General features: G+C 64.9%; 53 protein-coding genes and 1 pseudogene (1 of these 54 running past the window's edge). 35 read left to right on the top strand and 19 right to left on the bottom strand.

Translation table 11 applies throughout. The features are described 5' to 3' along the window. Both AC0L3U_RS17550 and AC0L3U_RS17545 read right to left on the bottom strand, forming a co-directional pair. Positions 1-1541: the 5' portion of a cisplatin damage response ATP-dependent DNA ligase gene (locus AC0L3U_RS17550; RefSeq protein ID WP_473362547.1), read on the bottom strand. Its footprint begins 118 nt before the window's first position; the window shows 1541 of its 1659 coding nt (coding positions 1-1541); its start codon is at positions 1539-1541; its stop codon lies beyond the left edge, outside the window. Beyond that, on the bottom strand, positions 1538-2575 hold the full coding sequence (locus AC0L3U_RS17545; RefSeq protein WP_473362653.1) for a ligase-associated DNA damage response exonuclease: 1038 nt from the start codon (positions 2573-2575) through the stop codon (positions 1538-1540). Before AC0L3U_RS17545 ends, AC0L3U_RS17550 begins: the two co-directional genes overlap by 4 nt. A 66-nt stretch (positions 2576-2641) precedes the next feature. Between AC0L3U_RS17545 and AC0L3U_RS17540 the strand changes: the two genes are divergently transcribed. The 4 genes from AC0L3U_RS17540 (at position 2642) to pdeM (ending at position 8503) form a co-directional block, all read left to right on the top strand. Further along, complete coding sequence (locus tag AC0L3U_RS17540; RefSeq protein ID WP_473362546.1) at positions 2642-3568, top strand: class I SAM-dependent DNA methyltransferase; 927 nt, start codon at positions 2642-2644, stop codon at positions 3566-3568. A gap of 114 nt (positions 3569-3682) precedes the next feature. Next, positions 3683-4912, top strand: coding sequence for an ABC transporter substrate-binding protein (locus AC0L3U_RS17535; RefSeq protein ID WP_473362545.1), 1230 nt, complete (start codon positions 3683-3685; stop codon positions 4910-4912). Positions 4913-5124: 212 nt separating this feature from the next. Further along, positions 5125-7689 carry a ligase-associated DNA damage response DEXH box helicase gene (locus AC0L3U_RS17530; RefSeq protein ID WP_473362544.1) on the top strand — a complete coding sequence of 855 codons (2565 nt, stop codon included), beginning with the start codon at positions 5125-5127 and terminating at the stop codon, positions 7687-7689. A gap of 115 nt (positions 7690-7804) precedes the next feature. Then, positions 7805-8503 carry a ligase-associated DNA damage response endonuclease PdeM gene (pdeM, locus tag AC0L3U_RS17525; RefSeq protein ID WP_473362543.1) on the top strand — a complete coding sequence of 233 codons (699 nt, stop codon included), beginning with the start codon at positions 7805-7807 and terminating at the stop codon, positions 8501-8503. On the opposite strand, the gene AC0L3U_RS17520 is transcribed toward pdeM, so the two are convergent. Next, on the bottom strand, positions 8500-9363 hold the full coding sequence (locus tag AC0L3U_RS17520) for a LysR family transcriptional regulator (protein ID WP_473294282.1): 864 nt from the start codon (positions 9361-9363) through the stop codon (positions 8500-8502). The genes pdeM and AC0L3U_RS17520 overlap by 4 nt on opposite strands. Before the next feature lie 99 nt (positions 9364-9462). Between AC0L3U_RS17520 and AC0L3U_RS17515 the strand changes: the two genes are divergently transcribed. After that, positions 9463-10374 carry a DMT family transporter gene (locus tag AC0L3U_RS17515; protein WP_473362542.1) on the top strand — a complete coding sequence of 304 codons (912 nt, stop codon included), beginning with the start codon at positions 9463-9465 and terminating at the stop codon, positions 10372-10374. Positions 10375-10386: 12 nt separating this feature from the next. Beyond that, on the top strand, positions 10387-11160 hold the full coding sequence (locus AC0L3U_RS17510; protein WP_473362541.1) for an MBL fold metallo-hydrolase: 774 nt from the start codon (positions 10387-10389) through the stop codon (positions 11158-11160). Positions 11161-11229: 69 nt separating this feature from the next. On the opposite strand, the gene AC0L3U_RS17505 is transcribed toward AC0L3U_RS17510, so the two are convergent. The 3 genes from AC0L3U_RS17505 to AC0L3U_RS17495 form a co-directional block, all read right to left on the bottom strand. After that, positions 11230-12000: a TIGR02186 family protein gene (locus AC0L3U_RS17505; RefSeq protein WP_473362540.1), complete on the bottom strand. Its 771-nt coding sequence runs from the start codon at positions 11998-12000 to the stop codon at positions 11230-11232. Then, on the bottom strand, positions 11997-12914 hold the full coding sequence (locus AC0L3U_RS17500) for a sulfite exporter TauE/SafE family protein (protein WP_473362539.1): 918 nt from the start codon (positions 12912-12914) through the stop codon (positions 11997-11999). The genes AC0L3U_RS17505 and AC0L3U_RS17500 overlap by 4 nt, the downstream gene beginning before the upstream one ends. Positions 12915-13249: 335 nt before the next feature. After that, positions 13250-16741 (bottom strand): tetratricopeptide repeat protein, encoded by a 3492-nt coding sequence (locus AC0L3U_RS17495; RefSeq protein WP_473362538.1) that lies wholly within the window; start codon positions 16739-16741, stop codon positions 13250-13252. A 646-nt stretch (positions 16742-17387) separates the two neighbouring features. Here AC0L3U_RS17495 and AC0L3U_RS17490 point away from each other — a divergent pair. The 3 genes from AC0L3U_RS17490 (at position 17388) to AC0L3U_RS17480 (ending at position 19847) form a co-directional block, all read left to right on the top strand. Beyond that, positions 17388-17828, top strand: coding sequence for a winged helix-turn-helix transcriptional regulator (locus AC0L3U_RS17490; protein WP_456766484.1), 441 nt, complete (start codon positions 17388-17390; stop codon positions 17826-17828). A 182-nt stretch (positions 17829-18010) separates the two neighbouring features. Continuing rightward, complete coding sequence (locus tag AC0L3U_RS17485; RefSeq protein WP_473349512.1) at positions 18011-19003, top strand: NADP-dependent oxidoreductase; 993 nt, start codon at positions 18011-18013, stop codon at positions 19001-19003. A 40-nt stretch (positions 19004-19043) separates the two neighbouring features. After that, positions 19044-19847: an enoyl-CoA hydratase/isomerase family protein gene (locus tag AC0L3U_RS17480; RefSeq protein WP_456766482.1), complete on the top strand. Its 804-nt coding sequence runs from the start codon at positions 19044-19046 to the stop codon at positions 19845-19847. Positions 19848-19859: 12 nt separating this feature from the next. Here the strand turns inward: AC0L3U_RS17480 and AC0L3U_RS17475 are convergent, their stop codons facing one another. After that, positions 19860-20450, bottom strand: a complete 591-nt coding sequence (locus tag AC0L3U_RS17475) for a PadR family transcriptional regulator (RefSeq protein WP_473362537.1) — start codon at positions 20448-20450, stop codon at positions 19860-19862. Between the two features lie 200 nt (positions 20451-20650). Between AC0L3U_RS17475 and AC0L3U_RS17470 the strand changes: the two genes are divergently transcribed. From AC0L3U_RS17470 to AC0L3U_RS17455, 4 genes are all read left to right on the top strand, one after another. Further along, positions 20651-21037, top strand: coding sequence for a nuclear transport factor 2-like protein (locus tag AC0L3U_RS17470; protein WP_473362536.1), 387 nt, complete (start codon positions 20651-20653; stop codon positions 21035-21037). Between the two features lie 38 nt (positions 21038-21075). Then, positions 21076-22866 (top strand): acyl-CoA dehydrogenase C-terminal domain-containing protein, encoded by a 1791-nt coding sequence (locus tag AC0L3U_RS17465; protein WP_473362535.1) that lies wholly within the window; start codon positions 21076-21078, stop codon positions 22864-22866. Positions 22867-22933: 67 nt separating this feature from the next. Then, positions 22934-24142, top strand: coding sequence for an acetyl-CoA C-acetyltransferase (locus tag AC0L3U_RS17460; protein ID WP_473362534.1), 1209 nt, complete (start codon positions 22934-22936; stop codon positions 24140-24142). A gap of 18 nt (positions 24143-24160) precedes the next feature. After that, the gene (locus tag AC0L3U_RS17455; protein ID WP_473362533.1) at positions 24161-26374 is read left to right on the top strand and encodes an FAD-dependent oxidoreductase; all 2214 of its coding nucleotides are present in this window, start codon (positions 24161-24163) and stop codon (positions 26372-26374) included. 71 nt (positions 26375-26445) lie between these two features. Here AC0L3U_RS17455 and gstA read toward each other — a convergent pair whose 3' ends face one another. Next, positions 26446-27060 carry a glutathione transferase GstA gene (gene gstA, locus AC0L3U_RS17450; protein ID WP_063994563.1) on the bottom strand — a complete coding sequence of 205 codons (615 nt, stop codon included), beginning with the start codon at positions 27058-27060 and terminating at the stop codon, positions 26446-26448. Between the two features lie 126 nt (positions 27061-27186). Here gstA and AC0L3U_RS17445 point away from each other — a divergent pair, with 126 nt between their 5' ends. From AC0L3U_RS17445 to AC0L3U_RS17435, 3 genes are all read left to right on the top strand, one after another. After that, the gene (locus AC0L3U_RS17445) at positions 27187-27684 is read left to right on the top strand and encodes a MarR family winged helix-turn-helix transcriptional regulator (protein ID WP_027515263.1); all 498 of its coding nucleotides are present in this window, start codon (positions 27187-27189) and stop codon (positions 27682-27684) included. A 99-nt stretch (positions 27685-27783) separates the two neighbouring features. Next, positions 27784-29154: a glutamate--cysteine ligase gene (locus AC0L3U_RS17440; RefSeq protein ID WP_473362532.1), complete on the top strand. Its 1371-nt coding sequence runs from the start codon at positions 27784-27786 to the stop codon at positions 29152-29154. 111 nt (positions 29155-29265) lie between these two features. Next, positions 29266-29826, top strand: coding sequence for a PAN domain-containing protein (locus AC0L3U_RS17435; RefSeq protein WP_473283165.1), 561 nt, complete (start codon positions 29266-29268; stop codon positions 29824-29826). A gap of 9 nt (positions 29827-29835) precedes the next feature. Here the strand turns inward: AC0L3U_RS17435 and AC0L3U_RS17430 are convergent. The 3 genes and pseudogenes from AC0L3U_RS17430 to tldD all read right to left on the bottom strand — a co-directional run. Then, positions 29836-30399: pseudogene (locus AC0L3U_RS17430) on the bottom strand (nucleotidyltransferase family protein); the annotation flags it as partial. A 54-nt stretch (positions 30400-30453) separates the two neighbouring features. Then, the gene (lepB, locus tag AC0L3U_RS17425; RefSeq protein ID WP_473349507.1) at positions 30454-31230 is read right to left on the bottom strand and encodes a signal peptidase I; all 777 of its coding nucleotides are present in this window, start codon (positions 31228-31230) and stop codon (positions 30454-30456) included. After that, positions 31227-32654 (bottom strand): metalloprotease TldD, encoded by a 1428-nt coding sequence (tldD, locus tag AC0L3U_RS17420; protein WP_456766474.1) that lies wholly within the window; start codon positions 32652-32654, stop codon positions 31227-31229. The genes lepB and tldD overlap by 4 nt, the downstream gene beginning before the upstream one ends. Before the next feature lie 149 nt (positions 32655-32803). Here tldD and AC0L3U_RS17415 point away from each other — a divergent pair, with 149 nt between their 5' ends. Both AC0L3U_RS17415 and AC0L3U_RS17410 read left to right on the top strand, forming a co-directional pair. Beyond that, positions 32804-33028 (top strand): DUF433 domain-containing protein, encoded by a 225-nt coding sequence (locus AC0L3U_RS17415; protein ID WP_473362531.1) that lies wholly within the window; start codon positions 32804-32806, stop codon positions 33026-33028. Beyond that, positions 33025-33357: a DUF5615 family PIN-like protein gene (locus AC0L3U_RS17410; protein WP_473349505.1), complete on the top strand. Its 333-nt coding sequence runs from the start codon at positions 33025-33027 to the stop codon at positions 33355-33357. Before AC0L3U_RS17415 ends, AC0L3U_RS17410 begins: the two co-directional genes overlap by 4 nt. 15 nt (positions 33358-33372) lie before the next feature. On the opposite strand, the gene AC0L3U_RS17405 is transcribed toward AC0L3U_RS17410, so the two are convergent. Next, positions 33373-33918: an invasion associated locus B family protein gene (locus AC0L3U_RS17405; protein WP_473362530.1), complete on the bottom strand. Its 546-nt coding sequence runs from the start codon at positions 33916-33918 to the stop codon at positions 33373-33375. Positions 33919-34365: 447 nt separating this feature from the next. Here AC0L3U_RS17405 and coxB point away from each other — a divergent pair, with 447 nt between their 5' ends. From coxB to AC0L3U_RS17360, 9 genes are all read left to right on the top strand, one after another. Continuing rightward, positions 34366-35205, top strand: a complete 840-nt coding sequence (gene coxB / locus AC0L3U_RS17400) for a cytochrome c oxidase subunit II (protein ID WP_247362964.1) — start codon at positions 34366-34368, stop codon at positions 35203-35205. An 87-nt stretch (positions 35206-35292) separates the two neighbouring features. After that, positions 35293-36918 carry a cytochrome c oxidase subunit I gene (gene ctaD, locus AC0L3U_RS17395; RefSeq protein ID WP_007605061.1) on the top strand — a complete coding sequence of 542 codons (1626 nt, stop codon included), beginning with the start codon at positions 35293-35295 and terminating at the stop codon, positions 36916-36918. A gap of 60 nt (positions 36919-36978) precedes the next feature. After that, a complete protein-coding gene (locus AC0L3U_RS17390; RefSeq protein ID WP_007605062.1) occupies positions 36979-37923 on the top strand; it encodes a heme o synthase in 945 nt (314 codons plus the stop codon). Next, positions 37920-38096 (top strand): hypothetical protein, encoded by a 177-nt coding sequence (locus tag AC0L3U_RS17385; RefSeq protein ID WP_007599435.1) that lies wholly within the window; start codon positions 37920-37922, stop codon positions 38094-38096. The genes AC0L3U_RS17390 and AC0L3U_RS17385 overlap by 4 nt, the downstream gene beginning before the upstream one ends. Before the next feature lie 5 nt (positions 38097-38101). Continuing rightward, positions 38102-38752: a cytochrome c oxidase assembly protein gene (locus AC0L3U_RS17380; protein ID WP_473362529.1), complete on the top strand. Its 651-nt coding sequence runs from the start codon at positions 38102-38104 to the stop codon at positions 38750-38752. Positions 38753-38830: 78 nt separating this feature from the next. After that, positions 38831-39727 carry a cytochrome c oxidase subunit 3 gene (locus tag AC0L3U_RS17375; RefSeq protein ID WP_456766471.1) on the top strand — a complete coding sequence of 299 codons (897 nt, stop codon included), beginning with the start codon at positions 38831-38833 and terminating at the stop codon, positions 39725-39727. 94 nt (positions 39728-39821) lie between these two features. After that, on the top strand, positions 39822-40223 hold the full coding sequence (locus AC0L3U_RS17370) for a DUF983 domain-containing protein (RefSeq protein WP_473362528.1): 402 nt from the start codon (positions 39822-39824) through the stop codon (positions 40221-40223). After that, positions 40220-40972, top strand: a complete 753-nt coding sequence (locus AC0L3U_RS17365; RefSeq protein WP_473362527.1) for an SURF1 family protein — start codon at positions 40220-40222, stop codon at positions 40970-40972. The genes AC0L3U_RS17370 and AC0L3U_RS17365 overlap by 4 nt, the downstream gene beginning before the upstream one ends. Before the next feature lie 114 nt (positions 40973-41086). Further along, on the top strand, positions 41087-41452 hold the full coding sequence (locus tag AC0L3U_RS17360; RefSeq protein ID WP_456766468.1) for a nuclear transport factor 2 family protein: 366 nt from the start codon (positions 41087-41089) through the stop codon (positions 41450-41452). A gap of 64 nt (positions 41453-41516) precedes the next feature. Here the strand turns inward: AC0L3U_RS17360 and AC0L3U_RS17355 are convergent, their stop codons facing one another. Next, positions 41517-42857, bottom strand: coding sequence for a histidine kinase (locus AC0L3U_RS17355; protein WP_473362652.1), 1341 nt, complete (start codon positions 42855-42857; stop codon positions 41517-41519). 85 nt (positions 42858-42942) lie between these two features. Here AC0L3U_RS17355 and AC0L3U_RS17350 point away from each other — a divergent pair, with 85 nt between their 5' ends. The 5 genes from AC0L3U_RS17350 (at position 42943) to AC0L3U_RS17330 (ending at position 48268) form a co-directional block, all read left to right on the top strand. After that, on the top strand, positions 42943-43587 hold the full coding sequence (locus AC0L3U_RS17350; protein WP_008541266.1) for a response regulator transcription factor: 645 nt from the start codon (positions 42943-42945) through the stop codon (positions 43585-43587). Positions 43588-44142: 555 nt separating this feature from the next. Further along, on the top strand, positions 44143-45561 hold the full coding sequence (thrC, locus tag AC0L3U_RS17345) for a threonine synthase (RefSeq protein ID WP_247283169.1): 1419 nt from the start codon (positions 44143-44145) through the stop codon (positions 45559-45561). Next, positions 45558-46847 (top strand): M16 family metallopeptidase, encoded by a 1290-nt coding sequence (locus AC0L3U_RS17340; protein WP_007599446.1) that lies wholly within the window; start codon positions 45558-45560, stop codon positions 46845-46847. The genes thrC and AC0L3U_RS17340 overlap by 4 nt, the downstream gene beginning before the upstream one ends. 39 nt (positions 46848-46886) lie before the next feature. Continuing rightward, positions 46887-47474, top strand: a complete 588-nt coding sequence (locus tag AC0L3U_RS17335) for a GNAT family N-acetyltransferase (protein WP_456766466.1) — start codon at positions 46887-46889, stop codon at positions 47472-47474. A gap of 119 nt (positions 47475-47593) precedes the next feature. Continuing rightward, the gene (locus tag AC0L3U_RS17330) at positions 47594-48268 is read left to right on the top strand and encodes a hypothetical protein (RefSeq protein WP_456766465.1); all 675 of its coding nucleotides are present in this window, start codon (positions 47594-47596) and stop codon (positions 48266-48268) included. Positions 48269-48394: 126 nt separating this feature from the next. Here the strand turns inward: AC0L3U_RS17330 and AC0L3U_RS17325 are convergent, their stop codons facing one another. The 5 genes from AC0L3U_RS17325 to AC0L3U_RS17305 form a co-directional block, all read right to left on the bottom strand. Beyond that, positions 48395-48880 carry a F0F1 ATP synthase subunit B family protein gene (locus AC0L3U_RS17325; protein WP_027570043.1) on the bottom strand — a complete coding sequence of 162 codons (486 nt, stop codon included), beginning with the start codon at positions 48878-48880 and terminating at the stop codon, positions 48395-48397. Between the two features lie 5 nt (positions 48881-48885). Continuing rightward, on the bottom strand, positions 48886-49449 hold the full coding sequence (locus AC0L3U_RS17320; RefSeq protein ID WP_456766464.1) for a F0F1 ATP synthase subunit B family protein: 564 nt from the start codon (positions 49447-49449) through the stop codon (positions 48886-48888). Between the two features lie 60 nt (positions 49450-49509). Next, the gene (locus AC0L3U_RS17315; RefSeq protein ID WP_007599451.1) at positions 49510-49740 is read right to left on the bottom strand and encodes a F0F1 ATP synthase subunit C; all 231 of its coding nucleotides are present in this window, start codon (positions 49738-49740) and stop codon (positions 49510-49512) included. 53 nt (positions 49741-49793) lie between these two features. Continuing rightward, positions 49794-50543, bottom strand: a complete 750-nt coding sequence (locus tag AC0L3U_RS17310; protein WP_018459993.1) for a F0F1 ATP synthase subunit A — start codon at positions 50541-50543, stop codon at positions 49794-49796. Positions 50544-50657: 114 nt separating this feature from the next. Beyond that, positions 50658-51032: an AtpZ/AtpI family protein gene (locus AC0L3U_RS17305; protein ID WP_007599457.1), complete on the bottom strand. Its 375-nt coding sequence runs from the start codon at positions 51030-51032 to the stop codon at positions 50658-50660. 406 nt (positions 51033-51438) lie between these two features. On the opposite strand from AC0L3U_RS17305, the gene AC0L3U_RS17300 reads away from it, so the two are divergent. Beyond that, positions 51439-51975 carry a hypothetical protein gene (locus AC0L3U_RS17300; RefSeq protein WP_473362526.1) on the top strand — a complete coding sequence of 179 codons (537 nt, stop codon included), beginning with the start codon at positions 51439-51441 and terminating at the stop codon, positions 51973-51975. A gap of 135 nt (positions 51976-52110) precedes the next feature. Continuing rightward, complete coding sequence (locus AC0L3U_RS17295) at positions 52111-52590, top strand: secondary thiamine-phosphate synthase enzyme YjbQ (protein WP_473362651.1); 480 nt, start codon at positions 52111-52113, stop codon at positions 52588-52590. Between the two features lie 63 nt (positions 52591-52653). Here AC0L3U_RS17295 and AC0L3U_RS17290 read toward each other — a convergent pair whose 3' ends face one another. After that, positions 52654-54279, bottom strand: a complete 1626-nt coding sequence (locus AC0L3U_RS17290; protein ID WP_473362525.1) for an MFS transporter — start codon at positions 54277-54279, stop codon at positions 52654-52656. Between the two features lie 343 nt (positions 54280-54622). Between AC0L3U_RS17290 and AC0L3U_RS17285 the strand changes: the two genes are divergently transcribed. Then, a complete protein-coding gene (locus AC0L3U_RS17285) occupies positions 54623-55294 on the top strand; it encodes a response regulator (protein WP_027515287.1) in 672 nt (223 codons plus the stop codon). Positions 55295-55517 lie beyond the last annotated feature (223 nt).

The following is a 55517-nucleotide window of genomic DNA, read 5'->3' as shown; positions in this document are numbered from 1 at the left end:
ACGCCGGATTTGTGTCGCGGCGAACGCTGCAGCCCCTCGAAGGCGACCTCCAGCACCAGCCCCTTGTCCGGCTCGTGCACGACGTGGCGGACGGGGCCGAATTTTTCGGTGGTATTGCGACGCACGAAGCGGTCGATCTGGAGCAGCTCCTCGTCGGTGAAGCCGAAATAGGCTTTTCCGACTGGCACCAGTTCGTCACTGCCCGCGCCTGCGGTCCAGACGCCGAAGGTGTAGTCGGAATAGTAGGACGAGCGTTTGCCGTGGCCGCGCTGCGCATACATCAGCACGGCGTCGATGATGTGCGGATCGCGCTTCCACTTCCACCACTGTCCCTTCGGACGTCCCGGCAGATAGGGTGCATCGCGCCGCTTCAGCATCACGCCTTCGACGGCGTCCGCGTCTTCGCCCGCACCGGCGCTCGCGGGATCGGCGCGTGCGGCGGTCAGCGCCTCCCAGCTTGCGAAGGCGACGGTGGGCGAGAGATCGATGCGGGAATCGTCGAGCTTGCCGATGAAGGTCTCCAGCCGTTCGCGGCGCTCCGCGAACTGTAGCTCGCGCAAATCATTCTCGTCGTCGCCGAGCAGATCGTAGGCGCGCAGATGAATCGGAAACTCCTTGATCAGCTTCGGAGACACGACCTTGCGGTTGAGCCGCTGTTGCAGAACATTGAAACTCTGCACGCGCCCTTCGCGCAGGATCAGAAGCTCGCCGTCGATGGCGCCTGGTAGCCGCAAGGACGGGACCAGGTCCGGAAAGCTGCCGGTGATGTCCTCTCCGGTGCGCGAATAGAGCCGCGCCGTGATGTGGCCGTGCTCGTCGCGGCCGGCGACCGCCTGCACGCGGATGCCGTCCCATTTCCATTCGGCGATGTAGTCGGCGGGGTCGAGCGCGGCGAAATCGGCGTCTTCGATCGCGTGCGCCAGCATCACGGGGCGGAACGGCGCGGGATCGCGATTGACCGGCTTGTCGCCGCGGCCTTCCAGCCAGGCGAACAGGTCGAGATAGGGCGGCGCGAGACCGGGCCAGATCAGCTCGACCTCATGCGGGTCCTTGTCACCGAGCGCCGCGGCCGCGGTCTTGGCCAGGCGCGCGGAGATGCCGATGCGCAAAGCGCCAGTGACGAGCTTCAACAACGCCCAGCGGCCGGTCTCGTCCAGCTCGTCGAGCCAGCGTTCGAGCTGCTTCGGCAGCTCCGTCTTGCCGAGCGTGCGCAGCGTGGTGACGACCTCGGTGAGCGTCGGGGGCGGTGGGTTGTTGTGGACACCCACGGCCTTCGGCCACATCAGCGCGATCGTCTCGGAGAGATCGCCCACATAGTCCCAGGATAGGCCGAACAAGACCGGGTCAGTTCGCTGGGCGATAAGATCGCGCAGCAGAGAAGGTTTGGCGTGCTTGAAGCTCAGCGCGCCGGTCAGCGCGGCCAGCGCGTAGCCGCGATCAGGGTCGGAAACCTCGCGAAAATAGCTCGTGATCAGCCGCAGCTTGTTGTTGCGGCCGGGCTCGTAGGCGAGGCGGTCGAGAAGTTCGGCGAAGCGGTTCATGCTTCGGCCTCGTCAGCGAGCGGCGTCTCGGTCTCCTCCTCGTCGCCATAGCCGACCAGATCGAGCGGCCGAGCCCGCAAACCCTTGCTTTGGCACCAGTGCACCAACGCGTCTTCCTGGCCGTGGGTGACCCAGATCTCGCCGGCGCCGGTCGCGGCGATCGTGGCGGTGAGGCCGTCCCAATCGGCGTGATCCGAGATCACCAGCGGCAGCTCGATGCCGCGTTGCCGCGCGCGGGCGCGCACCCGCATCCAGCCGGAGGCGAATGCCGTGACGGGATCGGGAAACCGCCGGGTCCAGAGATCGGACGTCGCTGAGGGCGGCGCCAGCGTGATGGTGCCGGCAAGCGCCGCCTTCTTGACGCCCTTCACCGGCCGCAACTCACCGAGCTCGATCCCGCGGCTCTGATAGTAATGCGTGATCTTCTCCATCGCGCCATGCAGATAGATCGGCGCGTCGTAGCCGGCTTGGCGCAGCAGCGCGATCACGCGTTGCGCCTTGCCGAGCGAATAGGCGCCGACGAGATGCGCGCGCTCCGGAAACAGCGCGACCGAAGCCAGCAGCTTCTTGACCTCGTCGGCCGCATCGCCATGGCGAAACACCGGCAGACCGAACGTCGCCTCGGTGATGAAGACGTCGCAGGAGACCAGCTCGAACGGCGTGCAGGTCGGGTCGGGTGCATCCTTGTAGTCGCCGGAGGCGACGATGCAGGTGTCCTTGCAGCTGACCGCGACCTGCGCCGAACCGAGCACATGGCCGGCCGGGTGAAACTTCACGCTGACATCGCCGAGCCGGATCTCCTCGCCATAGCGGATCGCTTGCGTGGAGCCGGCAAAATTCTCGCCATAGCGCAGCCGCATCATGTCCAGCGTTTCCTGCGTCGCCAGCACTGCGCCATGGCCGGCGCGGGCATGGTCGGAATGGCCGTGGGTGATCACGGCCCGCTCGACCGGGCGGACAGGGTCGATATGGAAGCCGCCGGGCTTGCAGCATAGGCCGGCAGCAACTGGCAGCAGGATGTCTTGCGGACGCATGCCTGTTATATAGGTTGCGACCCCGCATCTTCGAGTCATCACCGCTTCGTTCCCTGGTTCCCCCAAATGCCCCTGCGCCTGTTCCTGACCTCCGGCGATCTCATGGCCGACCGCCGCTTCGAGTTCGCGCGCGACCTCCAGCTCAAGGGCGATCTGGCCGCCGCCGCCGACCTGCTGGAGCAGACCATCGAGCTTGCGCCGAATTTTACTTCGGCCTGGTTCACGCTCGGCGAGATCCGCGCGCAACTCGGCGAGCGCGACAAGGCGATTGCGGCCTTTCGCAAATCGCGCGAGTCCGACCCAAGCGATCAGCATGGCGCTCATCTGCATCTGATCCGCCTCGGCGATGCGCAATTGTCCGAGATGCCAAAGGCCTATGTGCAGGCCTTGTTCGATCAATACGCGCCGCGCTTCGAACACGTGCTGATCAACGATCTCGGCTATCGCGCGCCGTCGCTGATCTTCAAGGCGGTAGTGGCTGCCCGCGTCGCCGCGAAGAAGCCCGCCCTGTTCAAGCGCGCCATCGATCTCGGCTGCGGGACGGGGCTCGCGGCCGCCGCCTTCGCAAAACAGGTCGACCAGTTCATCGGCATCGATCTGTCGCCCGGCATGGTCAAGGAGGCGCGCGCCACCGGCCTCTATGCCGAGCTCGAAGTCGCCGACATGATCGAAGGCCTCCGCAGCAGGAGCGAGGCGAGTGCAAACCTCGTCGTCGCGGCCGATGCGTTCGTCTATCTGCCCGATCTCGCCCCGGTGCTCAGTGAAGCCAGGCGCGTGCTCGCGCCCGGCGGCGTGCTCGCGTTCACGCTGGAGACACATGACGGCAGCGGCATCGTCCTCGGCGAAGGCCTGCGCTATGCCCATTCGGCGGAATATGTGCGCGATGCGATGGCGAAGGCCGGCCTCAAGCTCCTCACATTGGAGCAGGCCTCGCCACGCACCGAGAACAACGAGCCGGTGCGCGGCCTCGTCGTGGTCGCCGAGAAAACTTGAGTCTAGGCGCTATATGCGGCGCTTTAAGCGTCATTGCGTCGCAAAGCCGTGACTTCCTACTTGCGAGCCGTGCGGCGATGCCAGCACAATGCGCGCACCAGGGAGAAACGAATAATGACGAAGAATCCATCGCGGCGCGATTTCAGCGCCGCCGCGCTCGCCACCATCGCGGCATCCACCTTGCCCGCGCCCTATGTTTGGGCCGCGGAGAAGAAATACGATTCCGGCGCCAGCGACACCGAGATCAAGATCGGGCAGACCGTGCCGCATTCCGGCCCCGGCTCGCTCTACGGCGTGCTCGGGCGCATCGGCGAAGCCTATTTCCAGATGCTGAACGAGAAGGGCGGCATCAACGGACGCAAGGTCAAATTCCTCACCATGGACGATGCCTACAGCGCGCCGAAATGCGTCGAGGCGACGCGGCGCCTGGTCGAGCAGGAGGAGGTGCTCGCGCTCTACGGCTCGCTCGGCACCGCGCCGCAGACCGCCGTGCACAAATACCTGAACTCGAAGGGCGTGCCGCAGCTTCTGCTCAACACCGGCGCGTCGAAGTGGAATAACCCGAAAGAGTTCAAATGGACCATGGCGGGCCTGCCGCTCTATCCGACCGAGGCGCGCATCCTGGCGCGGCACGTCGTCAGCGTGAAGCCGAACGCGAAGGTCGGTATCCTCTACCAGAACGACGATTTCGGCCGCGATTTCCTCGGCCCCTTCAAGAAAGTTCTGGAAGATGCCGGCGGCACCGCCAAGGTGATCATGGAGCAGACCTACGATCTCACCGATCCGACCGTCGATTCCCAGCTCATCAACCTCTCGAAGTCCGGTGCGGACGTCTTCTATAACATCTCCACCGGCAAGGCGTCGTCGCAGTCGATCCGGAAAGTGGCCGAGCTCGGCTGGAAGCCGCTGCAGCTGCTGTCGGCCGGCTCGACCGGCCGCTCGATCCTCAATGCCGCGGGCCTCGAGAACGCCGCCGGCATCGTCGCCATCCGCTACAACAAGGAAGTCGGCCTGCCCAAATGGGAGAAGGACCCCGACGTGATGGCGTTCGAGGAGCTGCGCAAGAAGTACACGCCCGCGATCGATCAGGACAACACCATCGCCTTCGCCGGCTACGGCCAGGCCGTCACGATGGGCGAGATCCTGCGCCGCTGCGGCGACGAGCTCACCCGCGCCAACGTGCTGAAGCAGGCCTCCAACCTCAAAGGCTTCCACTCGCCTTATTTCCTCGACGGCGTCACCTACGACTACACGCCTGACGATTACACGCCGATGAAGACGCTCTTCATCTCCACCTTCACCGGCAAGGACTGGGACATCTCCGACAAGCCGATGTCGGAGTAGGGGGCGCACCGCTGTCTCTTCCCCTCTCCCCGCGTGCGGGGAGAGGGTAGGGTGAGGGGGAGCCTCCCCGGGGGCGGAGGCAGTTGGACTCGCGGAGGCTCCCCCTCACCCGGAATCCGCGCTACGCGCGCATTCCGGCCTCTCCCCGCACGCGGGGAGAGGCGAAGTAAGCCCCCTCGACGAACCCACCCCCACGGCTTACCTGTGATGCCGTGCCGCCCCGCATCCGCAAATCTCCGGCCGAGCCTGCCGCGCTGTTGCCCGACCACTTCCAGGCGTGGTTCGCGGCCCGCGGCTGGTCGCCGCGCACGCATCAATTGGCGCTGCTGGAGAAAGCGCGCGAGGACCGGTCCGCACTGCTGATCGCGCCCACCGGCGCCGGCAAGACGCTGGCGGGATTTTTGCCGACGCTGGTGGAGCTGAGTTCTGCGCCCAAAGCTTCGGCGAAATCGGTGATCTCCACCGGCCGCAGTCTGCAACGCAGCGGCGGCCTGCACACCCTCTACATCTCGCCGCTCAAGGCGCTCGCCGTCGATATCGCGCGCAACCTCGAGCGCCCCGTCGCCGAGATGGGACTACCGATCAAGATCGAGACCCGTACCGGTGATACACCGACATCGCGGCGGCAGCGGCAGCGGCGCTATCCGCCGGACATTTTGCTGACGACGCCCGAACAACTCGCGCTGCTGCTGTCCTCCGATGATGCGCCATTCCTGTTCTCCTCGCTGAAGCGCATCGTGCTCGACGAGCTGCATGCGCTGGTGACGTCCAAGCGCGGCGATTTGCTGTCCCTTGGGCTGGCGCGGCTGTGGCGATTGGCGCCGCAGATGCGCGCCATCGGCCTGTCGGCGACCGTAGCCGAGCCGGAATCGCTGGCGCGCTTCCTGGTGCCGCAGCCCGGCGGCAAGGAAGCGGCGGCCGACATCGTCATTGCCGGCGGCGCGGCGCCGCCGCTGGTCGAGATGATGGACACGCGCGAACGCCTGCCCTGGGCCGGCCACAGCGCGCGTCATGCGCTTCCCGAGATCTACGAGCTGATCAAGGCCAACAAGACCACGCTTGTCTTCGTCAACACCCGCAGCCAGGCCGAGATGCTGTTCCAGAACCTCTGGAGCATGAACGACGACAACCTTGCCATCGCGCTGCATCACGGCTCGCTCGACGTCGCCCAGCGCCGCAAGGTCGAGGACGCGATGTCGGCGGGCAAACTGCGTGGCGTGGTCTGTACCTCCTCGCTCGATCTCGGCGTCGACTGGGGCGATGTCGATCTCGTCGTCAATATCGGCGCGCCCAAGGGCTCCTCGCGCCTGATGCAGCGTATCGGCCGCGCCAACCACCGCCTTGACGAAGCCTCGCGCGCGGTGCTGGTGCCGGCGAACCGCTTCGAGGTGCTGGAGTGCCGCGTCGCGATCGACGCCATCGCGGAGAATGCGCAGGACACGCCGCCGCTGCGGATCGGTGCACTCGACGTGCTGGCCCAGCATGTGCTCGGCTGCGCCTGCGGCGAACCGTTTTTCTCCGACGAGCTTTACGGTGAAGTGCGCACCGCGGCACCTTACGCCGATCTCACCCGGCAGGATTTCGACGACGTGGTCGATTTCGTCGCCTCCGGCGGTTACGCGCTGAAGACCTATGAGCGCTTCGCGCGCATCAAGCAGGACAAGGAGGGGCGCTGGCGCGTCGCCAATCCGAAGGTGCGGCAGAGCTATCGCATGAATGTCGGCACCATCGTCGAGGACGACATGCTGAAGGTGCGGCTGGTGCGATCGCGCGGAGGAGGTGCGGGATCGACGGGCGTGATCGCGCGCGGCGGCAGGCTGCTCGGCGAGATCGAGGAAGCCTTCATCGAGGGCCTCAGCCCCGGCGACACCTTCGTGTTCTCAGGCGAGGTGGTGCGCTACGAGACCCTGGTCGAGGACCAGGTCTACGTCTCGCGCGCCAACGACAAGGACCCGAAAGTGCCGTCCTATATGGGCGGCAAGTTTCCGCTCTCGACCTATCTTGCCGAACGGGTTCGCCGCCTGCTCGATGACGGGCGCGCCTGGGTCGCCCTCCCGGAGCAGGTGCGCGACTGGCTGTCGCTGCAAAAGGACGTCTCCCGCGTGCCTGAAGTGCGCGAGCTGCTGGTCGAGAGTTTTCCCCGCGCCAACAAGCATTACATCGTCTGCTACCCCTTCGAAGGCCGTCTCGCGCACCAGACGCTCGGCATGCTCTTGACGCGGCGGCTGGAGCGCGCCCGCGCCCGGCCGCTCGGCTTCGTCGCCAATGAATATGCGATCGCGGTCTGGGCGCTTGGCGACATGTCCTCCATGATCCGGGACGGCAGGATCGACCTCGACACGCTGTTCGACCCCGACATGCTCGGCGACGACCTCGAGGCGTGGCTTGCCGAATCCGCGCTGATGAAGCGCACGTTCCGCAATTGCGCGATCATCTCCGGCCTGATCGCGCGCCGGCACACCGGCGAGGAGAAGAGCCGCCGCCAGGTGCTGTTCTCGACCGATCTGGTCTACGATGTGCTGCGCAAGCACCAGGCCGACCACGTACTGTTGCGCGCCGCGCGCGCCGATGCCGCCACCGGCCTGCTCGATCTGCGCCGCCTCAGCGACATGCTCACCCGCATCCAGGGCCGCATCACGCATCGGGAACTCGACCGTGTCTCCCCGCTCGCGGTCCCCGTGATGCTGGAAATCGGCCGCGAGTCAGTTTATGGCGAAGCTGGAGACGAGCTCCTGGCCGAAGCCGCCGACGAGCTGGTCAAAGAGGCGATGGGATAGAGAATTTTCCAGTGAGGCGCGCTGATCCATCCACACCGTCATGCCCGGGCTTGACCCGGGCATCCACGTTTTTGTTGCTGCGGCAAGAACGTGGATGGCCGGGACAAGCCCGGCCATGACGGAGCAAGTGGCAATTTCGGTTACAACGACGCGCAGCGTTGACGTCCTAGGTATTCCGTTCCATGCCGATCTGTCCGGCGCCCTGTTCTGGGAAGAGCAGCGCCTGCTCGTCGTCTCCGACCTGCATCTGGAAAAAGGTTCCAGCTTCGCCATGCGCGGCGTGCTGCTGCCGCCTTACGACACCATCGCGACGCTCAGTCGTCTCGCTGCTGTCATCTCCCGCCATGATCCGCGCATCGTCATTGCGCTCGGCGACAGTTTTCATGATCGCACCGCGCATGGACGGCTGTCGGCGGAGGATCGCGATGCGGTCGCCGCCTTGCAGGCCGGCCGTGATTGGATCTGGATCTCGGGCAATCACGATCCGGCGCTGCCGCGCGATCTCGGCGGCACCGTCGCCGACGAAGTCGCGATCGGCGCGATCACCTTCCGCCACGAGCCGACCGGCGCGAGCGGCGAGATCGCCGGCCATCTCCATCCCAAGGCCCGCGTCTCCGCGCGCGGCCGCTCGATGGAGCGCCGCTGCTTCGCCTGCGACGGGATGCGCGCCGTGATGCCCGCCTTCGGCGCCTATGCCGGCGGCCTCAGCATCCGCGACGTGGCGTTTGCAAAAATCTTTCCAAAGAATGGCTTTGTCGCGCATCTGCTCGGCGACCGCCGCGTCCATGCAATTGCGGCGTCAAGGTGCAGCTAAGCCGCTTTCGCCTGCACATCGTCGCAGAACTCCGCCAGCCGATCCGCCAGCCGCAGCGTCGCGGGACTTGCGCCCGGCGCGGCCATCAACGCGACTTCCGTCCGGTTGATTGGCGCGAAGCCGTCCTTTGCGGTCAGCACGCGGTGGTCGGACTGGATCGCCATCTCCGACAGGATGCTCAAGCCCATGCCGGCGGCGACCGCGGCCTGGATGCCGGCGAGGCTCGACGAGGTATAGGACATGTGCCAAATGCGGCCCGCGCTTTCCAGCGCGTGGATGGCGCCGGCGCGGTAGAGGCAGCCGAGCGGAAAGCCGATCAGCGGCACGGAGGCGACATCGGCGTGGATCGGATGGCTCTTGCTGGTGACCCAGTGCACCTGCTCCGGCCACACCGCGATCGCGCCCTTCGCGCCGGCCTCGCGCTTGAACAGCGCCAGATCGAGCTCGCCGCGTTCGAGATCGCGGGCCAGATTCTTGCTCTGGTCGGCGCGCACATCGAGCCGCAGGCCCGGATGCGAACGCGAGAACGTCCCCAGCAGCTTTGCCAGTTGATACGCCGCAAAATCCTCGGGAATGCCGAGCCGGATCGCACCTTCGCCGTCAGGCTGGCGCAGCACGTCGCGCGCCTCTTCCGCAAGCGACAACAGCCGCCGCGCATAGGACAGCAGCCGTTCGCCGGCTTCGGTGGGGCGCAAATCCTTGCCGTCGCGATGCAGCAGGACTTGGCCGACATCCTCCTCCAGCCGCTTGATCTGCTGGCTGACGGTCGATTGCGTCCGATGGACGCGCTCGCCGGCGCGGGTGAAGCCGCCGGCATCGACCACCGACACGAAGCTGCGCAGGAGCTCCAGATCGAGCATGGCCGCCTCCATTCAAAAATCCACTGATTGGGAGTTAATCATTTAATTTCCAAATGACAAGCCGGCTCCCTAGATCGAGGGCTCAGGAGAATGTCGCTCATGTCGCTCACCCCCTCGCTCGCCGTTCCCCGCAGCCGCTTCAACACGCTCCCGCTGGCGATCGGCCTGTTCTGCCTGCTCTGGAGCTACGCCTTCGTCGCCGGCAAGATCGGCGTGACCCATTGCCCGCCGCTGATCCTGCTCGCCGCGCGCTTCTCGCTCGCCGGCATCCTGATCCTCGGTGCCACGCTGGTCCGCGGCGACGACTGGTCGCTGTCCTGGCGCGATGCCGCGATCTTCGCCGTGCTCGGCGTCGCCAACAACGCGCTCTATCTCGGGCTCGGCTACACCGGTCTGCAATCGGTCTCCGCCGGCCTCGGCGGGCTGATCGTGTCGGCCAATCCGGTGTTCACGGCGGGCCTCGCCGCGCTGCTGCTCGGCGAAGGCATGACGTGGCGCAAGGCGAGCGGTCTCCTGCTCGGCATCATCGGCGTGACCCTGATCGTCTGGCACCGCCTGTCGGTCGGCACCGACTCGCTGCACGGGATCGTGTTCACGCTGGCCTCGCTCGCCTCCCTCGTCGCTGGCACCATCCTGTTCAAGCTGCTCGCGCCGAAGGGCAGCCTGTGGATCGGCAACGGCGTGCAGAATCTTGCCGCCGGCATCGTGCTGACGCCGGTGGCGCTGACCTTCGCCGATGTTCATGCCATCGACTTCACGCCGGGCCTGATCGGCGCCTTTGCCTTCCTCGTGCTCGGCGGCTCGATCCTCGCCTACTGGCTCTGGTTTCATCTCCTGAAAGTGTGTGGCGCGACGGCAGCCAGTGCCTATCATTTCCTGATGCCGCCGCTCGGCATGCTGTTCGCGTATCTCGTGCTCGGCGAGCATGTCGAGGCGCGCGATCTGCTCGGAATCATCCCGGTCGCACTCGGCATCTACCTGGTGACGCGGCCCGCCAAATCCGTCTCGTAAGAGGAGCCCATCATGCCCATTTCCATCACCCTGATCGGCGGTCCCACTGCGCTGATCGAGATCGATGGCTTTCGCCTGCTCACTGACCCGACTTTCGATGCGCCCGGCGCCTATCAACTGCCGCACGTTAAGCTGGAGAAGACGATCGGCCCTGCGCTCAAGGCCGATGCGATCGGCCCGATCGATGCCGTGCTGCTCAGCCACGACCAGCATTCGGACAATCTCGACAATTCCGGCCGCGACTATCTGCTTAAAGCGCCGCGCGCGCTGACGACCGAGGCCGGCGCCAAGCGCCTCGGCGGCCATGTCGAAGGCCTCGCGCCGTGGGGCACGGCGCATCTGAAAGATCGTGACGGCAACTCACTGACGATCACCGCCACGCCGGCGCGTCACGGCCCGGCCGGCATCGAGCCGCTGTCAGGCGATGTCATCGGCTTCGTGGTGTCGTCAAGCCGGAAAGACACCACCTCGGTCTACATCAGCGGCGACACCACCTGGTTCGACGGCGTCGCCGAGGTCGCGCGCCGCTTCAAATGCGGCGTGGTGATGCCTTTCGCCGGCGCCGCGCAAACGCGCGGGCCGTTCCATCTCACCATGGACACCAACGACACCATCGAGACTGCACGCGCCTTCCCCGATGCGATGATCGTGCCGGTGCACACGGAAGGTTGGGCGCATTTCCGCCAGAACAGCGAGGATCTGCGCAAGACCTTCGACGTGCTGGGCTTCGGGACGCGGTTGCGATTGCTGGAGCCCGGCGTGCCGACGGTGGTGCAGGCGCCGTAGCCCCCCAGTGTCGTCCTGGCTTTCGCCAGGACGACTCGGGGAGGGCGCCTGCGCTCGCAATGACGAAGGTCAATCCTTCCGAAACACGATCGACGCCATCCAGCCCGTCATCAGCGCCATGGCAGCGGTGACGAGGCCGTAGATCAGCCCGTTCTGCCGCGCGGTGGTGGCGACGAACTGCTCGAAGCCGACCTTGACGATCTCGAACGCGGTCTCGGTCTTGCCGATGAACGCGCCGTCGGCAAACAGCTTGATCTCGACCTCATAGGTGCCGATCGGCACCTCCGCCGGCAGGGGAATGCCGGTGCGGAACAAGGTCGGTGTCAGGAACGTCACCGCGCTCGGATCCTCGCGGTAGAGACCGCGCTGGGTTCGCAGGCGGATGAAGGCGGAGCGGAACGCGTCGTTCGGCACCACGTCGGCATAGTCGCCGCTGACGCGTTGCGTCAGCAGCACGTTGTTGAGCCCGATCTGCTGGCGCCGCGCGATCTCGGGCGAGGTGATGACATCGAAGGAGCGGTTGGCGAACAATGCGAGATAGCTCGGCACCTCCAGGAACTGGCGGTAGTCGGTGTTGATCCAGATCCCGAAGGTGCGCTCCTTGCGCCGCGTCACCATGTCGGCGCGCGGGCCCATCACGGTGACGACGAGATCGTAGCTCTTGCGATCGACGGGCGTGGAGGCGTCCTTCTCGACCGAGCCGAACAGCACCAGCTCCTCGCCGGAATAGTTCGGCGTCACCGTGACGCGATGGTTGGAGACCGACACGATCAGCCGCTCGGCGCGTGCGGCGGAGCCGAGCAGCACAACGAGCAGGACCGCGAGAGCTGCGCGCATCATCCGTTCACTCCCAGCTCGCGGATGGTGAAGAGGTCTTCGGGCCGGATCACCAGCTCGATCGCGAAGCGAACACCGACCGAGAGGATCAGCAGGCCGAGCAGCAGCCGCAACTGCTCGCCGCGGATCTTCTGGCCGGCGCGGGCGCCGAATTGGGCGCCGGTGACGCCGCCGACCATCAGGATCAGCGCCAGCACGGCGTCGACCAAATGATTGGTCACCGCATGAAGCAAGGTCGCGAACAGCATCGTGACCAGCGTCAGGACCATCGAGGTGCCGATCACCGTCGAGGTCGGCACCCGCAGCAGATAGATCATGATCGGCACCAGGATGAAGCCGCCGCCGATGCCCATGATGGCGCCGATGAAGCCGATCAGGATGCCGACGATCACCACCGGAATGACCGAGAGGTAGATCTTGGAGCGCTTGAACCGCATCTTCAGCGGCAGGCCGTGAATCCAGTTATGCGTGCGTCGTGGCGCCAGCGCGCCGCGGCGGGTCCGCATCAGGGCACGCAGGCCTTCGGAGAACATCAGGCTGCCGACGGTGGTGAGCAGCACGACATAGGACAGTGCGATCATCAGATCGAGCTGGCCGAGCGCGCGCAGCTGCGTGAAGGTCCACACGCCCAGCGCCGTCCCGGTGACGCCGCCGCACAACAGCACGCTCGCCAGCGCGGGGTCGATGGCGCGGCGCCGCCAATAGGCGAGCGCGCCGGAAAAGGACGAAGCGGCGATGTGGCTCGCGACGGAGGCGACCGCGACCGCCGGCGTGATGCCGATGAAGATCAAAAGCGGCGTCATCAGGAAGCCGCCGCCGATTCCGAACATGCCGGAGACGAAGCCGACCGCGGCGCCCATCGCCAGCACGAGGAAGATGTTGACCGGAAGATCGGCGATCGGGAGATAGAGCTGCATCGAGAGACCACGCTTCCCGCGAGACGGATCGATTGCGCGGAATGCTCGCAGGAGGGCAGAACGATTGCCGCGTCCCTCAATAGCGGAATTCGGCGGCGGGCGGGACCAGGAATTTCGGGCGTGGTGAATGGCTGCGGTGAGGAGGGTGATCGAGGCGCCGTGGCTCCTCCAATGTCGTCCTGGCGAAAGCCAGGACCCATTATCCCGACTGGTCGTTATCGCGGCAGGCTGTGGCCACAGCGTCCTTCAACAACGGCTGCTCGTGGTAATGGGTCCTGGCTTTCGCCAGGACGACCAGTCGAGATTTTTCGTCAGAGACGATTGAGCGACCGCTCTCAGCGCACCGCCGAGGCCGCGCGCTTGGCGGCAACCGGCTTCGGCGCAGGCTTCGCGTTGGCCTGCGGGGCGCTGTCCCAGCCGCCGTTCGGGGCCGCAACATTGACGGCGTCGTCGGGCTGCGGCTCGGCGCTGAAGGTCTGGATCGCGAGCTTGGCGGCCGCGAGCGACTGCGGGTCGAGACGCTTGGCGACGTCATCGCGCTTGGTTGCTGCGTCCGCGTCGCCCTGGGCGGCGGCGAGGGTGAACCATTTGTAGGACTCGGCGAGGTTCTGCTCCACCCCGATGCCGCGGGCATAGAGGATGCCGAGGTTGAACTGGCTGTCGGCGACGCCGCGATCGGCGGCCTTCCGGAACCACAGTGCCGCGCTCTTGTAATTGGCGCCGCGTCCGCCGCCGTCGGCATCGAGCACCGCGAGATTGTGCATCGCCTTGGCGTTGCCGCGCTCGGCGGCTTGCGTGTAGTAGCGGCGGGCGATGTCGGCGTCCTTCTTCACGCCGAGACCCTTTTCGTAGAGCGTCCCGAGGCGGAAGGTCGCGGGCACCACGCCGGCCTGCGCCGCACGGTCGTACCATTTGGCGGCTTCGTCGTAATTCGCGGCCACGCCCTTGCCCTCGGCAAAGCGCACGCCGATCTCGTAGGCCGCGGTCGCATCGCCCTTGATCGCCGCGGTGCGCAAGGCGGGGCCACCGATGCCGTCAGGCAGCTTTTCGCCCGGCGGCACCTGGATCATCGCGAGTTTCGCGCGGCTCGTGCCCGACAGCGCGCCGGTGACGTCGTTGGAGGCCGCAGGCGGGGTTGGCGCCGCGGTTTGCGGGATTTCGACCGAAGCGGTGCCGCTCGGGCTCGTCACGGACCCCGGCGCGGCATTGTTCTGCGACTGCTTTCCGATCGGCGTCGGCGAGGTCATCGAGGGCGTGACCTGCTCGGGCGTGGTGGGCTTGTTCTCGACCGGCGGCGGTGCCTGCGGCGCGGGTGCGGGCGACGAATTCTCCATCGCCTGCGGCGACGGCGACGGGCTGCTGCCATCGAGCAGGTTCATCGCCATCTTGAAGGTGCCGAGCACGATCACGACCACGCTCGCGCCGACCAGCAGCGAGCGGATCTTCGAGGTGATGGTCGAACCGCCGTCCTTGTCGCTGGCCTTGCCCTTGTCCTTGGAACGATCGGCTCCTGCCTTGGCGCCCCGAGCCGGCTTTTCCGGCTGCGCGGCGGCCGCCTGGGCTGCGCGGCGCGCGGCAGCGATGAAGCTCGACGACGACACCGGCTCTTTGGGCGCGGCCGGGATTTCGCTGATTGCGCTTTCGGACGCGGCAATGCGCTCCGACGGCGTGGCGATGCGTGCACCCGGCCTTGTACCCGGCTCGAGCGGATGATCCGGCGGCAGTTCGGGCGCAAGCGCGGCGCGCGTGGGCGCCGTATGCGGCTCCAGGATTTCGCTGATCGCGCGTGGCGGAAGCGGCGGCGCCATCGGCATCGGCGGCGGCGCTGCCGGCGCCGCCGGCGCGGCGGCATGGAATTCGCGCGGCGCGGCGGCGAAGGCGGCGTGCGCCGCCTGCGCGGCGGCCGGATTGGGCAGCTCGGGCTTCGGATCGTATTTCGGGTGCTGCTGTTGCTGCGGCCGCGGCTCGTGCGCCATCGGCGCGGGTGCCATGGGAGCGGCCATCGGCATCGGCATCGGCATCGGCATCGGCTGCGGCGCAGAGGCGGCAGGCGGCGCGGTGCGCACATTGCGAAGATCGCCCTCGATCATCGAGAGACGATCGACGACGTGGCCAAGTGCGTTGTGGACGGCCTCCAGCGAATCCTGGGTTGTCCGGATGGTTTCGGCCTGGCTGAAGCGGATGTCGGAGAGCTCGCGCTTGACGAGATCGACCATGCCGGAATCGGCAGGCGGCGCGGAGTTGCGGCTCTCGGCGAGCGCGGAATAGGTCGCCTGCTGCCGCTCCAGGTGGCGCAGGATGTCGTGCAACCCGTCCTCGACGCGGCTGAAATTGCCGTTGCGCGGATCGGCGGCGGCCTCGAGCCGCTCCAGCAGATACGAGACCCGCTGTTCGAGATGGGCAAAGGTCGAAGCCGAGTCGTTGCCGACCTGCATGCGATCGAAACGGTCGGACAGGGCGCGGATCGCGCTTTCGAGCTGCTCGCTGCTCTCGGAGGGCTGAGGGCGCTCGCGCGTTTCCAGAGCGGCGGTGAGCGCCGCGATGCGCTGCTCCAGCACCGCAAAACTGTCGCCCTGGCCGGACGCACGGGTGACCTGGTCGACCTTGGACGACAGCAGCTGCACGTCATCCGAGAGCCGGGCCAGCGCTTCGTTGGAGGCGACGTTGGAGACGATGCCGCGCAGCGCCGAAATCGCGCCTTCGAGTTGGCGGACCGTCGAGGGATCGTCATTGGCGCGCAGGATCAGATCGAGCTTGGCGCCGAGATTGCGGATCGCCTCGTCATAGCCGGTGAGCTGCTCGGCCGGCGTCAGCGTGCGGAGCACCTGCTTGATCTCGGACAGCGCGTGCTCGATACCGGACAGGACCTGACCGTCGGTGCCGTTGGAGCGGGTCTCGTCGATGCGCCGATGCAGCGAGCGAATCTCGTTCTCGATCGATTCGATCGCGCGGCGCGGCATCGCCTCCGTGATGGCATTGCGGATCTCCGCAAGCTCGCTGCGGAAGGTGTTGATCGCCTGTTCGGTATTGTCAGGGCGCTGCAGCGACTCGATCTGGCTCGTGATCTTGAGCAGATGGCGCTCGAGGGCAGAGAAATCCGGCCCCGGCTGCGGTGGCGGCGGAGCGTAGGCAGGCGGCGCGTAAGCAGCTGCCGCAGGCGCGATCGAGGGTGCGGCGCGCGGCGGCATCTGCCTGGGTGTAAAGCCGTCGAGCTCGCTCTGCCGTGCCGTGATCTCGGCGACCGCGACGTCGAACGAAGCGGGGCTCAGGGGCGGTGAGCTGCGATAGACCTGCGCTGCCGCGCGCTCGACCGCATCGGCCTGGCGCTGGCGCGTTTCAACGGGGGCCTGTCGCGGTGCCGGAGCCTGCTGCGGCTTCGAAATTTGCGACAGCCTTGCATCGAGCCGTGAGATCGCGTCGTTGAGCTGGCGCGCAACGCCCTGCTCGCGCGAGACGTCTGGCCGGGAAGCGTCTTGTCGCGAAGGATCTTGGCGCGAAGAATCTTGCCGCGGCGCCGGCTTCGAAATCCGTTCGATCTGCTGGGTGATGGCGTCGAGCCGCTGATGGATGTCGGCGACTTCGCGGCTTTCCTGGCTCGGCACCTGACTCGGGACGTGACTCGGAACTTGGTTCGGCAGTTGACTCGGAACGTGCTGGGCTTGCGGACGCTGGTCGTAAAGTCCGCGAAAGTTCGGCGGGGCGGTCTCGCCGAGCGTGGAGTTCAGCCAATCGTTGAGTGACATTCCGGCGCGACGCGCAGCAGCTTCGGCCCGCTCCCGGACGGATGGATCGATGCCGTCAACACTCCACGATACGCGCGAATTCATGACTCTGTCCGGTTCCGACTCCGGCGCCCCACCCGGCGCCTCCAGTCTCCCCTCGCGTGCCGGTTGAAAGACAATCGGATTTGGCGCGGGTCGTCTGCCTCGAAAACCGACTTTTGTCTGTTACGGTAAATAACGGGTTAAGGAACCCGTTGACGGTGTCTTAAAGTTGGGCGGCGGGGAACGGGGGCGCTGTGCTCCCCAGCCCGTCGGATGCGATCGGAATCTCGCATTGCCAGGAACTCTCCGGGTGCTAGCAGCTCGGAACTTCAGCGACCAAAGGATGGCTCAGAATGGCTGGTCTGACCGAAGAAGAAGTTCGCAAACGCGCTTATGAGATCTGGAGGGTGCCGGCGAGCCCAGCGGGAAAATGGACACCTTCTGGTACGAGGCCGAAAGCAACTTCTGGCCGAACGCTCGGAGCAAGGCGAGGTGCCGCCCGGAATGACTGACAATTTGCCGAGCTAGGTGCTGTACCCAAACCGTCAATGGCATTGGACTTAGATCCCGATCGGCGTCCAAGGACACGCGGCAGGAGTTTGTGGCACCCTTGTCGGTTCTCGCATCGGGCCTTAATTCCTGCCCAGACGACACCGGCGAAGGAGATCAGTCCATGCAGCGGAAAAGTTGGGCCTCGTACGAGTGCCCCATGGCCCGCTCCGTTGACGTCATCGGCGACTGGGGCAGTTTGATGATCCTGCGCCAGGCCTTCGGGGGCACGACCCGATTCGACGATTTCCAGAAGGAGCTGGAGATGTCGCGGAATCTACTGACCGCCCGCCTGAAGAAACTCGTCGCCTCTGGCATTCTCGAACGCCGGCCCATCACCGAGGAAGCGCGGCGGCACGAGTACGTTCTGACCGAGATGGGCGAGGATCTCTTTGCGACCATCATCGCACTTCGCCAATGGGGCGACCGATGGCTATTCCGGCCCGATCCGCCCCCCATTCGAATGCTTGACGGCATCGACGGCAGCGAACTGGAGCCGATAAAGGTCCGCTCCTCCCTTGGGCGCGAGATCACGCTTGCCGATATTCGCTTGCGCCGGCGCGCCGCGGGCAAGCCGAAGGCTCGGGCCGGCAACCTCTAGAGCTTTATCGGTTCTAGAGTCTCGTTTGACGCGTTTTCTTCACGCAAACCGGCCTCCATTTCGCTCGAAAACGCTCTGGTTCACGCCGGCGCCGCGACGAGGGCTTGCCAACGATCATTCATGTCAGTAAAAGTTCAATAATGAGACTAACAGGTCAGGCGACCTAGCGCGAGGAGTATGAAATGCGGGCAGCGTACATCAACGGCTACGGCGACAATTCGGTGGTCACCTACGGGGAGGTCAGCGACCCCGTTGCGGGCGCCGACGAGGCAATGATCGAGGTTCGGGCCGCCGGTGCGAATCCCGTCGAGGTCGCCATGCGCCAGGGTCTGTTCCATGCCGCCTTTCCATTCACCTTTCCGCAGGTGATGGGCTACGACGTCGCGGGCGTTGTTGTCTCCGCGCCCTCGGGCGCGGCGTTCAAGGCAGGTGACGAGGTTTACGCCCGCCTGCCTAACCGGCGTCCCGGCGCCTATGCCGAGCGCGCAGCCGTTCCACTGAATCTCCTGGCCCACAAGCCGCGCACCCTTTCGTTCGAGGAGGCGGCGAGCCTGCCGACCGTCGCCTTGACCACCTGGCAGGCATTTGTGGAGCGCGCCCGGCTCAAGGCCGGCGAAAGCATCTTGATCCAGGCAGGGGCGGGTGGCGTCGGCGCCTTCGCCATCCAGCTCGCCAAGCACCTCGGGGCCTACGTCGTTGCGACGGGCGGACCGAACAGCCAGACGTTCATGGCCGGGCTCGGAGCGGACCGCACGATCGACTACACAACCGAAAGCTTCGAGGCTGCCGGCCCGTTCGATGTGGTCTATGACGGTGTGTGCGGTCCACTGACCGAGCGTGGCATCGACACCCTGCGCGAAGGCGGCCGCTATGTCGGTCTCGTGCGCACCGCCGACGCCCAGAGCTATCGCGAAATCGGCTTCCCGCCTCCCGTGGCCGAGCAAGCTTCGGCGGCCGTTCGACCGTTCATCGCGCGCGCCGCTGCCCGAAAGGCGGAGTTCCACGGCCCTCTCACCCGGCCGGACGGCGCTCAACTGGCGGAGATCGCGGCCCTGATCGACACCGGCGCCATCCGCGCTTCCGTGAGCGCGGCCTATGGCTTCGACCAGCTCGCCGCCGCCTACGAGCTTCTGGCCGGCCGACATACGCGCGGGAAGCTCGTCATCGTCCCCTGAGGCAAGGCTCCTTCAACAAGTCCGCGGAACGGAGGCAACCATGAGCGACATCCCCGCTAGGATCAGCATCGACAAGTCCACGCCGGGGTATTGGCGCGTGACCTTCAACAACCCGCCGATCAACGCGATCGACGATCGCACCTACGACGAGTTCTACGACCTGGTGGAGGAGATCGAAGCGGACGATGCGTTGAAGGTCGTGACCTTCGAGAGCGCCAACCCGGACTTCTTCATCGCTCACTACAGCACAGCCGAGCCCCACAGCCGGTTCGGCGCGCCACGCTGGATCGAACCGGCCACCAAGCTGGCTCAGAGTAACGTCCTCAGCATTGCAGTGATCCGCGGCCGGGCGCGCGGCGGTGGAAGCGAGTTTACCCTGGCCTGCGACATTCGCTTCGCCAGCAGGGAAAAGGCGATTTTCGGCCAGCCAGAGGTCGGATGCGGCCTCATCCCAGGCGGCGGGGCGCTTCAACGCCTGCCGATCCTGGTGGGCCGCTCTCGCGCCATGGAGATCATCCTCGGCAGCGACGATTTCGATGCGGAGACCGCCGAACGATACGGCTGGATCAACCGCGCCATCCCCGAGGCCCAGCTTGATGAGTTCGTCGCGAATTTCGTGCGGCGCATCCTGTCGTTCGACAAGCAGGCGCTGAGCACCTGTAAAGCGACGATCAACCAGCACGGGCTGCCGGACCCCGCTCAGCTGCAGGCGACGCAGGACACCTTCTTCACGACGTTCGGCTGGCCAGGCGCAGCAGAGCGCATGGCGAAGCTGCGCGCGCGAGGCATTGGATCCGCCGGCGACTTTGAGCTGAACCTCGGCCGCGAAGTCGGGAATCTTTAGCCGACAGCGGTCTCAGCCCTTGCCCTCGCGCTTGCCGTCCTCCAGCGCCACCACGGTGCCGCCAGTGCTCATCGCCGACAGGGCCTCGAGCGCCTCTTCGCAGAAATCGGCCACCATCTGCTCATGCCGGGCGCCGAGCTGAAGCAGCAGGAGGTTACCGAGGTCGAGCACGCCGGACGCCGCCCCTTCCGGAAAGCGCTTCTTCAGGATGCGCTCGTAGTTCTCGTGACGATCGCGGTGGTGCTCGAGCCGGGCCATCAGGTCGGTGCGCATCGGCTCGAGGCCGATGCTGTCGAGCGCATGCAGCCGCACCAGGAGGTCGTCCTTGATGGAGGGGGGCGTGCTTGGCCGCGCGGCCCAGTGCCGCAGCGCTGTTCGGCCCTCCGGAGTCAGCGTATAGATCAGCTTATTGGGCTTGCCGGTCTGCACGACCTCGCGGCCCTGGATGTAGCCGCGATCGCGCAGCTTGGAGAGCTCGCGGTAGATCTGCTGGTGGTCGGCCTTCCAGAAGAAGCCGATCGAGGAATCGAATGTCTTGGCGAGCTCGTAGCCCGTCATCGGACGTTCCGTCAGGCATGCGAGGATTGCGTCGCCCAAAGCCATGACCCGGTCCTCCTGTTCTCGACCTTAACCAATTGGCTTGACTTTATGCGCATCGGCGCATATGCGTCAATGTGCATATGAGGCGACCCAACAACGAGGGCAAAAATCGCCCCGAAAACCCCAATGGAATCAACCTTCGCGCTACTGTGCATGGGGTTGTTTTCGCGTTTTTTTGCCGAAGCCTTTAGGGAGGCAGCTGAATGACCGGCCTCGAGTCCTGGTACGGCTACATGAAGTCGCATGACCGGGCAGCGCTCTGGGACCTGCTCCATCCCGACGCAATCTTCGAAAGCCCCGTCGTGCACGCGCCGCAGCGCGGCCGCGACATCACCTTCAAATATCTGGCCAGCGCCGAGAAGGTGCTCGGCGGTCCCGGCTTCATTTATGTCGGCGAATGGAAGAGTGAGAGCGGCGCCGTGCTCGAATTCAAGACCATGATCGACGGCATCGAGATCAATGGCGTCGACATCATCAGTTTCGACGGCGAGGGACGCATCACGCATTTCAAGGTGATGGTGCGGCCGCTCAAGGCGATCAACATGCTGCATCGCCTGATGGCGGAGCAGTTGGCCGCCGCCCAATCCTAATCCAGCATCATCACTTCAAGGCCTGCCGGGAGACCACCATGCCGATCTACAAAGCCCCCGTCGAAGACGTGAACTTCCTGCTCAACGACGTCTTCCAGATCGACCGCTACGACAATCTGGCCGGCTTCTCCGATGCGTCGAGCGACGTGCGCGAAGCCATTCTCGGCGAAGCTGCCAAGCTCGCCGAAGAGGTGCTGCAGCCGCTCAACCGTGTCGGCGATCTCGAGGGCTGCAAGCGCGCCGACGACGGCAGCGTCACCACGCCCAAGGGCTTCAAGGAGGCGTTCAAGCAGGTCGCCGAGGGCGGCTGGCTCGGCCTGTCGGCGCCGACCGAGTATGGCGGCCAGGGCCTGCCAGTGACGCTCTCCCAGGCCGTCAACGAATTCCAGATCTCCGCCAACATGGCGTTCTCGATGTATGGCGGCCTCACCATGGGCGCGACCGCGGCGCTGATCGTCCACGGCACGCCGGAGCAGAAGCAGACCTACGTGCCGAAGATGGTGGCGGGCGAGTGGACCGGCACCATGAACCTGACCGAGCCGCATTGCGGCACCGACCTCGGCATGCTCCGCACTAAGGCCGTGCGGCAGGCCGACGGCAGCTTCAAGATCACGGGCACCAAGATTTTCATTTCGGCCGGCGAACACGACCTCGCGCCTAACATCATCCACCTCGTGCTGGCCCGCGTCGAGGGCGCGCCCGCCGGCATCAAGGGCGTGTCGCTGTTCGTGGTGCCGAAATTCCTGGTCAATGCCGATGGTTCGGTGGGGCAGCGCAACGGCGTGGTCTGCGGCTCGATCGAGCACAAGATGGGCATCCACGGCAATTCCACCTGCGTGATGAACTACGACAACGCCACCGGCTGGCTGATCGGCGAAGAGAACAAGGGCATGCAGGGCATGTTCGTGATGATGAACGAGGCCCGCCTCGGCGTCGCCGTGCAGGGTCTCGCGCAGTCGGAAGTGGCCTATCAGAACGCGGTCGCCTATGCCCGGGATCGCATCCAGGGCCGTTCGCTCACGGGTGCCAAGGCGCCGGACAAGCCGGCCGATCCGATCATCGTGCATCCCGACGTGCGCCGCACGCTGCTGTCGATCCGCGCCTTCAACGAGGCCGCGCGCGCGTTCGTGATGTGGACCGCGCTGAAGAGCGACGTCGCCCATCGCTCCGAGGATCCTAGGGATCGCCAGGCCGCCGACGATCACATGGGCCTGATGACGCCGGTGCTGAAGGGCTTCCTTACTGACTATGGCTTCGCCAACGCGGTGCAGGCGCAGCAGATGTATGGCGGCCACGGCTACATCGCCGAGCAGGGCATGGAGCAGTTCGTGCGCGATGCCCGCATCGCCATGATCTACGAAGGTGCCAACGGCATCCAGGCGCTCGACCTCGTCGGCCGCAAGCTGCCGCGCGACGGCGGCCGCGCCATCATGGCGTTCTTCGGCGAGGTCATGGCCTTCGCCAAGGAGAACGGCGGCGACGAGGCGATGAAGCCCTACGTTACTCCGCTGTCGGCTTCCCTCGGCCACCTCCAGCAGGCCACGACGTGGCTGATGCAGAACGCGATGGCCAAGCCCGACAATGCCGGTGCCGCCGCGACCGATTACCTGAATCTCTTCGGTTTCGTCGCGCTCGGCTACATGTGGGCGAAGATGGCGAAGGTGACGCAAGCCAAGATTGCCGAGAGCGGGACGACCCCCTATCTCTCGACCAAGCTCGTCACCGGCCGCTTCTTCATGGAGCGGATGCTGCCGGAGACCGCCGCCAATCTCGCGCGCATCCAGGCCGGCTGCGCCACCATCATGGAACTGCCGGCGGAAGCGTTCTGAAGGCGCTTTCGCTGCGACCCGATCAAACCAAATCACGACCAGAAGATCATCACATCAGGAGGGCGTCATGCCTGAGGCATTCATCTACGACCACGTCCGCACCCCGCGCGGCCGCGGCAAGGCGGACGGCGCGCTGCACGAAGTCACCGCGCTCGCGCTCGCGACCGTGCCGCTCAAGGCGCTCAAGGACCGCAACAACCTGCCGGAAGATTCCGTCGATGACGTCATTCTCGGCGTGGTCGATCCCGTCGGCGAAGCCGGCTCCGACATTGCGCGCTTTGCCGCGCTGAAGGCGGGCCTCGGCGAAGCGGTGCCGGGCGTGCAGATCAGCCGCTTTTGCGCCTCCGGCCTCGATGCCGTGAATTTTGCCGCAGCCCAGGTGATGAGCGGCCAGCACGAGCTCGTGATCGGCGGCGGTGCCGAGTCGATGAGCCGCGTCGGCATCGGCGCTTCCGGCGGCGCCTGGCCGATGGACCCGTCGATGGCAGTGCCGGCCTATTTCATGCCGCAGGGTGTCTCGGCCGATCTGATCGCAACCAAATACGGCTTCTCGCGCGACGACGTCGATGCCTATGCGGTGCAGAGCCAGCAGCGTGCGGCGAAGTCCTGGGATGAAGGCCGCTTCGACAAGTCGGTCGTCCCGGTGAAGGACATCAACGGCCTCACCATCCTCGCCAAGGACGAGCATATGCGTCCTTCGACGACGATGCAGTCGTTGGCGCAGTTGCAGCCGGCGTTCACGATGATGGCACAGATGGGCGGCTTCGATGGCGTCGCGGTGCAGTCGCATCCGGAAATCGAGCGCGTCAATTACGTGCACCACGCCGGCAATTCGTCGGGCATCGTCGATGGTGCCGGCGCGGTTCTGCTCGGCAGCAAGGAAGCCGGCGGCAAGTACGGCCTGAAGCCGCGCGCAAAGATCCGCGCCTTCGCCAATATCGGCTCAGAACCCGCGATGATGCTGACCGGCCCGGTCGACGTCACCGAAAAGCTGTTCGCGCGCTCCGGCATGAAGAAGTCGGACATCGACCTGTTCGAGCTCAACGAGGCCTTTGCCTCCGTCGTGCTGCGCTACATCCAGGCCTTCGACATCGACAATGCCAAGATCAACGTCAATGGCGGCGCGATCGCGCTCGGCCATCCGCTGGGCGCGACCGGTGCCATGATCCTCGGGACCGTGCTCGACGAGCTCGAGCGCACCAACAAGGCGACCGCACTGGTGACGCTGTGCATCGGCGGCGGCATGGGCACCGCGACCATCATCGAACGCGTCTAAGGGTAGGGAGCAACCAGCATGGCTTACAAGAATTTCAAGGTTGAGACCGATTCCGACGGCATCGCGCTCGTGACTTGGGACATCCCGGGCCGTTCGATGAACGTGCTCGACGAGACCTCGACCAGCGAGCTCGACGCGATCGTCAAGGCGACCACGGCGGATGCTACGGTGAAGGGCGTCGTCATCACCTCCGCCAAGGAAGCGTTCTGCGCGGGTGCCGATCTGTCCATGCTCGAAGGCATGAACCAGGCCTACGCAAAGGTCTTCAAGGAGCAGGGCGAGACGGCCGCGAACCAGATGCTGTTCGAACAGAGCCGGCGCTTTTCGCAGGTGTTGCGCTCCATAGAGACCTCCGGCAAGCCGTGGGCGGCGGCGATCAACGGCCTCGCGCTCGGCGGCGGTTTCGAGATCACGCTGTGCTGCCACTATCGCGTGGCGGCGGAGAATCCCAAGACGCGGCTTGGCCTGCCCGAGGTCAAGGTCGGACTGTTCCCGGGCGCCGGCGGCACGCAGCGCGTGCCGCGCCTGGTGCCGCCGCAGGACGCGATGACGATCCTGCTCAAGGGCGATCCGGTCACGATCGAGAAAGCCAAGGCGCTGAATCTGATTCACGCCGTCGTTCCCGCCGCCGATCTCATCAAAGCGGCAAAGGACTGGATCAAGGGCGGCGGCAAGGCCGTTGCGCCCTGGGACGAAAAGGGCTTCAAGCTGCCGGGCGGCCCGGTGTTCTCCAAGGCCGGCATGATGATGTTCCCGGCCGGCAATGCGATCTATCGCCGCGAGACCTACGACAATTATCCGGCCGCACGCGCGATCATGAGCTGCGTCTATGAAGGCCTGCAGCTGCCGATCGACGCCGCATTGCGCGTGGAGTCGCGCTACTTCACCTCGGTGCTGCGCTCGAAGGAAGCGGCGGCGATGATCCGCAGCCTGTTCCTGTCGATGCAGGAATTGAACAAGGGTGCGCGCCGTCCGAAGGATGTGCCGCCGACCAAGGTGAAGAAGATCGCCGTGATCGGCGCCGGCTTCATGGGCGCGAGCGTCGGCTATGTCTCGGCCCGTGCCGGCCTCGACGTCGTCCTGATCGATCGCGACCAGGAGAGCGCCGACAAGGGCAAGGCGCATGCGCAAAAGGTGATCGAGGAGCAGATCAAGAAGGGCCGCGCCAAGCCCGGCGACGCAGAAGTCCTGCTCTCGCGCATCACGCCGACCGCGGACTATTCCGCGCTGAAGGACGTCGATCTCGTCATCGAAGCCGTGTTCGAGGACCGCAAGGTCAAGGCTGATACCTTTGCCAAGGCGCAGGAGCATATGAAGCCGGACGTGATCTTCGCGTCCAACACCTCGACGCTTCCGATCACCTCGCTGGCGAAATCCTTCAAGGACCAGGGCAGGTTCGTCGGCATCCATTTCTTCTCGCCGGTCGAGAAGATGATGCTGGTCGAGATCATCCAGGGCAAGAACACCGGTGATCTCGCGATCGCGACCGCGCTCGACTACGTCCGGCAGATCGGCAAGACGCCGATCGTCGTCAACGACTCCAGAGGCTTCTTCGCCAATCGCTGCGTCGGCCGCTACGTCGCCGAAGGCAACGAGATGTTCCTCGAAGGCGTGCCGCCCGCGATGATCGAGAACTGCGCCAAGATGGCCGGCATGCCGGTCGGCCCGCTCTCGCTGTCGGATGAGGTCGCGCTCGACCTCGGGCTCAAGATCATGAAGGCGACGGAAGCCGACCTCGGCCCCAACGCCATCAATCCCGATCAGAAGAAGCTGATGGTGGAAATGGTCGAGAAGCAGGGCCGACTGGGCCGCAAGAACAGCAAGGGTTTTTACGACTACCCCGAGAAGGGCAAGGGTCAGAAGAGCCTGTGGCCGGGTCTCTCCGCACTGCAGCCCAAGCAGCTCGATCCTGATACGCTCGACGTCGAGGAGTTGAAGCAGCGCTTCCTGGTGGTGCAGGCGGTGGAGGCCGCACGCACCGTGGAGGACCACGTCATCACCGATCCGCGCGAGGCGGATGTCGGCTCGATCCTCGGCTTCGGCTTCGCGCCGTTCACCGGTGGCACGCTGTCCTACATCGACTTCATGGGTCCCAAGAAGTTCGTCGAACTTTGCCACAAGCTGGAGGCGAAATACGGTTCGCGCTTCACCCCGCCGAAATTGCTCGAAGAGATGGCGGCGAAGGGCGAGACCTTCTACGGCCGTTTCGCTCCGAAGAAGGCGGCGGCGTGATTCTTTGAACCCCTAGCCGGGATGAAAAATACGAAAGGCCGGATCTCGATCCGGCCTTTCGCATCTGCGCCTCAGGCGGCCTGGATCAGCCCTTCTTTCTTCATCGCTTCCTGCACCTGCGGCCGCGCCGCGACGCGGGTCTTGTAGGCGGCAAGGTTCGGCATCGCCGAGAGGTCGAACTTCATCCGGTCGCCCCAGGTAAGCATCGTGAAGAGATAACCGTCGGCGACCGTGAACTGCTTGCCCATGAGGTAGTCGCGGCCGGCGAGCTGGCTGTCGATGTATTTCAGCTTGCCCATGACGCGGTCCTTGAAGAAGGCCTTGGCCTCGTCGTTCAGCGCCGGCGCGAACATCGGGCCGAAGCTCTTGTGGACCTCCGAGGTGAGGAAGTTCAGCCATTCGAGCAGCTTGTAGCGCTCGGAGCTGCCGTGGGCCGGCGCCAGCGCCTTGGCTGAGGCCTGATCGGCGATCATCTGGACAATCACCGGGCCTTCGGTCACGATCTCTCCGCTATCGAGGCCCAGCGCAGGGACCTGGCCCTTGGGGTTCAGCTTCAGATAATCCTCACCGTTTTCGAGCTTCTTGGCCCGGATATCGACCTTGACCAGTTCATAGGGCAGGCCGGCCTCCAGGAGCGCGATATGGGGGGATAGCGAGCAGGCACCGGGCGAATAGTACAATTTCATGGAATTTCCTCCTCTTATTGCTTGGTTCAGGCGAAAGAACGACTACATGCATCTGCTTGAAATAGTCAAGATTGATGCAGGTGCATCGAATAGGGTAAGAGACGGGCGACGAGCTTGAGCGGGACCATGAAACGCAAACCATCGACCGAGGCAACTTCCGCCTGGATCCGCTTGATGCGGGTGCAGAGCCGCGTGCTCAATTGCGTCGAGCAGGACCTGAAGAAGGCCGGCTTCCCGCCGCTTGCATGGTATGACGCGCTGCTCGAACTGTCACGGGCGCCCTCGGGCGAGCTCCGGCCGGTCGAACTCGAACGCCAGATGCTGATCCCGCAATATTCGACATCGCGGCTGATCGACCGCCTGGTCGACGAAGGCCTCGCCTCGCGGCGTGAATGCAAGATCGACAAGCGTGGCCAGTTCGTGGAGATCACGGAAGCCGGCCGCGAATTGCAGAAGCGGATGTGGGGCGCCTATTCGGCCGCGATCGAGAAATATGTCGGCTCAAAGCTGTCCGATGCAGATGCCGTGAAGCTCAGCGGTCTGCTCGACCGTCTGGGCTGCTCGTGCGGCGAGATGAAACTGCCGCCCATCGTCCACGCCAACGAAACCACGCCGTCGCGATGAGCGCGCGGCACACCAGCTCGTCCGTGCAGCCGGTGGCTGCGCGGACCATCCCTGTCACCCACGCGCGTTCGATCGAAGCGCTTTTGATTAGAGTCTGATATGGCGCGAGACCAGATCGATATGACGCCGTTGCAATCGCGTGACGAACTCGTCAAGTGGTTCGAGGAAGGCTGCAAGGACCCGTCCGAATTCCGCATGGGCACCGAGCATGAGAAGACGCCGTTCACGCTCGAAGGCCACCGCCCGGTGCCCTACGAAGGCCCGCGCGGTATCGGCGCGCTGCTCGAAGGCATGAAGCTCCTGCTCGGCTGGGAGCCGATCATGGAGAAGGGCAACATCATCGGCCTCTACGACGTCACCGGCGGCGGCGCGATCTCGCTCGAGCCCGGCGGACAGTTCGAGCTTTCGGGCGCCCCGGTCGAGAACGTGCACCAGACCCAGAGTGAGCTGATGGCGCATCTGGCGCAGGTGCGCGAGATCGCGACGCCGCTCGGCATCGGCTTTCTCGGGCTCGGCATGACGCCGTCCTGGTCGCGCGCCGACATCCCGGTGATGCCCAAGGGCCGCTACAAGATCATGACCAATTACATGCCGAAGGTCGGCCAGTACGGCCTCGACATGATGTACCGGACCTGCACGGTCCAGACCAATCTCGACTTCTCCTCCGAAGCCGACATGGTCAAGAAGCTGCGTGTCTCGCTCGCGCTGCAGCCGGCCGCAACCGCCTTGTTCGCCAACTCACCCTTTACCGAGGGCAAGCCGAACGGCTTCCTCTCCTTCCGGTCCGAGATCTGGCGCGACACCGACAATGCGCGCGCCGGCATGATGCCGTGGGCATTCGAGGACGGCATGGGCTTCGAGCGCTATGTCGACTACGCGCTCGACGTGCCCATGTATTTCGTCAAACGCGACGAGGACTACATCGACGTCTCCGGCTCCTCGTTCCGCGCCTTCTTCGATGGCCGCAACAACAATTTACCCGGGGAACGTCCGACGTTGTCGGATTGGGCCAACCATCTTTCGACGATTTTCCCGGAGGTGCGGCTCAAGCGCTATCTCGAGATGCGCGGCTCCGACGGTGGTCCGTGGGGCCGTCTGCCGGCGCTATCGGCGTTCTGGGCCGGGCTGCTCTACGACGATGTGTCGCTCGATGCCGCCTGGGACCTGGTGAAGCACTGGAGCCCGCATGAGCGTCAGGCCCTGCGCGACGACGTGCCGCGCTTCGGCTTCAAGTCGCGGATCAAGGACCGCTATCTGTTCGAGATCGCCAAGGAGTGCCTCGTTCTGGCACATGCCGGCTTGCGCCGGCGCGGCCGGATCGACCAGCTCGGCCGCGACGAGACCAGGCATCTGGAGCCGCTCGATCGCATCATCGATTCCGGCCGCACGCCGGCTGAGGAGATGCTCGACAAGTTCAACGGTCCCTGGAACGGCTCGGTGGAACCGGCCTACGCGGAATACGCGTTCTAGACCCAAGGCCAGCGATCGGGAGCCGAGCCGTTCATCGCCCGTACAGGTTTGCGGCGATCAAATGGCCGGCTGAAAAACCCGAGCGTCGTCAATAACTCGAAAGCTGTTCCGATGGGGAAGGGCCGCCTGGCCGCAATGGCAAGCGTCGTGGCCTGCGCCGCGCTGCTTTCGCTCGCGTTTGCGAGCTGGCCTGCGCGCGCCCAGACGGCGTTCGACCGGCCCGGCGGAGACTATTTCAGCACCCCGGTCACGTCGGGCGATCCGGAGGATTGCGCGCTGCTGTGCGAGCGCGACCGCCGTTGCCGCTCGTGGAGCTTCAGCTATCCCGACGTCGAAGGCGGCTCGGCGGTGTGCTGGCTGAAGAACACCGTGCCCGCGCGCGTGCCGGGAAGCTGCTGCATCTCCGGTGTTCGAGGCGCCGGCGTGATCGAGCCGCGTGTCGAAGGCGTGGAGACCTCGATCGACCGCCCCGGCGGCGATTTGCGCAATTTCGAGATGAAGGACGGCGAAGGCGAAGAAGCCTGCAAGGCCGCCTGCACCGCCGACAACAAATGCCGCGCTTTCACCTATGCCCGCCCGGGCTACACCGGACGCGAAGCGCGCTGCTTCCTGAAAAAGGAAATCAAGCCGCCGCGGCGGAAGGCGGGCTTCACGTCGGGCGTGGTGAGATAGCTCGGACCATTCCGGCGCGATCACCGTGATCTCGGGCCACAGCGACTTCCAGCGTGCCGCCTTCGCTGCGTAACTGGCGGCGGAAAAATTCGGCGCCCGATTGGGTCGCACGATCAGCTTCGCGATGTCGTCGAATCCGTGCGGCGCGTAGACGTCGAAATCCCCTCCGGCAGGATGGATGCCCACCTGCGTATTCTCCGTGAGGAAGCGGTCGATACCGTCGGTCGCGCGCATCAAGGGCGGATAAGGCAGACCGTGCTTGCCGGGATACCAAAGGTGCACGCGCGCCTGGTTGCGGATTTCGACCTTGGCGCCGAGATGCGCGAGCTGTGCGTGCAGCTTGCGGATCACCGCGTCTTCCGCCTCCCATGAGGTGTCGGAATCGAAATAGAACACGTCGTAATCGGCGATGCCGTGATCGATCGGGCGGCCCGTGAGCACGTTCCACACCGTCTGCACCAGGCAGCCCGCGACGAGCCACGCATCCGGCAGTGCGAGGCGATGGATTTCATCGAGGATCGCTGCGTTGAACGGATTTCGCAGGGCGAGAGCCAGAAATTCGTCGCGGATCATCACTGTGGCGCTTCCTCTCCCGCGTGCAGGAGAGAGGTGAGGACATTCCGGCCTTCAATGCACGGCGGTGAAAAACCGCGCCATGCGAAATCCGGACAGCCAGGTCCACACCGGCTGGCCCCGGATGCCGAGATCCCAGGATCCGAGCACGGCATCCGCGCGGCCGACAAGATTGTCGATCGGCAACATGCCGACGCCGCCGGAGCGCAAGGGCACGCGGCTGTCGGCGGAGTTGTCGCGGTTGTCGCCGAGCACGAAGAGATGGCCCGCCGGCACCGTTACTTCCTGCGTGTTGTCGAGCGGACCATTGTCGCGCATCTTGAAGATCAGATGCGAGACGCCGTTCGGCAGCGTCTCGACATAGCGATAGGCGGGTTCGCTGCCGCCATTGTCGTCCTCGGCGGCGCCAACGCCGTCCGGCTTCAGCTCGGCGGGGCGGTCGTTGACGAAGAGCTGGCCCTGGCGCAGCTGGATGCGGTCGCCAGGCAGACCCACGACGCGCTTGACCCAGGCCTGCGAGCGGTCGCCGGGCCAGCGGAAGACCACGACGTCGCCCTGCTTCGGCGTCTCCGCGAAGACGCGGCCGCTCTCAGGCAGGTTGATCTGGATCGGCAGCGACGAGGTGCCGTAGCCGTAGGGGAATTTCGAGGCGATCAAGGCGTCGCCGATCAACAGCGTCGGCTCCATCGAGCCCGACGGCACGTAGAACGGCTCGGCCAGCGCACCCTTGGCGATGAACACCGCGGCGACGATGCCGGCGAGCTGCACGAGCTGGCCGGCCCAACCGCTGCTCTTCCGCTTGGCGGTGACAGTTATCTTCTCGACACTCATCCGCCTGTTCCACCCACCGTAATGCGTTCCATCAACAGCGACGGCTGGCCGACGCCGACCGGCACGCCCTGACCGTTCTTGCCGCAGGTGCCGATGCCGGTATCGAGCGCGAGGTCGTTGCCGATCATGCGGATGCGATGCAGGTCGGTCGGCCCGTTGCCGATCAGCATGGCGCCCTTCAAGGGCGCACCGATCTTGCCGTTCTCGATCTTGTAAGCCTCGGTGCACTGAAACACGTATTTGCCCGAGGTGATGTCGACCTGGCCACCGCCGAAATTCGCGGCGAAGACGCCGTTCTTCACCGACGCCAGGATCTCGGCCGGATCGCGGTCGCCCGCGAGCATGTAAGTGTTGGTCATGCGCGGCATCGGCACATGGGCATAGCCCTGGCGGCGGCCGTTGCCGGTCGGCTTCATGTTCATCAGGCGCGCGTTCTGACGGTCCTGCATGTAGCCGACCAGGACGCCGTCCTCGATCAGCACGGTGCGGTTGGTCGGCGTGCCCTCGTCGTCGATCGACAGCGAGCCGCGGCGCGAGGCAATGGTGCCGTCGTCGACCACGGTGACGCCCTTGGCCGCGACCTGCTGGCCCATCAGGCCGGCAAACGCAGACGTCTTCTTGCGGTTGAAGTCACCTTCGAGGCCATGGCCGACCGCCTCGTGCAGCATCACGCCGGGCCAGCCGGCCCCGAGCACGACGTCCATCTCGCCGGCGGGGGCAGGAATCGATTCCAGATTGACGAGAGCTTCGCGCAGCGCGCCGTCGGCGGCGTCGCGCCAATTCTTGCTTTCGATGAATTCGGCATAGCCGGCGCGGCCGCCATAGCCCTTGCTGCCGCTCTCCTGCCGGTCGCCCTGACCGGCGACGACGGAGACGTTGACGCGCACGAGCGGGCGGATGTCGCGATAGCTCTCGCCGTCGGGCCGCAGGATCTCGACCACCTGCCAGGTCGCGCCCAGGCTGACGCTGACCTGCCGCACCCGCGGATCCTTGTCGCGCAGATAGGCGTCAATCTCGGCGAGCAGCTTGACCTTGGTCTCGAAGCCGGGGGCATCGAGCGGATTGTCGTCACTGTAAAGCCGCACGTTGGTATGCGCTGGAGGCGCGGCGAAGCTGCCGGAATAGCCACCGCGCACGGCCGCGACCGCGTCCGCGGCGCGAATCAGCGCCGGCAGCGACACGTCGGAGGAATGCGCGTAGCCGACCGCGTCGTCCTTGACGGCGCGCAGGCCAAAACCTTGCGAGGTGTCGTAGGTCGCCTGCTTCAGCCGCCCATTGTCGAACATCAGCGCTTCGGTCTGGCTGTATTCCAGGAACAATTCGCCGTCGTCGGCACCGGCAAGCCCGCGCGCGAGCTCGTGGCGAACCTGGTCGCGGTCGAGATTGGCGCGGTCGAGCAGGGAGGTTGTGGCAGGGTTGGTCATGCGTCCGTCCATTATCGGGGGATGTGAGGCAAGATAATGGTTTCCCGGCAGTTCCGCGAGGGGCTTGGCCGTCACATTACGGAAACGATAGGAAGGGCTGGAAGCAAGGGGGCCCTGACGCGGAAGCCGATCGATGCTATGCTAGCGTCATGAATTACCGAGATATCATCTCGATTGAACCTGGCAAGCGTGGGGGGAGGCCCTGCATCCGCAACATGCGGATCGCTGTCGCAGATGTGCTCGGCTGGCTGGCTGCTGGCCAGACCCACGCTCAGATCCTCGACGACTTTCCTGAATTGACCGAGGACGATATCCGCGCTTGCCTGGCCTATGCCGCCGACCGCGAGAGGCGATTGGTGACCGCACCGATATGAGGCTGCTGTTCGATCAGAATCTCAGCTTCAAACTTTGCCAGATGATCGCCGACCTTTTTCCGGATTCGAGTCACGTCCGGTCTCATGGTCTGTCCGAAGTCGCCGACGGTGCGCTTTGGGAGTTTGCGAAGGCAAATGGTTTCGCGATTGTGACCCAGGACGTCGATTTTGCCGAGCTGGCGGGCCTGTTGGGCTCTCCACCCAAAGTGATTTGGCTTCGGGCGGGCAATCAAACGACCGCGACGATTGCGGCTCTGCTTCGCCGGCACGCGCAGACAATTCAATCTTTCGAGAGCGATGACAGCGCTGCGTGCCTTGAGATTTACTAAGCCGGTATAACTAACCTACGGCAGCTTGTCATATCCCTCGCCGAGCCCGTTCAGGCTGAGCGGGAAGCCGATGCCTTCTTCCGGGGTCTCGAAGATAATGAAGGTCGCGGTCTTGGCGGTGCGGAGCTGGCCGAGCAGCTTGTCGTCCATGACGACCTCGGCGACGCAGCCATTGGGCAGGCAGCGGACAAAGCCGGCACGGCCGACATCCTGGTTGTCGAGTTTGAGGCCGAGGCCGGAGGGCAGGAGAACGCCGAGGGGGGCGACGACCCGCATCAGGCGGCTCTTCTGGTCGGCGGTCTTGAGGACGATCACGGTCAGGCCGGCGTTGGAGCGGTCTTCGGCCACCACGCTCTGGATCAGGGCACATTGCTCGGACTGGGCGCCCGGCGGGGTGTCGCAGCGGATCTGCCAGTCGCCATGGACGGAGCGCACCGCGCCCTGCGCATGGGCGAGGCCCGGAAGCGCCAGGGCGACGACCGCCGCCAGCAGGGCGGCCAGCATCGTGAGGCCGCCAGCCTGGCTTTTAGCCCGCCTTGCCATGGATCTCGAAAACCCCATCGGGTCGGTCCCTCTGCTCGCCTGGGTCGCTCGCGTCAGGCGGACTGATACGGGAATGACGGCGTCTTGAAGGCGATTCGCAAGCAAATTCCACGCCGCCACGGCCGCCGTCGCCCGCACGAATCAGGTTCCTGTGCGGCTGTCCGCCAGTGCCTACCGCGGGCAATTCCGCTGTCAAGCGGCAGCATCCCGGGAAATGGTATTTTTGTCTGATGTTACTGGGAAATATCTTGCGGGTGATGGCTGACAGACGAGGCTCAAGACTGCATTGCGATAGATCAAGAATTATGGTTTGAGAGGCTTGATTTCGGCGTTCTAGCGATCTGGCCCCAATTCCTCTTAGAGGTATTCTTGCGCGGCGGTTTGTCAGACGGGGGATCGAATAAAGCGTTTCCCGAAAATAGGGGAATGCACTTGGGGTGATTTCGTTAGGGGAGCGCGAACGGCATGAAGATGTCGATGGGCCCGGTGGGCCGGCACTTGCTGGGATTGGCCGTAGCGGGTCTGACGCTGGCGACGGGCGGTGCGGCATTTGCCGAGCTCGGGCAACCGGCTGCGTGGGAGTGGACGCTTCAGCAGTCCGCTTCCCCGGTGATGGACAACATCGTCTGGTTCCACAATTTCCTGTTCGTGCTGATCACGCTGATCACGCTGTTCGTTCTGGCGCTGCTCGTGATCGTGGTCGTCAAATTCAACGCGCGAGCCAATCCGGTGCCGTCGCGGACCACGCACAACACGCTGATCGAGGTGGCGTGGACGCTCGTTCCGGTGCTGATTCTGGTCGGTATCTCGGTGCCGTCCTTCCGCCTCCTGTTCCTCGAGCTCGATGTGCCGAAGGCGGATCTGACCATCAAGGCGACCGGCAAGCAGTGGTACTGGTCCTACGCCTACCCGGATAACGGCAAGTTCGAGTTCGACTCGCTGATGGCCCAGGACAAGCAGCCTCGTCTGCTCGGCGTCGACAACGAGATGGTGGTGCCCGTCAACAAGGTGGTCCGGGTTCAGGTCACCGGCGCCGACGTGATTCATGCCTTTGCGTTGCCGGCCTTCGGCGTCAAGATCGACGCCATTCCGGGCCGGCTCAACGAGACCTGGTTCAAGGCCACCAAGACCGGCATGTTCTACGGCCAGTGCTCGGAATTGTGCGGCAAGGACCACGCCTTCATGCCGATCGCCATCCGCGTGGTGAGCGACCAGGAGTTCGCCTCCTGGGTCGAGACGGCGAAGAAGAAATACGCGAGCGGCGGCACCAGCACCTACGCCTCCACGGCCGGCCCGACGCAGTAAGCGCCGGGTGACGGGGTCGAGGAAACTGAAAGCGACATAAGGCGGGACCTCCAGAGGTCCGATCGGGACGCAAGGCAGGATTAGAAAATGGCAACGAGCGCAGCGGCACACGGCGATCACGCGCAAGACCACGGACATGACGAGCACGCCCATCCGACCGGATGGCGGCGCTACGTCTATTCGACCAACCACAAGGACATCGGCACGATGTACCTGATCTTCGCGGTCATCGCCGGCGTCATCGGCGCCGCGATGTCGATCGCGATCCGTGCCGAGCTGATGTATCCGGGCGTGCAGATCTTCCACGAGACGCACACCTACAATGTGTTCGTGACCTCCCACGGCCTGATCATGATCTTCTTCATGGTCATGCCCGCGATGATCGGCGGCTTCGGCAACTGGTTCGTGCCGCTGATGATCGGCGCGCCCGACATGGCGTTCCCGCGTATGAACAACATCTCGTTCTGGCTGCTGCCGGCCTCGTTTGCGCTGCTGCTGATGTCGACCTTCGTCGAGGGCGAGCCGGGCGCCAACGGTGTCGGCGCCGGCTGGACCATGTACGCGCCGCTGTCGAGCTCGGGCCATCCCGGCCCGGCCGTCGACTTCGCGATCCTGTCGCTGCATCTGGCGGGCGCCTCCTCGATCCTCGGCGCCATCAACTTCATCACCACCATCTTCAACATGCGCGCGCCGGGCATGACCCTGCACAAGATGCCGCTGTTCGTGTGGTCGATCCTGGTCACGGTGTTCCTGCTGCTGTTGTCGCTGCCGGTGCTCGCCGGTGCGATCACGATGCTGCTCACCGACCGCAATTTCGGCACGACGTTCTTCAACCCGGAAGGCGGCGGCGATCCCGTGCTGTTCCAGCATCTGTTCTGGTTCTTCGGTCACCCCGAAGTGTACATCCTGATCCTGCCCGCCTTCGGCATGGTCAGCCAGATCGTCTCGACCTTCTCGCGCAAGCCCGTGTTCGGCTATCTCGGCATGGCCTACGCCATGGTCGCGATCGGCGGCATCGGCTTCGTGGTGTGGGCGCACCACATGTACACGGTCGGCATGTCCTCGGCGACGCAGGCCTATTTCGTCGCCGCCACGATGGTCATCGCGGTCCCGACCGGCGTGAAGATCTTCTCGTGGATCGCCACGATGTGGGGCGGCTCGATCGAGTTCCGCGCGCCGATGATCTGGGCGGTGGGATTCATCTTCCTGTTCACCGTCGGCGGCGTCACCGGCGTGGTGCTGGCCAATGCCGGCGTCGACCGCGTGCTGCAGGAGACCTACTACGTCGTCGCGCACTTCCACTACGTGCTGTCGCTCGGTGCGGTGTTCGGAATCTTCGCCGGCTGGTACTACTGGTTCCCGAAGATGTCGGGCTACATGTACAATGAAGGGCTCGCAAAGGCGCACTTCTGGGTCACCTTCATCGGCGTGAACCTGGTGTTCTTCCCGCAGCACTTCCTCGGCCTCTCGGGCATGCCGCGCCGCTATGTCGATTATCCCGACGCGTTCGCGGGCTGGAACTTGGTCTCGTCGGTCGGCTCCTACATCTCCGGCTTCGGCGTGCTGATCTTCCTCTATTGCGTGATCGACGCCTTCGCGAAGAAGGTGCCGGCTGGCGACAATCCGTGGGGTGCAGGTGCGACCACGCTGGAATGGACGCTGCCCTCGCCGCCGCCCTTCCACCAGTTCGAAGTGCTGCCCCGCGTGCAGTAAGCCAATGCTCGCGGCGCCCGTGACGGGCGCCGCGGCTCGACAACGAAGCGAGTCAATCCAGTGTCCGTCCTCGACCACAATGCCATCGACATCAATCCCCGCATCTCCGAAGCGGAGGTTGGCGATTACATCGCGCTCCTGAAGCCGCGGGTGATGTCGCTGGTGATCTTCACCGCGCTGGTCGGAATGGCGATGGCGCCCGGGCATTTCCACCCGGTGCTGGCCTTCACCTCGCTGCTTTGCATCGCCGTCGGCGCCGGCGCGTCCGGGGCGCTCAACATGGCGCTCGAAGGCGACATCGACGCCAAGATGTCGCGCACGGCGAACCGGCCGATTCCGCGCGGCCGCATCACCCGTCCCGAGGCGATGACCTTCGGCATGACGCTCGCCTTCTTCTCGGTGATGACGCTCGGCATCCTGGTCAATTGGATCGCCGGCGCGCTGCTCGCCTTCACCATCTTCTTCTACGTCGTGATCTACACGATCGGCCTGAAGCGCTGGACCGCGCAGAACATCGTGATCGGCGGTGCCGCCGGCGCGCTGCCGCCGGTGGTGGCCTGGGCCGCGGTCACAGGCACGGTCGATGTCGAGCCGCTGCTGCTGTTCGCCATCATCTTCTTCTGGACGCCGCCGCACTTCTGGGCGCTGGCGCTGTTCCGCTCCGACGACTACGCGCGCGCCGGCATTCCGATGCTGCCCAACGTCGCTGGTCCCGACGCGACGCGGCTTCAGATCCTGCTCTACACCATCGTGCTGATCGCGGTCGCGGCCGCGCCCTGGGCGCTCGGCTATTTCGACGCCATCTACGGCATCGTCTCGCTGATCCTCGGCGCCGGCATGCTGGCGTTCGCCATCAACGTCTATGTCCGTCGCGAGCGCAGCCAATCGCTGCGGGCGACCCGCAAGCTGTTCGCGTTCTCCATCCTTTATCTGTTCGCGCTGTTTGCGACCTTGCTGGCCGAGGTCGTGTTCCGGGCGCTTGCGCCGATGGTAGGGGGCGCATGATCGCAGGAATGGCCGACAAACCCGAGATAGATGGAATCGTCCTCACCGAGGCGCAGAAGAAGAGCCGTCGTCAGCGCTCGATCGCGATCGCGCTCGCGCTCGGCGTGCTCGTGGTGCTGTTCTTCGCCGTGACCATGGTCAAGGGGCCGGCCGTGCTCGTCCGGCCGATGTAGGAAATATGGATCAGAAGCCGACCATATCGCGGGATCAGAGCCGGACGGCCACCAAAGGCCGCAGGCCTGCCAAGGGGGTTGGCCGCGACGTGGTGGTCGCCTCGATCTGCGGCGGCGTGGTCGCGCTGATGGTCGGCGCCTCCTACGCGGCGGTGCCGTTCTACAACTGGTTCTGCCGCGCCACCGGCTTCAACGGCACGACCCAAGTCGCGACCTCGGCGCCGGCCAGCGGCCCGATCGCACGCAAGATCGCGGTGCGTTTCGATTCCAACGTGGCGCCCGGCCTGCCCTGGAAGTTCGAACCAGAGCAGAGCGAGATCGAGGTCAATATCGGCCAGGTCGTGACCGTCTTTTACACGGTGACCAACCAGGCCGCGCGGACCACCGCAGGCCAGGCCGCCTACAATGTCGCACCGCTGACGGTCGGATCCTATTTCCAGAAGATCAACTGCTTCTGCTTCACCGAGCAGACCATGGCGCCGGGCGAGAAGCGCGAGATGCCGGTCGTGTTCTACGTCGATCCGTCGATTGCCGACGACCACGAGAACGACGGTCTCAACACCATCACGCTGTCCTACACGTTCTATCCGGTGAAGGATCCGGTGGTGAAGCCGCTCGCGGCCAGCGAAGACGACAAACGCAAGGGAAATCTCTGATCTCCGGGCTCACGCGCCGGGGTTGGACATAAGGGGATAAGTGCCTGACAGGCACGGGATTGAGGAGCGAGACCGCAAATGGCAACGGCGCACACCAAGCATCACGACTACCACCTGGTCGATCCCTCGCCATGGCCCGTCGTCGGCTCCATCTCCGCCTTCATCATGGCGGTCGGCGCGATCACCTGGATGCACCACATGTTCTCAGCTGCGCCGATCATCTTCGGTGTCGGCACCGTCGGTGTGCTCTACACCATGGCGAGCTGGTGGGGCGACGTGATCAGGGAAGCCCAGTACAAGGGTGACCACACCCGCGTCGTGCAGCTGCATCACCGCTACGGCATGATCCTGTTCATCGCCTCGGAGGTGATGTTCTTCGTTGCCTGGTTCTGGGCCTATTTCAACGCGGCGCTATTCCCGGCCGACGCTGTCCACGCCACTCGCGATGCGGTGTTCGGCTGTGGTCTCGGGACCGCGGCCGGCGCCTGCGCCGTGCCGGGCACCTGGCCGCCGCATGGCATCGAGACCTTCGATCCCTGGCATCTACCGCTCCTGAACACGCTGATCCTGCTCACCTCCGGCACCACGGTGACCTGGGCCCACCATGCGCTGCTCGAGAACGATCGCCAGGGCCTGAAGTATGGCCTGATCCTCACCGTCGTGCTCGGCGCGCTCTTCACCTGCGTGCAGGCCTACGAGTACGGCCACGCGGCCTTCTCCTTCGGCGGCAACGTCTATGGCGCGACCTTCTTCATGGCGACCGGCTTCCACGGTTTCCATGTGCTGGTCGGCACCATCTTCCTGCTGGTGTGCCTGTTCCGCGCCTATGCCGGCCACTTCACGCCGACCCAGCATCTCGGCTTCGAGTTCGCCGCCTGGTACTGGCACTTCGTCGACGTGGTCTGGCTGTTCCTGTTCCTCTGCATCTATGTCTGGGGACACGGCGCCGAGACCATGGCCCACGGCGCGCACTAAGCAGCGTTGCATCGATCAGAAGGGCGGCCGCACGGCCGCCCTTTCGCTTTTCTGCCGCCGGAGGTTGGCGGAAACCGTGCTAGAGTCCGTCATCATGAACAGCACCGCCGGTCCACCCGAGTCCGAGACCACCGTCCTGCAGAGCGCGCTGCGCGGGCTTGCCTGCAAATGCCCGCGCTGCGGCCAGGGCAAGCTCTATGCGGGCTTCCTGACGCTAGCGCCGTCCTGCGAGCATTGTGGCCTCGACTACGCCTTCATCGATTCCGGCGACGGTCCGGCGATCTTCATCATCATGCTGGCCGGGGCAATCGTGGTCGGCTGCGCGCTCGTCGTCGAGGTCAAGTACCAGCCGCCGTACTGGCTGCACGCGGTGTTGTGGCTGCCGCTGATCCTCGCGACGACCCTGCTGCCGTTGCGCGCGATGAAGTCGCTGCTGATCGCGCTGCAATTCCACCATAAGGCGGCGCCGGGCCGGCTGGTCGACCGCGTGAAATGAACGAGACCGTGCGCAAGCCCCGCGTGGCCGGCTTCGCGCTGTTCACGCTATTCCTGACCGCGGTCTGCGTCGTGCTCGGTGTCTGGCAATTGCAGCGCCGCCTCGCCAAGCACGAGCTGATCGCCGCACTCACCGAGCGCCTTGCGGAGGCACCGGTCGCTCTGCCGCCGCCGGCACGATGGGCCACGTTAAGTCCCGCGCGCGATGAATTCCGCCGTGTCAGCTTTACCGCGACCTATGCGCCCTTGCCCGACGCGATGGTCTATTCGCCCGGCTCCGCCGTGCGCAAGGACGCGTCCGGCCCCGGCACCTGGGCGTTCCTGCCGGCACGGCTGCCGAGCGGAGAGACGGTGGTGATCGATGCGGGCTTCGTCGAAAACACCATGCAAGATCGCAGCGTCGAGGATCGCGCGGTCAAGAAGCTCGTCACCGGGCAGGAGGTCTCGTTCACCGGTTATCTGCGCTTCCCCGAGGCGCCTGGCTGGCTGACCCCGGCGGCGAACCGCGACAAACGGCTGTGGTTCGTGCGCGATCACGTGGCGATCGCGCGCGCGCTGGGCTGGGGCGCGGTTGCGCCGTTCTATGTCGACCTCGAGCAGCCCGCGCCCGAGAACGGCATTCCGCGGCCGGGGCCGCTTGACGTGCATCTCAAGGACGATCACCTCCAATACGCCATCACCTGGTTCACGCTTGCAGGCGCCGTGCTCATCGCCTTCGCCGTATGGGCGAGAGGGCGGCGGCAGGGCTGAGCTCCGTAGATCCACCTAGGGAACCCGGTATCGCCCGGGGTTTACCATTCAGCGCACATTCACGAGTGTGGTCCTAAGCCGCCATCGTTTTTTCGCGGCAGACAGGATTGCAGCGTGAGCGATTTCGACCAGATGGGAATTGTCGTGGACTGGGTGGATGCCTGCAGGAAGGGCGACCTCGCGACGCTTCTCGACCTCTATGCGGACGATGCCCAGGTCGAATGCACGTGCAACGGCACGCAGCACTATCGCGGCCGGAGCGAGCTCGAAGCCTATTGGCAGCCGCGGCTCAGTGCTTTCTCGTCGGCCGGTTTCGGGCTGGAGGAAATCCATCCTGCGCCCCACGGTATCGATCTCGAATATTCCGTCGCCGGCGCGCTGCGCATCCGCGCCTCGTTTTGCTTCAGCCCGGACGGCAAGATCCGCACCACGCTGTGCGAACCGGCGCGACAGAACGCGCAGCTTGGCTGTGCTTGCTAGAGACTCTAGATTCTTGCTTTGACGCGTTTTCTTCACGCGAACCGGTATCCACCTCGCGAAAACGCTAGCCAGTGACCGGCGCCTCGCGTGCCGGTTCGGCGGGAAGGCGGCAGCGCACATAGGTCCTGTCGTCCAAGCGCAGCAGTGACAGCGATCCGCTGAGTGCGCGCACGCGCTCATGCATGCCGGTCAGGCCGCGGCCGAACACATTCCCTTCGGGAAAGCCGCCGCCGTCGTCGGAAATCTCGATGACGAGCGTCTCGCCGGCGAAGGTCGCCTGCACATGGGCATTGCTGGCGCCGGCATGACGCAGCACGTTGGTCAGCGCCTCCTGGATCACGCGATAGACGGTTTGAGCCAGCGGCCCGTCAATCGCGTTGAGATCCGGATCGATCGTGTCCGTCAGGTCAATAGATGGCGCCTGCTTGCGAAAATTCCGGAGCAGGGTCTGCACGCTGGTCTCCAGACCCAATTCCTCGATGTAGAGGGGTCGCAACCGGTCGAGGATGCGGCGGTTGGTCTGCTGGAGCGCTTCCACCGATTGCAGTACTTCCTGCGCGGAACTGCCGAGATTTCCCGCCGGAGGCGAGGCATCGACCAATGCGATCGTGCCGACGCGGATGCCGAACAGCAGCGGACCCAGTTCGTCGTGCAGTTCGCGCGCGAGATCGCGCCGCTCGTCGTCCTGAAGCGACACCAGGCGGTGCAGCAGGTCGCGATTGTCCTGGCTCAATTGCACCAGCGTTTCGGCCAGCGCATTAGCCTCCTCACAGCTTTGCCGGATTTCCGGCGGTCCCCCAACCGGGATCGGCGTTGCGTAGTCGCCGCGCCGTAGCCGCGTGAGCCCTGCGCCAAGGTCCTGGAGGGGGCGCAGGGCTGATCCCGCAAACACATAGGCGACGACCCCTGTCAGTCCCGTGAGCCCGACGACGAAGCCGGCCAAGGCGAGGAAGCCTACCCAGGTCTCGAACAGCGCTGCGGACAGGTCGGGGACAAACACGATGTCGCCCAAATGATCGCCATTGACGGATACGGGAAATGCAATGTGCAAGTCCGGAATGGACAGGAGATCGACAAACCATTTTGGCGGGCCATGCGAACCTTGCAGGCCTCTCGACGCAAAGGGAGGAGCAACCGCTCCTGCAGGAAGGAATTGAATATCCGAGGACCCGTCCAGCATCCGGACGAAGTCATCGAGCGTCCTTCGCGGATGGTCGGATGAACGCAGAGCGTTGTTGAGGGCCTCGGCCACGGCTTTGGTCGATCGTTGGGCCGGCAGGTTCTCCTCGGCGAGCTGACCGGTCGTGAAGACGTGCAGCAGGACGCCACCCATGATCAGCGCCGCCATGAACAGCAGGCCGAGCGGCAGAAACAATTGTGTACTGAAGGACAGCCGGTGCCACATTAGGTCAATTCTAACGCGCATCAGGGGATTTTGCTCTTTCCATTTGTTCCCGTCGGTTTATGAGTCGAAAAACTAGAGAGTTACAATGCAAGATACTGCCAAGCCGGCGACCCGCGTCCTGATTGTCGACGACCATCCCGTGGTACTGTCCGGTTGCCGCACCCTGTTCGCCTCCGACCATTCGATCCGGATCGACGAGGCGACCGACGCCAAATCCGGGCATCGCGCCTATGTCAGCAAGCGCCCCGACGTCACTGTGATCGACATCAGCCTGCCCGATGTCTCCGGCTTTGAATTGATGCGACGCATTCGCAAGGACGATCCCGACGCCAAGATCATCATGTTCAGCATGAACGACGATCCGGCCTTCGTGGTGCGGGCGGTCGAGCTGGGCGCGCAGGGCTACGTCTCCAAGGGCGACGATCCCCGGATCCTGCTCAAGGCGGTGCGCAAGGTGGTTGCGGGCGACAATTTCATTTCACCGCAACTCGCGGAAGCCGTGACGTTTTCCGGCGCGGCGATCAAGGCCAATCCTGCCTCGCAGATGACGCCGCGGGAGCTCGAGATTCTCCGCCTGCTGGGGCGAGGCGACAAGATCGTCGAGGTCGCCGAGGCGCTCGGTATCTCCTACAAGACCGTCGCCAACACCACCTCCCTGCTCAAGCAGAAGCTCGGTGCCAAGAACCATTCCGACCTGATCCGGATCGCGGTGGAAATCGGGATGAACTGACGCCCGGGGCGCCGAACCGGCTGCTCCAGGATGCTGCCGGTTCGGCGGGCGGACCGGTCTCGGCGCTCAGCCGGGCAATGTATGGATAGCGCCGACACCATCCGCCGACACAATGGGCCCAACCGACGTTCGTTCCCGAACTGTCCTGTCGTTCGGGACACAATGGCAATACGTCGCGCAAAGCCGCTCGCAAACGTTTGCCCGCGCTGAAACGTGTCGGGAAAAACAGGAACATTTTCTCGCGCATCCCGTTTTGTCCCTTGACGATGTCGTGACAGCCGACGAAAGCTTCGCGAACAGTTTTTGCGGGTCGGTGACCCCAAGAGGCCAAACCGGTCTGCACACAACGACAGACCTTCCAAGAGAGGGCTGCGGCATTGCCGCAGCCCTTTTCGTTGGCAGCCTTTTTCCTTGGATGGCGCCAGCCGCGAAGCGGTTTCCTGATGCCGCAAAACACTTTATGGTGGCCCAAAGCCTCTGGCTGTTAACAAGTAATTTCGTAAAATCAAAGGCTTGCGGATCGAGCTCAGGCTCGGCCGGCCTTTGGAGGGCAGTTTGACTCGTTATATCTCGACCCGGGGCGAGGCCCCCGAACTCGGCTTCTGCGACGTGATGCTGACCGGGCTCGCCCGCGACGGCGGCCTGTATGTGCCGGCCACCTGGCCGCAACTCTCGACTGACGCCATCGCCGGCTTCTTCGGTCGTCCCTATTGGGAAGTCGCGGTCGAGGTGATCCGCCCCTTCGTCGCCGGCGAGATCTCGGACGCCGAGCTCGGCCGCATGGCGAACGAGGCCTACGCCACCTTCCGCCATCCGGCGGTGGTGCCGCTGCGCCAGATGGCGCCGCACCAGTTCGTGCTGGAGCTGTTCCACGGTCCGACGCTCGCCTTCAAGGACGTGGCGATGCAGCTGATCTCGCGGCTGATGGACCACGTGCTCGCCAAGCGCGGCCAGCGCACCACCATCGTGGTCGCGACCTCGGGCGACACCGGCGGTGCTGCGGTCGATGCGTTCGCCGGGCTCGAAAATGTCGATCTCATCGTGCTGTTCCCGCATGGCCGCATCTCCGAGGTGCAGCGGCGGATGATGACGACGACGGGCGCGGCCAACGTCCATGCGCTCGCCGTCGAGGGCAATTTCGACGATTGCCAGGCTCTCGTGAAGGCAATGTTCAACAACCATCGCTTCCGCGATGCGACGTCGCTGTCCGGCGTCAATTCCATCAATTGGGCGCGGATCGTCGCCCAAGTGGTCTACTATTTCACCTCCGCCGTTGCCGCCGGTGCACCCGCGCGCGCGGTGGACTTCGTCGTGCCGACCGGCAATTTCGGCGACATCTTCGCCGGCTATGTCGCCAAGCGCATGGGTCTTCCGGTGCGGACCCTGGGCATCGCCGCCAACGTCAACGATATCCTGGCGCGCACGCTGAAGACCGGGATCTATGAGGTGCGCGAGGTCCACGCGACGGCGTCGCCGTCGATGGACATCCAGATCTCCTCGAATTTCGAGCGGCTGCTGTTCGAGGCTGGCGGGCGCGATGCCGCCGGCGTGCGCCGTCTGATGGATTCGCTGAAGCAATCGGGGCGCTTCGTGCTGCCCGATGCGACGCTGGCCGCGATCCGCGAGGGATTCGACGCAGGCCGGGCCGACGAAACCGAGACCGCGGCCGCGATCCGCGCCGCCTGGCGCGAGGCGGGCGAACTGGTCGATCCCCACACCGCGGTCGCGCTTGCGGTCGCTGACCGCGACACCACGGACAGGACGGTTCCCAGCATCGTGCTGTCCACCGCCCATCCGGCCAAATTCCCCGATGCGGTCGAAGCTGCCTGCGGCCAGCGGCCGCAACTGCCGGCCTGGCTCGATGGCCTGATGACCAAATCCGAACACATGAAGGTGATGAAGAACGACCAGGCCGAGGTCGAGCGGTTCGTGCTGTCGGTCAGCCGCGCCGCGAAACAGGGAGTAGCCGGATGAGCGTCGAGATTTCCAAGCTTGCGTCCGGCCTGACTGTCGTCACCGACAAGATGCCCCATCTCGAGACCGCGGCGCTCGGCGTCTGGGCCGGCGTCGGCGGGCGCGACGAGAAGCCCAATGAGCACGGCATCTCGCATCTTCTGGAACATATGGCGTTCAAGGGCACGACGAAGCGCTCCTCGCGCGAGATCGTCGAGGAGATCGAGGCGGTCGGCGGCGACCTCAACGCCGGCACCTCGACCGAGACCACGTCCTATTATGCGCGGGTACTGAAGGCCGACGTGCCGCTCGCGCTCGACGTGCTCGCCGACATCCTGGCCAATCCCGCCTTCGAGCCCGACGAGCTCGAGCGCGAGAAGAACGTCATCGTGCAGGAGATCGGCGCGGCGCAGGACACGCCTGACGACGTCGTGTTCGAGCACCTCAACGAGCTCTGCTATCCCGACCAGCCGATGGGCCGCTCGCTGCTCGGCACTGCCAAGACCTTGCGTGCCTTCAGCCGCGACTCGCTGCGCGACTATCTGTCCACGCATTATCGCGGGCCGGACATGGTGGTGGCGGCAGCCGGGGCGGTCGATCACAAGCAAGTGGTCGCCGAGGTCGAGCAGCGCTTTGCCAGTTTTGAGGGAACGGCGGGTCCCAAGCCGCAACCCGCGCAGTTCGGCAAGGGCGGCACCAAGGTGGTGCATCGCGAGCTCGAGCAGGCGCATCTGACGCTGGCGCTGGAGGGCGTTCCGCAGACCGATCTGTCGCTGTTCTCGCTCCAGGTCTTCACCAACATCCTCGGCGGCGGGATGTCGTCGCGGCTGTTCCAGGAGGTGCGTGAGAAGCGCGGCCTCTGTTACTCGATCTACTCGTTCCACGCCCCCTATACCGACACCGGCTTCTTCGGCCTCTACACCGGCACTGATCCGGCCGATGCGCCCGAGATGATGGAAGTCGTGGTCGATATCATGAATGATTCGGTCGAGACCTTGACCGAGGTCGAGATCGCGCGGGCGAAGGCGCAGATGAAGGCGGGGCTGCTGATGGCGCTGGAGAGCTGCTCCTCCCGTGCCGAGCAGCTCGCCCGGCATGTGCTGGCCTATGGCCGGCCCCAGACCGCCGAGGAGCTGGTGGCCCGGATCGACGCCGTCAGCGTCGAATCCACCCGGGACGCGGCGCGTGCGCTGCTTTCGCGCAGCCGCCCTGCGGTTGTCGCATTGGGCAGCGGCAGGGGTCTGGACACGGCGGTGTCTTTTGCGGAAGGATTGACCCGGGCACGCGCCAAGGCGCGGCTGCATTAGGAGCCGCGCACGGGTTGATCCGCCCCGGGAAGCATCACCATGGCCCTCTTTCGCCTGCCATCCAGTGGACCCGCCGCTCTCGCGCCGCGCGGCAACGGCCTGTTGCTACGCGCGCCGCAGATGTCGGACTTCCTGCAGTGGGCCCATCTGCGCGAGTCCAGCCGCGATTACCTGACGCCCTGGGAGCCGATCTGGCCGTCGGACGATCTCACGCGCTCAGGTTTTCGCCGTCGCCTGCGCCGCTATTCCGAGGACATCGTCGCAGACCGGTCCTATCCCTTTCTGATCTTCCGGGAGCTCGACGGCGCCATGGTCGGCGGCATCACGCTCGCCAATGTTCGCCGCGGCATCGTCCAGGCCGGCACCATCGGCTATTGGGTCGGCAAGCCCCATGCCCAGCGCGGCTACATGACGGCCGCGCTGCGGGTGCTGCTGCCGACGCTGTTCGGTGAGCTCAATCTGCACCGGGTCGAGGCCGCCTGCATCCCGACCAATGCGCCGTCGATCCGGGTGCTGGAGAAATGCGGTTTCTCCCGCGAGGGGCTGGCGCGCCGCTATCTCTGCATCAACGGGATCTGGCAGGACCATTTGCTGTTTGGCCTGCTGCACGAGGATTTTCGCGGCTGAGCCCGTTCATTGATGCGGCCAAAGTCTCCTTGTTTGCTGCCTTATCATGCTTGCCTTGGGTTCGCCGGTTTTGACGATATAACGGCGCAAGCTGGCCGGTGATCGGCCGGGATGTTGCCATGGAGTATGGGGCGTTGAGGGTGCAGGAGCTTCGGTCATCGCGGAATGCGTTGCGGCGGGGGGCAGCGGTCGCGCTGGCGTTGTCGGTTGCGCTCGTCTCCGTCTCGCCGGTTGCGGCGCAGTCGCTGACCGATCGATTCAAGGGCCTGTTCGGCGGCAAGTCGGACGAGCCGGCCCAACCCAAGCCGGCGCCTGCGCCCGGCCAGCCGGCGGCTGATGATGATCTTGACTGCCCGCAGGTCACGGTGCGTGCCGGAGCCTCCACCTACGCGGTCGGTGCCACCGGCAAGCCGGCCGTCGGCAACGAGATCCGCTTCCAGGCCACCATCACCAAGATGGCCCGCGAGTGCGCCCGCAATGGCGGCGATATCACGGCCCGGATCGGCATCCAGGGCCGCGTCATTGCCGGTCCCGCCGGCGCGCCTGCGACCGTCGAGGTGCCGCTGCGCGTCGCCGTTGTGCAGGGCGGCGTCGGCGAGAAGGTGATCGCTTCCAAGGCCTACCGGACCACGGTCGGAATGTCGGAGGGCGGCAGCGTCCCCTTCACCTTCGTGGCCGAGGATCTGGTCTATCCGATGCCTTCGGCCAAGGACGCCGATAGCTACATCTTCTATGTCGGCTTCGATCCGCAGGCGCTGTCGCCCGAGCCCAAGGCGCGGGCGAAGAAGAAGTAGCGAATGATTTTGCAAGTGGCCGTCATGGCCGGGACAAGCCCGGCCATGACGACGAGAACGCAAACTATGAAACAAAAAAGCCGGCGCTCATCGCGCCGGCTTTCTTGATTGGTGAAGGCGAGGCCCTCAGTTCAGCTTCTGCCTGACTTCGGTGATGCCCTTGGCGAGCAGATCGTCGGCGACCTGGCCCCTGACCGACTGCGACAGGATCGTGGAGGCGGCCTGGACGGCGGCCTCCGCGGCTGCGGCGCGAACATCGGCCACCGCCTGGGCCTCGGCGAGCGCGATCTTGCCCTCCGCCGTCTTGGTGCGGCGAGCGACGAAATCTTCCACCTTGGCCTTGGCCTCGATTGCGATGCGCTCGGCTTCGCTCTTCGCGTTCGCGATGATGTCGGCGGCCTCGCGTTCGGCCGAGGCGGTACGCGCCTTGTAGTCGGCGAGCACCTTGGCGGCTTCCTGCTTGAGGCGCGTCGCGTCGTCGAGCTCGGCCTTGATGCGATCGGCGCGATGGTCGAGCGCAGTCATGGCCTTCTTGAAGACCCCGAGATAGCCGAACACGACCATGAGGATCACGAAGGCGATGGCGACCCAGGTTTCAGGATCGAAGAACATATCGATTAACCCTTCAAGGACGCATCAACGGCGGCATTCACCAACGCGGCGTCCGGAACCACGCCGGTGAGCTGCTGCACGATGGTGCCTGCCGCATCGGCCGCGATGCCGCGGACGTTGCTCATGGCGGTCGCACGGGTCGAGGCGATGGTCTTCTCCGCCTCGGCGAGCTTGGCCGCCAGTTGCTCTTCCAGCGCCTTGCGCTCGGCGTCCGCCTGCGCATTCGCCTTGTCGCGGGATTCGTTGCCGATGGCCTGCGCGCGCGAGCGCGCCGAAGCAAGCTCGCTTTCATAGGCCTTCAGCGCCGCTTCGGACTGGTCCTTCAGCTTCTGCGCTTCGGCGAGGTCGCCCTCGATCTTGTTCTGACGCGCCTCGATCGCACCGCCGACGCGCGGCAGAGCGAGCTTGGACACGATCACGTAAAGCGCGACGAAGAAGATCGCGAGCGACACCAGCTGCGAAGCATAGGTGCCGCTCTCGAACGGCGGAAAACCGCCACCGTGACCGCCTTCGGCCCCGGTGTGGGCGCCCGCCGCCGGACTTTTCGCCCCGCCATGACTTTCAGCCATGGATTACTCCTGTTGCAGCCATGCGCGTCGCTTCGGTCGAAGCGGCGCGAAAAATCGTCCTCAGAGCGGAACGAACAGCAGCAGCAGCGCGATCAGCAGCGAGAAAATGCCGAGCGCTTCGGTCACGGCGAAGCCGAAGATCAGATTGCCGAACTGCCCCTGAGCGGCCGAGGGGTTGCGAACGGCTGCGGCGAGGTAGTTGCCGAAGATCACGCCGACGCCGACGCCCGCGCCGCCCATGCCGATGCATGCGATGCCCGCGCCGATAAGTTTTGCTGCTGCCGGATCCATTTTAGACTCCTTGGAAGAAAGATTGGGTTTTGGGTGGAAATTCCCCGGACCGCTCAGTGTCCCGGATGAATGGCGTCGTTGAGGTAGATGCAGGTCAGGATCGCAAACACATAGGCTTGCAGGAAAGCGACCAGAATTTCGAGAGCGTACAGCGCGACCGTGAGCGCCAGCGGCAGCACGCCGCCGACCCAGCCAAGGGCGCCGAGCGAGAAGCCGAGCATGGCGACGAAGCCCGCGAACACCTTCAGCGCGATGTGGCCGGCCAGCATGTTGGCGAACAGACGGACGCTGTGGGAGACCGGCCGCAGGAAGAACGACAGGATCTCGATGAACATCACCAGTGGCAGGATGTAGCCGGGGACGCCGTGCGGCACGAAGATCGAGAAGAATTTCAGGCCGTTCTTGGCAATGCCGTAGATCAGGACCGTGAAGAAGACCAGCAGCGCGAGAGCTGCGGTGACGATCAGATGGCTCGAGATCGTGAAGGTGTAGGGGATGATGCCGACCAGGTTCGAAACGCAGATGAACATGAACAGCGAGAAGATAAGCGGGAAGAACTTCATGCCTTCCGCGCCGGCCGTCGAGCGGATGGTCGAGGCCACGAATTCGTAGGAGATTTCGGCGACCGACTGGAGGCGCCCGGGAACCAGCTGCGTGCCGCTGGCGAGCATCAGGATCGAGATGATCGCGACCGCCACCAGCATGTAGAGCGACGAATTGGTGAAGGCGATCGTGTGGTTGCCGATATGGCCCAGGGTGAAGAGAGGCTCGATGTTGAACTGGTGGATCGGATCGATTTTCATCAGCGCGGCATCTCTTGGTCTGCCGGGCGATGCCGGCGGGTCTCGGTCTGCCGGTCGGGCCCGGCCCGTACCGGCGCGAGCCGGCACGATCATTCCTCTCCTGGTGTGGATCGCTTAAGAACCACCGCGCCTGTTTTGACCCGCGCCTGCCGTTCTCACCACATTCACCACGCCGGCGACGAAGCCCAGCAGCAGGAACACGATAAATCCGAAAGGCGACGTCGACAGCAAGCGGTCGAACCCCCAGCCAATCCCCGCTCCGACAACGACCCCGGCGACCAACTCGGAGGATAACCGGAAACCAAGCGCCATCGCCGAGGCTCTGGCCGCTCTGTCCTCACCGTCACCTGCGGGTTGCTCGGTCTTGACGTGGCGGCCGCGAAATTCGGACAACCGCTGATCAAGATTTCCGAGCCGATCGGAAAGCGCAGCTTCCTCGGGCGATCTATCGCGATCTCCATTCTCGCCGTGTCCCGTGCCCTGTGTCATGCAACGAAGACCCGAAACGCCGCGGCTGAATGGAAATTACGCCCGCCACCCTCAAAAGCCGCGCGGACCATACTGATGGCCCATAATCAAGTCAAGCCAAGTCACGATTGTGTCCATTCCATTTATGTATTTGATTTGTTTGACAATATCGGCGCGAGCGGCAGCGCTGCACACAGCGTGACGCCGCACCGCAGCAGGTCTCCGCTGGATCGGTGGACGCAGTCGCCATTTCGCCCGGCTGCTGGGATCAAAGGGGGCGCCGTGATCGTTCATGTCAGAGGCGCGTTTTGAGCGGCGGATCGCCTCGCCGGGGTGTAGAATTTGCAAGAAGTGCCACCTTGATGAGTGCCACCTTGATGAGCGCCATCTTTGGACGTGCTACCGGCCCGTCGTGGCGGAGAACGCGATGAGACCAGCGAATTCATCTACAGCATCATGGCTCGCGGCGGCGGCATTCGCGGCGGTGATGGCGGTCAGCGCCGGCGGCCTCGCCGCGCAATCCGCGCCCGACAGCGAAAACGGCCGCTACAGCATGACCCCCATCCCCGAGGGCGTGCTGCGGCTCGACAGCCGCACCGGCACCGTGTCGACCTGCACCAAGAGCGGCGCCGGCTGGGCCTGCTACGCGGTGCCCGATGAACGTGCCGCGCTCGATGCCGAGATCGGCAGGCTCCAGGCCGAAGTCGAGACGCTGAAGGGACGGCTTGCGGCGGGGCCGACCGTGTCGGGCAAGATCGATGAGGCGCTGCCGAAAACCGATCCGCTCAAGAAGGCGGAGCCGCAAGCACGAGACCCAAAGGCCGCCGAGGGCGAGCGCAGGATCGAGATCCCGCTGCCGAGCGACCAGGACGTCGATCGCGTGATGTCGTTCCTGGAAAGGGCTTGGCGCCGGCTGATCGACATGGCCAATCGCGTGCAGAAGGACGTGTCGGGGAAAATCTAGCGCGTGGCGAGTTGCCGTAGGGTGGGCAAAGGCGCGACGCGCCGTGCCCACCATTTGCGTCTCCGTTGAGTGAGTCGGTGGGCACGCTTCGCTTTGCCCACCCTACGGCAGCTTTCCGAATTGAGAGTGATGATGATGACATCAGCCAAATCCATCTCGCGCTCGGCGCCGTCGTCAGGGCAGGCCACCACCGTCGCGTCGTCGCTGCTCAGCGTGCAGACCTCAGGCTGCGGCTTCATCGACCTCACGACCGAAGCTGCGAAGTTCATCGCCGACGTTCATGCGCGGGACGGCGCGCTGACGCTGTTTATCCGCCACACCTCTGCATCGCTGACCATCCAGGAGAATGCCGATCCTTCCGTGCTCGTCGATCTCACGACGGTGCTGGCGCGGCTCGCGCCGGACGATGAAGATGCAGGCTGGACTCACGACACCGAAGGGCCGGACGATATGCCGGCGCACATCAAAACCATGCTGACAGGGACCTCGTTGCAGATACCGGTCCTGGGTGGCGCGCTTGCGCTGGGCACCTGGCAGGCGATCTATCTGATCGAGCATCGCACCCGCCCGCATCGGCGCGAAATCGTGCTGCAATTCATCGGCAGCAATCAGTAGGGCCAAAACAAAACCGGCCGCGGAGACCGCGGCCGGTTGGTGTTGATCTCGATCTGCCGTCGATCAGGTCGACTTGATATCGACGTCCTTGGTCTCCGGCAGGAAGAACAAGCCGATCACGACGGTAATCGACGCGAAGATGACCGGATACCAGAGGCCCGCATAGATATCGCCCGTCGAGGCCACGATGGCGAAGGCGGTCGCCGGCAGCAGGCCGCCGAACCAGCCGTTACCGATGTGGTAGGGCAGCGACATCGAGGTGTAGCGGATGCGGGTCGGGAACAGTTCGACCAGCATCGCGGCGATCGGGCCGTACACCATGGTGACGAAGAGCACCAGGACGAACAGCAGCCCGACGACCGCGGCCACCTGCGGACGGAAGATGTCGAACGGATGCGCCATCTTCACGATGCCCGCATCGCCGGGCTTCGGATAGCCGGCTCCCTGCACGGCGGCGAGGACTGCCGGGTTGCCGTCCTTGGCGTTGGCGTAGGCAACTTCCTTGCCGTTGACCATCACCTTCACGCCGGAGCCTGCCGCACCCGGCGTGGTCGAGTACTTGACCGACGACTGCGACAGATAGGCACGTGCGGTGTCGCAAGGCGAGGTGAAGACGCGGGTGCCGACCGGGTTGAACAGGTCGCCGCAACCTACGGGATCCGCCACCACGTCGACCTTGACCGTCTCGATCGCTTTTTCCAGCGCCGGGTTGGCGTTGGTGGTGATCATCTTGAAGATCGGGAAGAAGGTCAGCGCCGCGATCAGGCAGCCGCCGAGGATGATCGGCTTGCGGCCGATCCTGTCGGAGAGCATGCCGAACACGATGAAGAAGCCGGTCCCGAGCAGGAGCGACCAGGCGATCAGCAGGTTGGCAGTGTAGCCGTCGACCTTGAGGATCGATTGCAGGAAGAACAGCGCGTAGAACTGGCCGGTGTACCAGACCACGCCCTGGCCCATCACGCCGCCAAGCAGCGCCAGCAGCACGAGCTTGCCGTTCTGCCAGTTGCCGAAGGCTTCCGTCAGCGGGGCCTTCGAGCTCTTCCCCTCGTCCTTCATCTTCTGGAAGATCGGGGATTCGTTGAGGCGAAGCCGGATCCAGACCGAAACGCCGAGCAGCAGCACCGAGACCAGGAACGGAATGCGCCAGCCCCATGCCGCGAACTCGGGTTCGCCGAGCGCGGAGCGCGTGAACAGGATCACCAGCAGCGACAGGAACAGGCCGAGCGTCGCCGTGGTCTGGATGAAGGAGGTGTAGTAGCCGCGCTTGCCGTTCGGAGCATGCTCCGCGACGTAGGTGGCCGCACCGCCATACTCACCGCCGAGCGCCAGGCCCTGGGCGAGACGCAGCGCGATCAGGATGATCGGGGCCGCGATGCCGATGGTCGCAGCGTTGGGCAGCAGGCCGACGATGAAGGTCGACAGACCCATGATCAGGATGGTGACGAGGAAGGTGTATTTGCGGCCGACGATGTCGCCGACACGGCCGAACACGATCGCGCCGAACGGGCGCACCAGGAAGCCCGCCGCGAAGGCCAGCAGCGCGAAGATGTCGCGGGTTGCCGGAGGATAGGCCGAGAAGAACTGCGCGCCGATGATGCCGGCCAGCGAACCGTAGAGATAGAAGTCGTACCACTCGAAGACGGTACCGAGCGAGGAGGCGAGAATGACGAACCGTTCGTCCTTCGTCATCCCTCCCGCGCCTGCTTGAGACACAGCCATTGTCGACATGTTGAGTCGCTCCCCGAAAAATCGTTTCCTCGCGCCTTGGATGCTCGGTCATGCCGGATCAACCCAAGCCTTGCCCCCAAGGTAACATTGGCGTGAAACCCGCCCCAATACGACTTTCGGCCTTTCGCACTGACGCGCACCTGACGTCGCGGGCGGTACATTCGGCAACATAGTGCCTGCCTATGGATTAACCCCGTTGCCGCAAAGGGATAATGTCCGCTTGCATGCCACGGCTGGTCGGGAAACAATTGACCGAGGCCCCGCGCAGGCTTACTGGCCCGGTGCGACTGCCAGCAAGAGAACGATGAACGCTCCCTCGACCCATCTCGTCATTGCCGATGACCATCCATTGTTCCGCGCCGCGCTGCGGCAGGCGGTGGCGGGCGTCCTGAGCTCGGCCAAGATCGACGAGGCTGGATCGTTCGAGGATTTGACCAAGCTTTTGGAACAGACCTCCGACGTCGACCTGATCCTGCTCGACCTCTCGATGCCCGGGATCTCCGGCTTTTCAGGCCTGATCTATCTGCGCGCGCAATATCCGGCCATTCCGGTGGTGATCGTCTCGGCGTCCGACGACAGCGCCACGATCCGCCGCTCGCTCGACTTCGGCGCCTCCGGTTTCATCCCGAAGCGCTTCGGCGTCGAGACCTTGCGCGACGCCATCCTCAAGGTGATGGAGGGCGACGTCTGGGTTCCGGCCGATACCGATCTGTCGGCGGTCGCCGATCCCGACATGACGCGCCTGCGCGACCGCCTGGTGACGCTGACGCCGCAGCAGGTCAGGGTCCTGATGATGCTGTCGGAGGGATTGCTCAACAAGCAGATCGCCTATGAGCTCGGCGTCTCCGAGGCCACCATCAAGGCGCATGTCTCGGCCATCCTGCAAAAGCTTGGCGTCGAAAGCCGGACCCAAGCCGTGATCGCCGCCGCGAAGATCGCCGGCGGCCAGTGGAAGCAGGGCACCCCGACGGGGTGAGCATGGCGCGAGGGCCTCTCGCAGCCTGTAGCCCGGATGAGCGAAGCGACATCCGGGACCGCGAGTGCGGCTAGCTAGCAAAAACCCCGGATATCGCTTCGCTCATCCGGGCTACGGGACCGCATCTGTGTCGCCCTCCTGTCAATCCGCCGCCGCAAAAATATTCCACTTTACCGAAATTCGGTTTTGGCGTATGTGTCGCCCATCCCGGCTCATTCTTGAG

The organism is Bradyrhizobium sp. Kon69 (assembly GCF_055807515.1).
This window is presented reverse-complemented; position numbering and strand designations above follow the sequence as displayed.

Excerpts from the sequence above, each read along its gene's own strand:
- AC0L3U_RS17320 (WP_456766464.1), bottom strand. The coding sequence starts at position 49,449 with ATGGCTGAAAGTCATGGCGGGGCGAAAAGTCCGGCGGCGGGCGCCCAC.
- AC0L3U_RS17340 (WP_007599446.1), top strand. The coding sequence starts at position 45,558 with ATGAGCGTCGAGATTTCCAAGCTTGCGTCCGGCCTGACTGTCGTCACC.
- AC0L3U_RS17295 (WP_473362651.1), top strand. The coding sequence starts at position 52,111 with ATGACATCAGCCAAATCCATCTCGCGCTCGGCGCCGTCGTCAGGGCAG.
- AC0L3U_RS17315 (WP_007599451.1), bottom strand. The coding sequence starts at position 49,740 with ATGGATCCGGCAGCAGCAAAACTTATCGGCGCGGGCATCGCATGCATC.
- tldD (WP_456766474.1), bottom strand. The coding sequence starts at position 32,654 with ATGACCAACCCTGCCACAACCTCCCTGCTCGACCGCGCCAATCTCGAC.
- AC0L3U_RS17440 (WP_473362532.1), top strand. The coding sequence starts at position 27,784 with ATGGCGCGAGACCAGATCGATATGACGCCGTTGCAATCGCGTGACGAA.
- AC0L3U_RS17410 (WP_473349505.1), top strand. The coding sequence starts at position 33,025 with ATGAGGCTGCTGTTCGATCAGAATCTCAGCTTCAAACTTTGCCAGATG.
- AC0L3U_RS17375 (WP_456766471.1), top strand. The coding sequence starts at position 38,831 with ATGGCAACGGCGCACACCAAGCATCACGACTACCACCTGGTCGATCCC.
- AC0L3U_RS17495 (WP_473362538.1), bottom strand. The coding sequence starts at position 16,741 with ATGAATTCGCGCGTATCGTGGAGTGTTGACGGCATCGATCCATCCGTC.
- AC0L3U_RS17290 (WP_473362525.1), bottom strand. The coding sequence starts at position 54,279 with ATGACGAAGGACGAACGGTTCGTCATTCTCGCCTCCTCGCTCGGTACC.
- AC0L3U_RS17380 (WP_473362529.1), top strand. The coding sequence starts at position 38,102 with ATGGATCAGAAGCCGACCATATCGCGGGATCAGAGCCGGACGGCCACC.
- AC0L3U_RS17460 (WP_473362534.1), top strand. The coding sequence starts at position 22,934 with ATGCCTGAGGCATTCATCTACGACCACGTCCGCACCCCGCGCGGCCGC.
- AC0L3U_RS17305 (WP_007599457.1), bottom strand. The coding sequence starts at position 51,032 with ATGACACAGGGCACGGGACACGGCGAGAATGGAGATCGCGATAGATCG.
- AC0L3U_RS17480 (WP_456766482.1), top strand. The coding sequence starts at position 19,044 with ATGAGCGACATCCCCGCTAGGATCAGCATCGACAAGTCCACGCCGGGG.
- AC0L3U_RS17500 (WP_473362539.1), bottom strand. The coding sequence starts at position 12,914 with ATGCAGCTCTATCTCCCGATCGCCGATCTTCCGGTCAACATCTTCCTC.
- AC0L3U_RS17285 (WP_027515287.1), top strand. The coding sequence starts at position 54,623 with ATGAACGCTCCCTCGACCCATCTCGTCATTGCCGATGACCATCCATTG.
- AC0L3U_RS17335 (WP_456766466.1), top strand. The coding sequence starts at position 46,887 with ATGGCCCTCTTTCGCCTGCCATCCAGTGGACCCGCCGCTCTCGCGCCG.
- gstA (WP_063994563.1), bottom strand. The coding sequence starts at position 27,060 with ATGAAATTGTACTATTCGCCCGGTGCCTGCTCGCTATCCCCCCATATC.
- AC0L3U_RS17465 (WP_473362535.1), top strand. The coding sequence starts at position 21,076 with ATGCCGATCTACAAAGCCCCCGTCGAAGACGTGAACTTCCTGCTCAAC.
- AC0L3U_RS17445 (WP_027515263.1), top strand. The coding sequence starts at position 27,187 with ATGAAACGCAAACCATCGACCGAGGCAACTTCCGCCTGGATCCGCTTG.
- AC0L3U_RS17350 (WP_008541266.1), top strand. The coding sequence starts at position 42,943 with ATGCAAGATACTGCCAAGCCGGCGACCCGCGTCCTGATTGTCGACGAC.
- AC0L3U_RS17385 (WP_007599435.1), top strand. The coding sequence starts at position 37,920 with ATGATCGCAGGAATGGCCGACAAACCCGAGATAGATGGAATCGTCCTC.
- AC0L3U_RS17365 (WP_473362527.1), top strand. The coding sequence starts at position 40,220 with ATGAACGAGACCGTGCGCAAGCCCCGCGTGGCCGGCTTCGCGCTGTTC.
- AC0L3U_RS17520 (WP_473294282.1), bottom strand. The coding sequence starts at position 9,363 with ATGCTCGATCTGGAGCTCCTGCGCAGCTTCGTGTCGGTGGTCGATGCC.
- AC0L3U_RS17310 (WP_018459993.1), bottom strand. The coding sequence starts at position 50,543 with ATGAAAATCGATCCGATCCACCAGTTCAACATCGAGCCTCTCTTCACC.
- AC0L3U_RS17300 (WP_473362526.1), top strand. The coding sequence starts at position 51,439 with ATGAGACCAGCGAATTCATCTACAGCATCATGGCTCGCGGCGGCGGCA.
- AC0L3U_RS17455 (WP_473362533.1), top strand. The coding sequence starts at position 24,161 with ATGGCTTACAAGAATTTCAAGGTTGAGACCGATTCCGACGGCATCGCG.
- AC0L3U_RS17510 (WP_473362541.1), top strand. The coding sequence starts at position 10,387 with ATGCCCATTTCCATCACCCTGATCGGCGGTCCCACTGCGCTGATCGAG.
- AC0L3U_RS17475 (WP_473362537.1), bottom strand. The coding sequence starts at position 20,450 with ATGGCTTTGGGCGACGCAATCCTCGCATGCCTGACGGAACGTCCGATG.
- AC0L3U_RS17325 (WP_027570043.1), bottom strand. The coding sequence starts at position 48,880 with ATGTTCTTCGATCCTGAAACCTGGGTCGCCATCGCCTTCGTGATCCTC.
- AC0L3U_RS17370 (WP_473362528.1), top strand. The coding sequence starts at position 39,822 with ATGAACAGCACCGCCGGTCCACCCGAGTCCGAGACCACCGTCCTGCAG.
- lepB (WP_473349507.1), bottom strand. The coding sequence starts at position 31,230 with ATGAGTGTCGAGAAGATAACTGTCACCGCCAAGCGGAAGAGCAGCGGT.
- AC0L3U_RS17405 (WP_473362530.1), bottom strand. The coding sequence starts at position 33,918 with ATGGGGTTTTCGAGATCCATGGCAAGGCGGGCTAAAAGCCAGGCTGGC.
- AC0L3U_RS17505 (WP_473362540.1), bottom strand. The coding sequence starts at position 12,000 with ATGATGCGCGCAGCTCTCGCGGTCCTGCTCGTTGTGCTGCTCGGCTCC.
- AC0L3U_RS17435 (WP_473283165.1), top strand. The coding sequence starts at position 29,266 with ATGGGGAAGGGCCGCCTGGCCGCAATGGCAAGCGTCGTGGCCTGCGCC.
- AC0L3U_RS17515 (WP_473362542.1), top strand. The coding sequence starts at position 9,463 with ATGTCGCTCACCCCCTCGCTCGCCGTTCCCCGCAGCCGCTTCAACACG.
- AC0L3U_RS17485 (WP_473349512.1), top strand. The coding sequence starts at position 18,011 with ATGCGGGCAGCGTACATCAACGGCTACGGCGACAATTCGGTGGTCACC.
- AC0L3U_RS17330 (WP_456766465.1), top strand. The coding sequence starts at position 47,594 with ATGGAGTATGGGGCGTTGAGGGTGCAGGAGCTTCGGTCATCGCGGAAT.
- AC0L3U_RS17355 (WP_473362652.1), bottom strand. The coding sequence starts at position 42,857 with ATGTGGCACCGGCTGTCCTTCAGTACACAATTGTTTCTGCCGCTCGGC.
- AC0L3U_RS17490 (WP_456766484.1), top strand. The coding sequence starts at position 17,388 with ATGGCCCGCTCCGTTGACGTCATCGGCGACTGGGGCAGTTTGATGATC.
- AC0L3U_RS17540 (WP_473362546.1), top strand. The coding sequence starts at position 2,642 with ATGCCCCTGCGCCTGTTCCTGACCTCCGGCGATCTCATGGCCGACCGC.
- coxB (WP_247362964.1), top strand. The coding sequence starts at position 34,366 with ATGAAGATGTCGATGGGCCCGGTGGGCCGGCACTTGCTGGGATTGGCC.
- AC0L3U_RS17535 (WP_473362545.1), top strand. The coding sequence starts at position 3,683 with ATGACGAAGAATCCATCGCGGCGCGATTTCAGCGCCGCCGCGCTCGCC.
- pdeM (WP_473362543.1), top strand. The coding sequence starts at position 7,805 with ATGACGGAGCAAGTGGCAATTTCGGTTACAACGACGCGCAGCGTTGAC.
- ctaD (WP_007605061.1), top strand. The coding sequence starts at position 35,293 with ATGGCAACGAGCGCAGCGGCACACGGCGATCACGCGCAAGACCACGGA.
- AC0L3U_RS17545 (WP_473362653.1), bottom strand. The coding sequence starts at position 2,575 with ATGCGTCCGCAAGACATCCTGCTGCCAGTTGCTGCCGGCCTATGCTGC.
- AC0L3U_RS17470 (WP_473362536.1), top strand. The coding sequence starts at position 20,651 with ATGACCGGCCTCGAGTCCTGGTACGGCTACATGAAGTCGCATGACCGG.
- AC0L3U_RS17415 (WP_473362531.1), top strand. The coding sequence starts at position 32,804 with ATGAATTACCGAGATATCATCTCGATTGAACCTGGCAAGCGTGGGGGG.